Here is a 57671-nt window from a genome sequence, read left to right on the forward strand (position 1 = left end):
TGTAGGGGCGGCATTCATGCCGCCCGTGCTGATAACAGCACAGAGACAACAATTTTCAGCTCAGTTCACGGATAAAGAATCTGCGGAAACGAAGGGTTTTGTGCTGAAGCAGCGCAAAAGGTTCGTTTTATGCACAAAGAATTTGCCTGGCGGCTGTAGCGCGGTGGTCCCACCTGACCCCATGCCGAACTCAGAAGTGAAACGCCGTAGCGCCGATGGTAGTGTGGGGTCTCCCCATGCGAGAGTAGGGAACTGCCAGGCATCAAATTGAAAGGGTGGCATTTATGCCGCCGGTTAAGAAGCCTCATGCTCACGCATGGGGCTTTTTTGCGTCTGGGCATTAAGCACCGAAACCATTAAGCCTCCCCCAGCAATGCAAAATGCAAAGAATTTGATTTAAGTAACCCTCAGGTGTTTTACTGAATCCTTTGATGCTGTTTTTATCAGCAAGGAAAATGAGGGAATTCAATGGCCAACATTCTAACTGAACAACATCAACAGCAGGCTGAAACGGCGCAACAGACCAGAAAACGTATTTGGGCCATCGTCGGTGCCTCTTCGGGCAACCTGGTGGAATGGTTTGATTTCTATGTTTATTCGTTTTGCTCACTCTATTTTGCGCATATCTTCTTCCCTGCCGGTAACACTACTACCCAACTGGTACAAACTGCCGGCGTATTTGCCGCCGGTTTTCTGATGCGTCCCATTGGCGGCTGGCTATTTGGTTATATCGCCGACAAGCATGGCCGTAAAACATCAATGCTGATTTCAGTTTGTATGATGTGTTTCGGCTCACTGGTGATTGCCTGCTTACCGGGGTATGCCACGCTGGGGATCTGGGCACCGGTATTATTATTACTGGCGCGATTGTTCCAGGGGCTGTCGGTAGGGGGTGAGTATGGCACCAGCGCCACTTATATGAGTGAAGTGGCAGTGGAAGGACGCAAAGGATTCTATGCCTCGTTCCAGTATGTGACCTTAATTGGTGGTCAGTTGCTGGCCCTGTTAACGGTGGTTATCCTGCAGCAAGTTCTTTCCGATGAAGATTTGCACAGTTGGGGCTGGCGTATTCCCTTTGCCATCGGAGCAGTACTGGCGGTGGTCGCGTTATTTCTGCGGCGTTCGCTGGATGAAACGTCCGATGATAAAACCCGTGCGCATAAAGATGCTGGCAGTTTACGTGGCCTGTGGAAACAACGCCGTGCCTTTATTATGGTGCTCGGTTTTACTGCTGGCGGTTCGTTAAGTTTTTATACCTTCACTACCTATATGCAGAAATACCTGGTGAACACCTCGGGCATGGATGCGAAAACGGCCAGCGCGCTGATGACCATTGCACTGCTGGTATTTATGCTGGTGCAACCGCTAATTGGCGCTTTATCAGATAAGATTGGCCGCCGCAGCTCGATGCTAATCTTTGGTGGTTTTGCCACCCTGCTGACAGTGCCGATCCTGACGGTATTGCAGGATGTGCATAACAGCTGGATCGCCTTTGCGCTGGTGATGATCGCCTTACTGATCACCAGTTTCTATACCTCGATTAGTGGCATTCTGAAAGCGGAGATGTTCTCACCGGAAGTGCGGGCACTGGGCGTCGGGCTATCTTATGCGATAGCGAATGCGCTCTTTGGCGGTTCTGCGGAGTATGTTGCGCTGTCACTAAAAGCGGCAGGACACGAGACCAGCTTCTTCTGGTATGTGTCGGCGATGGCGGCAGTGGCATTTGTGGTCTCGCTGCTGCTGCACCGCAGAGGGAAAGGCATTACGCTGTGACTGTTCGCCAGCCCTCCCCCGGATAGCCCGGGGGAGGGAACAGAAAGTTCAAAGGATCCGGCTGATCAACTTATCTATACGGATACGACGCAGGCGGCGGATTAGCTTACGAACTTTAACCGGATAATCAGCAATGCTGTCTAAATCACGGAAGTGTTGAACCACTGAGGTATGGGTACGAATCAGGGTCAGCTCGCGTTCGCGCTGTTCCGTCAGCTGCTGCAGCGGATCATGGATTAGCACCGCATTTTCCAGATCCAGTCGCCATGCGCGCGGATTGAGGTTATTGCCGGTAATCAGCATCCATTCGTTATCCACCCAGATGCCTTTCAGGTGATAACTGTTTTCGCCATCTTTCCACAGCCTGACCTTCAGCTGTCCGCTGGTGACATAGTACTGCAGACGACTGAGAAAGCGGCGCAGATTGATTTCATACAGATAGGGCAGCGCACCAATAATTTTAAACGGCTGATCTTCCGGGATATAGAAATCGTTGGCGGTTTTATCGCCAATAATAATCTCTACCTCCTTCCCCTGACGCAGCAGATAAATGATATTGCGTACCAGTAATGCCGGCAGGTTGAAGTAAGGCGTGCAAATCGTGAGTTTTTGCTCTGCGCACGGCATTAAATGGTAGATGGTTTTATTTAGCAGGCTGCGCTTGCCGAGGCCAACTAACGGTGTGACGGCCAGCTCTTCATTACTGGCATCGCCGCTGAAATGATAGTCAAAACCGCGCAAATCCTGGCGGAACTGACGGGTCTCATTTTTGATCTCCGGGCTTTTAGGCCGCTCAGGACGATCCAGACGATGAACCGCTTCGGCGCTTTTCAGATTATTATCGATCCAGGCCAGCATGGTATCCGCCAACTGCGGATTACGGATCAGCTGATAGCGGTCATAGCGGTATTTATCGTGCTGATGCAGATAGACATCATTGATGCTGGCGCCGCTATACAGCAGGGTGTCATCAATAATAAAACCCTTCAGGTGCAGCACGCCAAGCGCTTCGCGGGTATTAACCGGAACGCCGTAGACCGGAATGGCGTTTTGCGGATCCTGCGCTGCCATCTCACAATACCAGTCGGCATTGGTTGCCGCTGCGGCGGCGCCAATACGCCCGCGCTGAGCACGATGCCAGTCAACCAGTACGCTGATATCAAGTTGTGGACGGGCGCGCTTTGCTGCGTACAGCGCAGACATGATGCCGCGACCGCCATCATCATTTTCCAGATAAAGCGCCACAATACAGATGCGACGTGTCGCACCGGCGATTTTTTCCAGCAATGTTTCGCGAAAATCGTGCGGTGAAAACAGCGTTGTCACATCAGCAACTGACTGAGAAAGTTTTGGCAGTTGTGCAAGGTGTTGTTGGTGTTTATTGCGCTTAAATTTAGACAACATCACAGTGCGCTTCTTCTCTGTTCATTGAATGGCCTTTTGCCATTAAATCATGACTGTAACCAGGAATATTAACATCAACTGCAGCGGAAGGCGTTAATTTTACCTTTCCCTACATGCTTAGTTGCCGGTGCTGGCGAGTGGCAGAGTCAGGCCGACAATACCGTCTTCCAGCTGAATATCAATTGTAAACCCCAGCTTACGCGCCAGGGTCACCATACCACGATTACCCGGCATGGTAATGCCGTTAAGTTGTTGCAGGCCATGCTCGCGGGTATACACGATCATTTTTTCCAGCAGGCGACGGCCCATACCAAGTCCTTTCAGATCAGAACGAACCAATACCGAGAACTCGGCATCGATATTGTCGGCATCAGAGATGGCCCGCGTCACGCCAATAATCTCACTCTCGCCCTGATGCTGACGCACCGCCACGAACGCCATTTCCCGATCGTAGTCGATTTGCGTCATATTCGCTAAATCATCATGAGTAAACTCGTTGATCTCACTGAAATAACGGTAGTAAAGATCCTCTTTGGTCACCTGGGCAATAAAACGCTGCAGCAGCGGTTCATCTTCCGGCAGGATTGGCCGGAACAGGCAGCGCTGACCATCTTTCAGCTCCACCAGCTCTTCCAGCATATGCGGATAAGGGCGGATCGCCAGCCGTGCCTCACTATCACCGCTAAACGGCGCCAGCTGCATGGTGACGTCAAGCAGGGTAAATTCATCACCGGCTGCTAATAGCGGATGAATATCAAGCCGTTGAATATCGGGACAGGCGACGATCAGGTTAGAGACCTTTACCAGCACCTGGCTGATGCCGGCGATATCCAGCGGGCGCAATGCGCTGCGACCGCGAATTTTGCCACTTTTTATCGCCTGGATCACCAGGTAGCGCGCCAGCGTCATATTCAGTGGCGGTAAGGCCACTACTGCCTGACGGTCGGCGAGCCACTCAATACCGCCTTCACCCAGCATAATAATCGGGCCAAACAGGGGATCCTGTTCGACCACAATGCGCAACTCCTGCGCCCCGGCACGGTTGGCCATGCTCTGCACCAGCAGGCCGTGGATCCTCGCCTGTGGCCAGGCCAGTTTTACACGATCGATAATTGCCTCGGCGGCCTGCTGTACTTCACTGGCGGTACGCAGATAGAGCATGACGCCCTGTACTTCCGATTTGTGCGGGATATCCGGTGAACGCAGTTTCAGTGCCACCGGATAACCAATCTGTCCGGCGATATGTACCGCCTCGACACTGTCATTGGCAATCCAGGTCGGCAGCGTATTGAGTCCGTAGGCTTGCAGTATCGCCTGTACTTCGTGGGTATCCAGCGTGACCGGGCCGGCAGTCAGCGCCTGCTGGATTAGCCGATGAGCATGAGCGGTATCCTGCTGCAGATCCGACGGTAATGCCGGGGTTTCCCGCAGCTGTTTCTGGTTACGCCGGTACTCGACCATATGCATAAAGGCGGTGATGGTGCCTTCCGGCGTACGATAGGTTGGGATCCCGGCTTCGCTAAAGGCACGGCGCGCGTCCGGGGAAGAGTGTTCGCCACACCAGTTGGTCAGCATTGTTACCGCATGGCCACGCGGATGCTGTTTGATTACCTCAATCAGCTGCTGAGCCGTGACGGTGGCCGGGGCGACCGCGCTGGGTGAATAGACAATCATCAGCGCGTCAAAATCATGACTATCCAGCAGCAGCCTTACCGTTGCCTGATAATGTTCGGAGGAGGCGTCATCTTTTAAGTCCAGCGGATTGCCGGGGGTGATTGTCGGCGGCAGTGCGGCAGCCAGTGCTGCGAGGGTGTCGTCGCTGAGCGTCGCCAGCTTGCCATTGCGGGCGTCGAGGGCATCCAGCGCCAGCGCCGCCGGGGCGGCGCCGTTGCTGATAATCATCAGACGTTCACCACGCAGCGGGCGCATATGGCTTAAGGTTTCTACTGCGGAAAATAGCTCATGGGTATCCTGCACACGCAGTAAACCGGCGCGCTGAATGGCGGCGTCCCATGCGGCGTCAAGGCCGGGATGAGTTTTCAGCAATGCCTGCGCCCGTTCGCTACGCCCGCTTTTGATCACCAGAATAGGCTTATTCCGTGAGGCGCTACGCGCGGCGGAGACAAAACGCCGGGCATCACTCAGATGCTCAAGATAGAGCAGGATCGCACTGGTTTTGCCATCGCGGGCGAGGAAATCAAGCAGATCGTCGGCATCAATATCAAGGCTGTCACCGAGGGCGATAAACCAGGAAAAGCCCATCTGCCGCTGCTGCGCCCAGTCCAGAATGGTGTTCGACACCGCCGCCGACTGCGAAATAAACGCCAGTTTCCCTTTTCCGATCGGTACCGGCGAAAAACTGGCGTTAAGTCCCTGCCACGGCGCCAGCAGCCCAAGGCTGTTTGGCCCCAGCAGACGGATTTGCCATTTGCTGGCGCAGGCTTTCAGCGCGGCAAGCTGGCTGTCGGGAGCGGAGAGAATGATACAGGCTTTGCAGCCACGTTCCCCCAGCTGTTGTAACAGGCTGAGATTACGACCGGCATTGGTACAGATAACCGCGAGGTCGGGAGCCAGCGGCAGGCTGGCGATATCTGGCCAGGCGAGTACGCCGCAGACGGCTTTGTAGCGTGGCGTTACCGGCAGGATCGGACCGCTGAAGTTGCCGTCCAGCAGGTTACGCATCATCAGATAACCCGCTCGTTGTGGTTTTATCGAAGCGCCAATTACCGCAATCGATTTAGGACGTAACAGTGCTTCCAGGCCGCGTTGGCTCATTTCCAGCTCCCGTAGAAAGTGATTAGCCTGATTCTAAACGCTTTCTGCGACTTCTGCCGTGAGATGGATTGGATGATGAGGTTTTCCCGCCAGATAACGTTGACGGAATAAATTGAAGTGTTGATCAAGCGCCTGTGCCGCTGCGCTATCACCGGCCTGTGCCAGCAGCTGGGCGGCAACTTCCGCGGTACAGTGCTGTCCGGCGCCATGGGCTTCGCGCAGGGTATAATTCGAGACGGTGGTCAGTGTCAGGGACATTACCGGCAGCGCATCAAGCCACGGGCTTTTGCGAAACATTTTGCGCGCTTCGGTCCAGGTGCCGTCCAGCATAATAAACAGCGGCGGTTTTCCGCTCAGGGGCGGCGTATTCAGTACCGGCCGACCGGCATCAGCATAGGATTCGGGAAATACCACCAGCGGCTGAACTCCGGGATCCTGCACCGCCGCGAGCAGCGCCGGGTCGGGTTCGGTACGCGACCAGCCAAAAGCCTGCGTATCCGGCAAAATATCGGCAATCAGCCGTCCGGTATTACTGGGTTTCATCGGTTCAGTATCAAACATCACCAGGCAGAAACGGCTACGCGCCAGCTGCGGCGAGATAGTCTCGCACAGGCAATTTTTTTGCGGCAGCAGACAACCCTGACAACGAATGGTGCGATTTCCGCGCGCGAGAAACGGGCGGGTGGCGCGGGCAAGGCGTTCGGCGCGCAGCCGCAGGACGGCATTGGATGGGTAAAGAGCGGTCATAAGGCGGCATCAGAAAGAAAAAAGCAGTGTAGCGGAAAAAATCATAAAAACGTAGGGGCGGCTGTATGCCGCCCGTACTGACAATATACCCCGCATCCTGCGTATTTATGCCGCCCGCGCCACTGTTTAAAGCGATTCATCCAGCCATGCTGAGAAGGGGGCTTTTGGCATGGCGCCATTCAGCATATCCACCATCTGTCCCTGCTTAAACAACATAATGGTTGGGATACTGCGGATACGAAAGCGTGCGCTCAGCTCTGGTTCCGCTTCGGTATTAACCTTAATAAAGCGTATTTTGCCGCTGCGTTCTTCTGCCACATCTTCATAAACCGGCGCAAAGTTAACGCAGGGACCGCACCACGGAGCCCAAAAATCCACCACTACCGGCAGGTCGTCCTGCAGATACTTATCCAGGGTGGCCGCAGTGGCGTTGATAACGTCGCCGTCAAATAGCGGGCTGCCGCAACGACCGCATTTCGCATTGTCAGTAATACGATCTTCCGGAACGCGATTCGTCGCCTGACATGATGCACAAACCGTATTCATGGTTCACCTCAAAGAGTGGGTTATTGGTGAGCGTTTACTAACCGCCCGGCATATTTCTGTGGCTAATTATCGGACCACCTTGCCACATCAACAACGTGGAATCCCCAATGGGTATAATAGTTAATAGCTTTTGGTGGAAGTTAATAGCTTAGCGTGGTCACATCAGGTAATCTGCGCGCTTCGCGCTCAGCCAGGTGGAGGAAAAGATGAACGACGAATTTAAAGGTAAAAGCGGCAAAGTCAAAGTGATGTATGTCCGCGGTGATGACGAGAAAGATAAGCGTGGGCAAAACCCACGTACCGGTAAAGGTGGCCGCCCGGCCGCATCTCGTCAGGATGGCAATCGTCGTCCTTCCCGAAATGCTGATGATAAGCCCCGCGGCGGGCGCGATAGCGGTCATAGTGACTCGCCATGGCGCACGGTTTCTCGTGCACCAACGGCAGCAGCAGAAGATAACAAACCCGATCACGGTGGTATCAGCGGGAAAAGTTATATCGATCCGGAACAGCTGCGTCGGCAGCGCATGGAAGAAACTCGCGTCTATGGCGAAAATGCCTGTCAGGCATTGTTTCTAAGCCGTCCGGAGTGCATTGTTCGCGCATGGTTTGTGCAGGAAGTTACGCCACGTTTTCGTGAAGCGTTGCGCTGGATGGCCGCTAATCGTAAAGCCTACCATGTGGTGGATGAAGCTGAGCTGGCCAAGGCTTCAGGAACCGAGCACCACGGTGGTGTTTGCTTCCTGATTAAGAAGCGTTCAGGGATGCCGGTAAGTGAATGGCTCTCCGGCGCAGGCGAGAAAGACTGTGTACTGGCGCTGGAAGATGTCGGCAACCCACATAATCTCGGCGGCATTATGCGCAGCTGTGCGCACTTTGGCGTCAAAGGTTTGCTGGTTGATGATGCGTCACTGCTGGAGTCCGGTGCGGCAGTGCGTACCGCCGAAGGCGGCGCGGAACATGTGCAGGCGATTAGCGGCGAAAGTTTTGTTGCTGGTCTGGATGCTTTCCGTAAAGCAGGCTACACCATTGTTACCACTTCCAGCCATAAAGGCACGCCGCTGGCTCGCGTCGAGCTGCCTGCCAAAATGGTACTGGTTCTGGGGCAGGAGCGTGATGGTCTGTCAGATAGCGCCTGGCAACAGGGTGATCTGAGCGTATCGATTGGCGGTACCGGTAAGGTGGAGAGCCTGAACGTCTCCGTTGCCACCGGGGTGCTGTTAGCCGAGTGGTGGCGTCAGAATAGTTAATCCGATGTGGGCGGCATGAATGCCGCCCCTGCACCAGAATACCAGGGGAGCCATTGATGGCTCCCTTTTTTAATGGGCGCCGCCGCCGCTGCCGGAACCAAACGGCGGACGGGCAAACCACACCAGCGCCAGCAGCACCAGGAACACCCCGGCAGAAGCCCAGAAGATCTCATTGGCGGAAATAATCAGCCCCTGATTGGTAATCTGCTGCGCAATATAAGCTGACGCCTGCTGTTGCGTCATGCCTGCCTGTTCCAGCTGAAGATACATCGCCTGTGAGTTGGCGTTGTACGGTGTTACCGACTCGGCCAGATAACTGTGATGCATCGATTCCCGATTAATCCACATGGTGGTGGTAATCGAGGTGCCAATCGAACCCGCCAGCGTTCGGGCGAAGTTGGACAAACTTGATGCCGCCGCCAGCCGCTGCGGGGGTAAACCTGACAGAGTGATGGTGGTGAGCGGCATAAAGAAGCAGGCCACGGCAAATCCCTGAATAAACTGCGGCCATGCCGATGCGCCAAAATCCATCCCCGGCTCAAAGGTATAAGCACGCCAGTAGAAGCAGACGGCATACATAATAAAGCTGAAAGTCACCAGCCGGCGCATATCAAGTTTATGGGCGAAGCGACCAATGATCGGCGACAGAATCACCGGAATAATCCCTACCGGCGCCGAAGCCAGACCCGCCCAGGTTGCGGTATAGCCGTATACCTCCTGCAATAGCTGCGGCAACAGCACTATCGAGCCGAAGTAAAGCATATAGGCGAGGCTGATCGACAAACAGCCAATCGTGAAGTTTCGCGATTTAAACAACGAAAGATCGATAATCGGATGATCGTCGGTCAGCTCCCAGACCAGCAGCACCAGCAGTGCCGACACCGCAATAACCGTCAGCGCGATAATTTCTGTAGAGTTAAACCAGTCCAGCTCTTTCCCCTGATCCAGCATGATCTGCAGGGAACCAATCCCGACTACCAGCAGTACCAGGCCGACAGTATCAATCGGTTTGATCTCGGTTTGGGTTTCGCGATTGCGTAGCGTTTGCAAGGTCAGCGCGACCACCATCACCCCAATCGGCACGTTGATAAAGAAGATCCAGCCCCAGTGATAGTTATCGCTGATCCAGCCGCCAAGGATCGGGCCGCAAATTGGCGCGACAATTACCGTCATCGCCCATAACGACAGGGCGATACTGCGTTTGGCTGGTGGATAGTTACTCAGCAGCAAACTTTGTGATAACGGGATCAGTGGTCCGGCGACCACGCCCTGAATCACGCGGAAAAAGATCAGCATGCTAAGGCTTTCGGACATGCCACACGCCCAGGAGGCGAGAACAAAGGCGATGGTCGCCCACAGGAACAGTTTCACTTCACCGACCCGTTTCGCCAGCCAGCCGGTGATAGGGATCGAGATCGCATTGGCCACGCCAAACGAGGTGATAACCCAGGTGCCCTGAGAGTTAGAGGCGCCGAGGTTACCGGCAATCGTCGGGATTGCCACGTTAGCGATAGTGGAGTCCAGCACCTGCATAAAGGTCGCCAGTGACAGGGCGATGGTCATCAGGACCAGCTGGGCTCCCTCAAGCGGTTTTTGTGCCATAACAGCCTCCCGCTTTCTTAGCCTGCATTGGCGCGAATAATATCGCTAATCAGCTGGTTAACCGGCGCTAAATCGAGTGCCAGCGCATTACTTTCATAAGCCGGGGACTGACGCACGCTGTTAGCCAGCACGGTACCTTCTTTATTCTGAGTATCGACTTTCACCAGCGTCGAGAGACCAATACGCAGTGGATGCTTGTCAATTTCAGCGGCATCCAGCTCAATACGTACCGGCAGTCGCTGTACCACTTTGATCCAGTTGCCGGTAGCATTCTGTGCCGGAAGCAGTGAGAAGGCGCTGCCGGTCCCCATATCCAGCCCGACAACTTTTCCGTGATACTCGACATCATCGCCGTAAATATCACTGATTACCGTTGCCGGTTGACCAATGCGCACATCGGCGAGCTGGGTCTCTTTAAAGTTGGCGTCTATCCACAGATTCTTCGCCGGAACCACCGCTAACAGTGGGGTGGCCGAAGTGATCTGCGAGCCGACCTGAACGCTGCGGCGTGAAACAAAACCGTCCATCGGACTGACGATTTCGGTACGTTGCAGCGCCAGCCAGGCATCGCGCAGGGCGGCGGCGTTCTGTTTCACCGCCGGCTGGTTTTCCAGCGAGGTGTTAAGAATCATCGCCTGATTGGCATTGAACTGCTGAACGGCAACATCCAGTTGTGCTTTGGCTGTCGCCACCGCATCGCGTGAGTGCTGCAGTTCTTCACGGCCGATCAGGTTAGCGCTGCCAAGCGGTTCACGACGCTTCAGATCCGCCTCTGCCTGCATAAGGGCGGTTTTCTGCAGATCGATAGACGCCTGATACTGTTTACCGTTAATCATCAGCTGATGGGTCTGACGCACGCTGGTGGCCAGCGCGGTCTGTGCTTTTTCGAATGCCTGTTCCGCATCGGTTTTATCAAGGGTGATCAGCACATCCCCTTTTTTCACATAGTCGGTATCGTCAAACCATACTTTATTGACGCTGCCTGCGACCTGCGCCATCACCTGCACCTGGTTACCCGCAACATAGGCGTCATCAGTCTCCTGATAGTGGCGTAGCACCAGGAACCAGTAAGTCAGGTATGCGATACCAATCACGATAAACACGACAGCCAGAAAAATTAGCGCGGTTTTGCGCTTTTTCTTTTTTTTCGCTGGCTGCTGCGGGTTCTGGATTTCCGCATTTGCACTCATGGTGTTCTCCACGTTTTTCACGTATTACGGGGCTGCGCCCATCCCTGCGCGCAACGTCCCGAGCCTAAAATGCCAGCGTGATTAGCGCTGGCATGGATAAATGGGGGGGGTAAAGTAACGGTTTCTAAGCGTGATTGTGTCGCAGTTATTGCTATTGACGCGAAAGTGACGAGATAACTTGTTCTTCGTCCATTTGATCGAGGCGGTTCAGCAACTTGCGGGTGATCCCTTCCAGCTGCGTTTTCTCAGCATTGCTTAGCGAAGACCACAGATACTGCAGGCTCTGGTGCTGGGGCGGCAGCAGCTGACGCAGGAACTCATTACCTTTCTCGGTTAAGGTCAGATACAGGCAACGACGGTCGTTGTCGCTTTCACGACGCTCAATCCAGCCGCGCTTTTCCAGCTCATCCGCGATACGGGTGGCATTGGTGCGGGAAGAGCCAAGTGCCGCGCTCAGTTCAGACGGTTGAATACTCTGGTTTTCCTGCGCATCCAGGGTAATTAACGCCATGAAGAGTGTCTCGTTAATCCCCTGAGCTTTCAGCATTTTATTGCGATTTTCCAGCAACTTGCCCTGCATATGCATACACAGGCGCGTCAGCATGATTTCCTGCAAAGGAAAGTCTTTTTGACGATTGGCGCGAAAATTTAGCATCTGTTCAATGGGAGTAAACGAACTTTCCATCTTAGGGGAACCTCATTAGTTGCAACTGGTATAGTAACGATGGTGACTTATAAAGTGTAGGCACTTTTTGAGCGGCGATTGTTTTCAGGCTCACAAAATCATCATCAACAATTTCCAGGTCACTCCATAACCCAGGGCACGTAACAGCGTAATTAATCCGGTGCTGTTGGTGAGAAAAAAGGTACTTTTTTACCGGCCTGGTGGAGCTCGGCCTGGTGTTAAAAGGCAAAAAATGAGCAGCGAATTGGCTACGAGTAACCGCGCCGGAGGTGCGCTGAAGGCGGCGGCAGGCTACCGTGGCAAGAAAAGAAGAGAGGGCAACCATCTGACGGCGGCTATCTCTGACATGCGCGCAGCGGACAGGACGTGCCAGGGTGGCGTTGACCACGGCACTGGACACTATTCCTTTCCAATTGCTTATTAGTTGCATGCGTAAAAATAACCAGCCTGAATAAGTAACGTTAAACAATACCAGAGTGCGCAAGGGCTTTATACCCCGTCGCCATTGAAAATCCCTCAATTTACTATTTGCAGGCTAATTGCTGCCGTCTTCGTGACGGTATCCGCGCCACCAGCCGAATAAATTCAGCAGTGTCAGGATCGCCCCGGCAGTACAGACGCCATACCAGCCGGCATGCCGGAAGGCGGTGGCGGAGACCAGCGAGCCGACCGCGCCGCCAATAAAGTAGCTGGTCATATAGCCGGAGGTCAGACGGTTACGCGCTTCTGGCATGCGACGATAAATCACGCTCTGGTTGGTGATATGTACCCCCTGAACCGCCAGGTCGAGCAGAATAATGCCGATAATCAGCGCAATAAGTGAGTGGGCGCCAACTGCGGTTATAGCCCAGGATATCAGCATAATCAGCAACCCCAGCGAGGTAGTGAGCCGCGCTTTGCCTTTATCTGCCAGACTTCCCGCCTGGCGCGCCGCCAGTGCCCCGGCAGCGCCGACCAGTCCCAGCAGGCCAATAACCCCTTCGGAGTAGTTATAGGGCGGCGACGCCAGCAGAAAGGCCATTGAGGTCCAGAGCACACTGAAATTGGCAAAAGAGAGGCAGCCAATAATGGCGCGGGTTCGGATCACACGATTGCCGGCATACAGCTGAAAAATGGAACCCAGTAACTGCGGATAGTTCAGTGGCGTGGACTGGCGATAGCGTGGCAAATAGCGCCACAGCGCCAGCGACATCAGCACCATCAGTACGCTGGCGACCCAGTACACCGTGCGCCAGCCGCCCAGCTGGGCTAAACCGCCGGCGACGGTTCGCGCCAGCAGAATCCCTAACAGCAGGCCGCTCATCACAGTACCGACCACTTTGCCGCGTTTTTCCGCTGCCGCCAGCGAAGCGGCAAGCGGAACCAGAATTTGTGCGACCACGGAAAACAACCCGGTTAATGCGGTGCCGATCAACATCATCGTCAGGCTGGATGACCGGGCGGTGACCACCATGCCACCGGCGGCCAGCAAACTCATCACAACAATCAGGCCACGACGCTCCAGCATATCGCCAAGCGGCACCAGCAGCAGCAGTCCGGCGGCATAACCGAGTTGGGCGGTGGTGACGATAAAACCGGCCTGGTTGATGGAGAGGTCAAAGCTGCGGGCGATGGTTTCCAGCAGTGGCTGAACGTAGTAGTTACAAGCAACGGAGAGGCCGGTCGCCAGTGACATCAGTGCCACCAGTGTCGAACTAAGCCCCTGGGGTGCAGATTTCATAAGCAGTTAACAGCGTTGATAAGTGGAATAGGCTAATAGTAACTCAAATAACTATTTCATTGTCGTTGTCATTAACAGGACAAACCAGTAGCGCAGATTATCGCAATAAAAAAGGCGGCATCAATGCCGCCTTTACGCCAGGTTACGCGAGCCATTAATGGCCCCGCCGGCGCGGTTTATTTTGCTGCCGCCGCCGCGTCAGACACCCACTTATCAAACTGAGCCTGATGCGCTTTGATCCAGCCATCAACATGACGCGCAATATCGCTTTCAGATGACTCGCCAGTATGCATACGCGAGTTCTGGGCGTTGATATCGGCAACCGGCAGTTTCATCTCGGCAAACAGTTTCGCTGCTGCCGGGTTTTTCTCTGTCCATGCTTTATTCGCCACGATATGCATCGAATTTACCGGGAAGCCATAGTTGGCGCCGTTCGGCAGTTTGGTATCGACATTTTTCTGTTCGCCAGGCATTGAAGAGAACGGCACCTGCAGCCAGACTACATCTTTACCCGGGACCAGTACGTCGCTGACCCAGTACGGGGTCCAGGTGTAGTACAGGATCGGCTTACCTTCTTTATAACGGGTAATGGTGTCGGCAATCATTGCCGAATAGTTACCCTGATTATGCTCTACCGTGTTGCTGAGCTCGTAAGCTTTAATCTGGTGGTTAATCACCGCTTCACAGCCCCAGCCTGGCGTACAGCCGGTGAGATCGGCTTTACCGTCGCCATTGGTATCAAACAGCTTCGCCAGTTTTGGATCTTTCAACTGATCGATACGGGTGATGTGGTACTTCTCCGCCGTTTTCTTATCAATCAGATAACCCTGGGCAGCGCCTTCAACGTAATTACCCTCGCGATAAAACTTTTTGTCGCCGCCCGCGGCTTTGTACATATCGTCATGCAGCGGCTGCCAGTTGACGGCAGTAAAAGTGGCATCGCCAGAGGCAATGGAGGTGTAACCAACGTTATAGTCAACTTCGCTGGTGGTATCGACGGTATAGCCAAGTTTTTCCAGCGCGCGGCTCACCAGCTGCGTCTGGAAGGTCTCTTCAGAAATGGTGCTCTGCACCGGTTTTACGGTAATGCCTTTACCCGGCATTTCTGCTGCGGAAATCTGTGTTGCGGCCAGAGTAGTTAACGCGGCGGCCAGAATGGTTATCTTGCGCATAGTGATCCCTTATTCGTGTGGATTGTGCTGCGTAGACAGGCGGTACGGCTGGCGCACCGCCTGAAAGATTAGCGGATAAACGGACGTGTCAGCAGGCCAACAGGGCCGGACGCATACCAGCGACGCGGCCCACGGCTGCGGCTGGTGCGGCCGAGGGATTGGGTCAGACGGTCGAGAATAATGGCGAGGATCACGATACCAACGCCGCCGACGGTAGCGAGGCCCATATCCAGGCGGCCAATACCACGCAGTACCATCTGTCCCAGACCGCCAACGGCGATCATCGAGGCGATAACCACCATCGACAGCGCCAGCATCAGGGTCTGGTTAACCCCGGCCATAATGGTTGGCATCGCCAGCGGCAGCTGCACTTTGAACAGCATCTGGCGCGGGTTGGCGCCAAAGGACTCGGCGGCTTCGATCAGATCTGCCGGCACCTGTTTGATGCCAAGAATGGTCAGACGCACAATTGGCGGCAGGGCAAAGATAATGGTGACCACCACGCCGGGTACGTTACCGATACCAAACAGCATCACGATCGGCACCAGATAGACAAACGCTGGCGTCGTCTGCATCGCATCCAGCAGCGGACGAATAATTTTCGCCGCGCGCTCACTGCGTGCCAGCCAGATACCGAGCGGGAGTCCGATAACAATACAGAACAGTAGCGCAGTGAGTACCAGCGCCAGAGTGACCATCGCCTGCGACCAGGCGCCAATCGCGCCAATGATAATCAGCGACACCAGCGTGGCGATCCCCATACCGAGGCTGGAAAGCTGCCAGGCGATCAGCGCGAAGATAATAATCGCCACCGGCGCTGGCATACCCAGCAGTAACTGCTGGAAGGCGCCAAGGATATAATCCACCGGTACCCGGATGCCCTGGAACAGCGGGCGGAAATGAGAAACCACCCAGTCGATCCCTTCCGTAACCCAGCTGTCCAGCGGGATCAGCGTCTTGTGGAACGGATCGAGCAGATTGAAGTGTTCCGCCTGTGGCGCTGGCGCACTGCTCAGCCAGTCGCTGCTGCTGGCCGCTGCATCATGGCCGCTGGCGGAAGGGGCCGGCGAGCCCCAGGCATCGCTGCCGGCGCTGCTGCTGGCGGCACTGCTGCTGTCAGCGGCGGGTGTGTTGGTTTGCGCTGGCGCGGTTTCCCATGGATTTGCCGTTTGCTTACTCATTGGTTGCCCCCTCGCGATCTAATGCCTGTAGTAACGTGCCTTTGGAGATAATGCCGATGTACTGATCTTCCTCACCAACGATCGGCACCGCACACGGCGCCTGCGCCACATGAGACAGCAACTCATTAAGTGAGGTATCGCCCGGCACTGCGGCAGGAGACGCGAGTAATGCCGCATCCAGCCCTTCACCGGCGGCCAGCGCCGTTTTCAGTGAGTCGACGGAGACGATACCGACAAACTTCTGCCGCTCAAGGACGTAACCGTATTCGCGGTCAGCATCCTGCAGCAGTTTGAGCGCCGAGCGCGGGCCGAAACCTGGCGCTTTACGCATCAAAGCACCGGCACTACGACGGGCGATATCTTTGGCGCTAAACACATGGCTGATATCCACACCGCGGAAGAAGGTGCGCACATAGTCATTGGCGGGGTTATTCAGAATTTCATCCGGCGTGCCGACCTGCACCACTTCACCGCCCTGCATAATGGCAATACGATCGCCAATACGCATCGCTTCATCGAGGTCATGCGAAATAAACACAATGGTACGCTGGTGTCTGGACTGCAGTTTTACCAGCTCATCCTGCATCTCGGTACGGATCAATGGGTCAAGCGCAGAGAAGGCTTCATCCATCAGCAAAATATCCGGATTAATCGCCAGAGCGCGCGCTAATCCGACGCGCTGCCGCATACCGCCGGAAAGCTCATCCGGATAAGCGTGGGAGTAATTATCCAGCCCCACCTGACGCAGCGCGTCCAGCGCTTTTTCCTGCCGTTCCTGCAACGGAACACCGGCTAATTCCATACCGAAGGCAGCGTTATTTAATACCGTCATATGCGGCATCAGCGCGAATGACTGAAATACCATGCTGATTTTATTTCGACGGACCTGACGCAGTTCACTGTCAGATATTTTCGCGATGTCGACACCATCAATTATGACCTGCCCGCGAGTAGGTTCTATCAGACGATTGAGAAGGCGAACCATGGTTGATTTACCGGAGCCGGATAATCCCATGATGACAAAGATCTCGCCTTCTTCAATGGCCAGACTGGCGTCTTTAACCCCGAGGGAAAGGCCGGTTTTCTCCAGCAAAGCCTCTTTGCTGATGCCTTTCTCAATGTGCTTAAACGCACGCTCAGGATTTTCCCCGAATACTTTATATAAATTTTTAACTTCTAGTTTAATTGCCATGTAATAATTAAATTCCCGTTGAATGGTTAATTATCTTATATTTATTCATTTGCCCAGGTTAAATAAATTCGGCATATACCCTAACACACTGAGATTATCTGACAACCCTTGACGGGCGCAGCGGGGGAATTCTGTGGGACATGGATCTTTGATAATGCCAGAGCAGACAAGGGATTACGGCGGATGAAAAAAGATGAAAATTTATTGCTATTTCCCCCGCGAATTTGTCCCTTGCCCGGAGAATATGACTGAGAAAAGGTAATGATATTTAATGTGGCAGGGGGAAATATGACGGATTTATTATCATAAAATAAGCAGGCTTATTGCCTGAATTTCGGGGAATAAAGCAGCATTAACTGGAAATAGGGGATGCCTGTCGGACACCCCCATGGTAGCGCTTAAAAGTTCCAGTCATCATCCTCGGTATCGACGGCTTTTCCCATCACATAGGAGGAACCGGAACCAGAGAAGAAGTCATGGTTTTCATCGGCATTTGGCGATAACGCGGCGAGGATCGCCGGGTTAACTGTCGCCATTTCCGCCGGGAACAGGGCATCGTAGCCGAGGTTCATCAGTGCTTTGTTGGCGTTGTAATGCAGGAAGGCTTTTACCTCTTCACTCCAGCCTACTTCGTCATACAGCGCTTCGGTATACGCCAGTTCATTTTCGTACAGCGCCAGTATTAAATCATAGGCAAATTGCTGTAGCTCTTCCCGGCGCGCATCGTCGGCTTTCTCCAGCGACTTCTGATATTTATAGCCGATATAATAGCCATGTACCGCTTCATCACGAATAATCAGGCGGATCAGATCGGCGGTATTGGTCAGCTTGCCGCGGCTGGACCAGTACATCGGTAAATAAAAGCCGGAATAGAACAGGAAGGATTCAAGAAATACGCTGGCAATTTTTTTCTTCAGCGGATCGTCATTATGGTAGTGCTCAAGAATGATTTCGGCCTTGCGCTGCAGCGGCTGATTATCCTCGCTCCACTGATAAGCGGCGTCGACAGCGCTGGTATGGCACAGCGTCGAGAAGATCGAACTGTAGGAGCGCGCATGTACCGCTTCCATAAAGCAGATATTCGACATCACCGCTTCTTCGTGCGGCGTCAGCGCATCGGCCATCAGTGCCGGAGCGCCGAGGGTATTCTGGATGGTATCAAGCAGCGTCAGACCGGTAAACACGCGGATGGTAAGCTGTTGCTCCTGGGCATTCAGGCTGTGCCACGAGGGCAGATCGTTGGACAGCGGCAGCTTTTCCGGCAGCCAGAAGTTGGCGGTCAGACGATTCCACACCTCCAGATCTTTATCATCCTGAATCTGGTTCCAGTTAATGGCTTGTACGCGTTTTAATCGAGTCATAATCTGTTTTCTTTATGATAGGTCGTGCAAATTCCTGCCACGAGCGGCGTGGATGCCGCCCGTGGGGGATCGATTAGAGGGAGCAGGATACGCAGCCCTGGACCTCGGTGCCTTCCAGCGCCATCTGACGCAGACGGATGTAATAAAGGGTTTTGATGCCTTTTTTCCATGCGTAAATCTGCGCTTTATTGATATCACGGGTGGTGGCGGTATCGCGGAAGAACAGGGTCAACGACAGACCCTGATCGACATGGCGCGTCGCCTCGGCATAGGTATCGATAATCGCTTCCGGGCCGATATCGTAGGCATCTTTATACAGCGCCTGATTATGGTTAGTCATAAACGGCGCCGGATAGTAAACGCGACCGGTTTTGCCCTCTTTGCGAATCTCAATACGCGATACGATGGGGTGAATACTGGAAGTAGCGTGATTGATATAGGAGATCGAACCGGTTGGCGGGATCGCCTGCAGGTTCTGGTTATACAAACCGCCGCTGATCACCGCGTCACGCAGAGCAAGCCAGTCCTGCCGGGTCGGTAACGGGATCCCGGCATCCGCAAACAGTTGTGCAACGCGCGCAGTGCGCGGCTGCCAGTTCTGCTCCAGATACTGGTTAAAATATTCACCGCTGGCGTAACGTGATTCGCTAAATCCGGCGAAACTCTGTTGTCGCTCGCGCGCCAGCTGATTCGAGGTGCGCAGCGCGTGATAAGTAACACAGTAGAAATAGAGGTTAGTGAAATCCAGTCCCTCTTCCGAGCCATACATAATGCCTTCGCGCGCCAGATAGCCATGCAGATTCATCTGGCCAAGGCCAATAGCGTGCGACTGCGCATTACCTTCGGCAATCGACGGTACCGAGGCGATATGGCTCATCTCCGACACTGCGGTCAGGCCGCGAATGGCGATCTCCACGGTACGGGCAAAATCCTCTGAGTCCATGGCATGGGCAATATTCAGCGAGCCGAGGTTACAGGAGATATCTTTACCCACCTGACGATAGCTGAGATCGTCGTTATATTCGGTCGGGGTATTTACCTGCAAAATCTCGGAGCAGAGGTTGCTCATATTAATGCGCCCCTTAATCGGGTTGGCGCGATTGACCGTGTCCTCAAACATGATGTACGGATAGCCGGACTCAAACTGAATTTCTGCCAGCGTCTGGAAAAACTCACGCGGATTAATAAACTGCTTACGAATACCATCGTCGGCCAGCATCTCATCATATTTTTCGCTGACGCTAATATCGCCAAATGGCAGGCCATAGATGCGCTCAACGTCATACGGTGAGAACAGCGCCATCTGCTGATTATCGCGTGCCAGCTGGAAAGTAATATCCGGGATCACCACGCCCAGCGACAGCGTTTTAATGCGGATTTTCTCGTCGGCATTTTCACGCTTGGTATCGAGGAAGCGCAGAATATCCGGATGGTGCGCATGCAGATAGACCGCCCCGGCCCCCTGACGTGCGCCGAGCTGGTTAGCATAGGAGAAGGCATCTTCCAGCATTTTCATTACCGGGATCACCCCGGATGACTGGTTCTCGATCCGTTTAATCGGCGCGCCGGCTTCACGCAGGTTGGAGAGCAGAAAAGCCACGCCGCCGCCGCGTTTTGACAGCTGCAGCGCCGAGTTTACCGCGCGACCAATCGACTCCATATTATCTTCAATCCGCAGCAGGAAGCAGGAGACCAGCTCACCACGTTGCTGCTTGCCGCAATTGAGAAAGGTTGGGGTGGCGGGCTGGAAACGCCCTGACAGCACCTCTTCCATTAGCGCGGTGGCCAGCTTTTCGTCGCCCTGCGCCAGGGTCAGCGCCAGCATACAGACGCGATCTTCGAAATTTTCCAGATAGCGTTTGCCGTCAAAAGTCTTCAGCGCATAGCTGGTGTAAAACTTCCAGGCGCCGAGGAAGGTTTTAAAACGAAAACGCCGCTGATAGGCCTGGGCAAACAGGTTACAGACAAAATCAAACGACCAGGCGTTAAGCACTTCGGCTTCGTAGTACCCTTCCGCCACCAGGTATTGCAGGCGTTCAGCCAGCGAATCGAAGGGCACGCTATTGGGAATGACATGCTGCAGATAAAACTGACGCGTTGCTTCATGGTCTTTCTCAAACTGAATATTACCTTCAGCATCATAAAGATTAAGCATCGCGTTAAGCGCATGATAATCCAGCGCGCCGGCTGCTGGTTTTATGAGAGTGCTGTCTGTTGTTGCCAAAATTGGGTTACTCCCGCTTTTACGTTAGCAATATCGTCGGCGGTCCCCAGTAACTCAAAGCGGTAGAGATAAGGAACCTGACATTTTTGCGCAATGATGTCGCCTGCCATACAGAACGCGGTGCCGAAATTGCGGTTACCGGCGGCAATCACGCCGCGGATCAGGCGGCGGTTAGCTTCATCATTAAGAAATTGAATCACCTGTTTCGGCACCGCACCGCGTGCGCTGCCTCCGCCATAACTCGGCACCACCAGAATATAGGGGCGATCGGCCTGTAAACGCTGTGCGCTATCCAGTGGGATCCGCCGCGCCGGTAAGCCCAGACGGCTGATAAAACGGTGCGTGTTCTCCGACTGGCTGGAAAAATAGACCAGTGGAAACATGATATTAACCCTGCGCCATAGTCAGATGGCCGAGTGCGGAGATCTTATCCGGGCGGAAACCGCTCCAGTGTTGATCTGCGGCCATCACTACCGGTAGCTGGCGATAACCGAGCGATTTCAGCGTTTCTACCGCCGCCGGTTCGCTGTCAAGGTTAACCAGCTGATAGTCGAGACCTTTTTTATCCATGGCATTTTTTGTTGCGTTGCACTGGACACAGTTATCTTTAGTGTAAATAATAATGCGCATGATTCGTATTTACCTCTGTCATAAGAAACGCCGCGTAATGCGAAGCGCTTTATCCCTGATTCGCTCCGCCACCGCTGGTGGCTGTCTGATAGTTTTAATACTAGATGTAGTGGTTTTTAAAATCAACCATACCAGATATAGTGTTTTCGTATTTATTCAGACGCAGGGCAGCTAAAGCCTGATATCACGGGCTTTGCGACGGAAATATATTTTTTAGCACTAAGAAAATTCCTGACGGGCAAAAAAATCCCCGCCGTCAGGGCAGGGATGCAGGGGACTTCAGCTGTGGCGTTTAGCGGCGGGAAGCCAGTAGCGCACCAATCACAATACCTACGGCGGTGCCGACGCCGACGCCATGCCATGGATTATCATGGACATAGCTATCAACCTGAACGCCGGCATCTTTCGCTGCCTGGGTCACGCGGTTACGGCCATTCAGTTTGGCGCGGGTATCTTTTAACAGTGATTCTGCTTTACCGCGTGCGGAGTCGATCTCTTCTTTGGTTTTGCTACCATAGGATTTCAGCAGGTCATCAAGCGTATCAGCCAGCAATGAAACATCCTGATTGATATCCACATCATCGTTTTTCGTCGTTTTGTTAAACATTTTTCGCTCCCTTCGCGTTAATAACTAATACTAAGCATAGACCATCATCACGTAACGCAGTGGTTATGACGCAGGATCGGTGTCTTTATGGATAATTCCGAATGCCCCGGGCGCCCGGCCTGTTGTAAGGTTGCGGTGCTTTGAAAGAATAAGAGGATCGAGCATGTATTTACGACCTGATGAGGTAGCACGCGTACTGGAGAAAGCCGGGTTTGAAATGGATGCGGTTACACCCAAAATCTACGGTTATCGCCGCGGTGAAAACTATGTGTATGTCAATCGCGAAGCACGTATGGGTCGTACCGCATTGATTATTCATCCGACGCTGAAAGAGAAAAGTCAGCATATCACTGAGCCGGCATCGGAGATTAAAACCTGCGATCACTATGTGCAGTTCCCGATGTACCTGGTCGGCGATAATCACGATCACTACGGTATTCCGCATGGCTTCAGTTCACGTGTCGCGCTGGAACGTTATCTGGAACGGCTGTTTGATTAAATTTTCGCCGTTTGAGATTCCCCAACGGATCGCGTTATCGGCTGGGGAAGGGCTTCCGCGCCCGCCATCCCGTTGATTCCCACCCATTTGCCTTCATCACCAATGGTTTCTGGCGTTGCTTTCTGTCGGTACGCCCTGTATAACATTTTTCCCATATAGAAGTTTAGACGTCCATATGGTTAAAACATAATGCAGTCATCCGCACAAAGTTCTTCTCCGCAGCAGTTTAAACGCACCATGAAAGCGCGCCATTTGGTGATGCTGTCGCTGGGTGGCGTGATCGGGACCGGCCTGTTCTTTAATACTGGCTATATTATCTCCACTACCGGTGCGGCCGGCACGCTGCTGGCGTATCTGATTGGTGCGCTGGTGGTCTGGCTGGTGATGCTGTCACTCGGCGAACTGTCGGTGGCGATGCCGGAGACCGGCGCGTTTCATGTTTATGCGGCGCGCTATCTCAGCCCGGCTACCGGATACACCGTCGCCTGGCTCTACTGGCTGACCTGGACGGTGGCGCTGGGTTCCAGTCTGACGGCCGCAGGTTTCTGCATGCAGTACTGGTTCCCGCAAACGCCGGTATGGCTATGGTGCTTACTGTTCTGCACCCTGATCTTTCTGCTGAACGTGATTTCATCGCGCTTTTTCGCCGAAGGCGAATTCTGGTTCTCGATTATTAAAGTGGTCACTATCCTGGCATTCATTATTCTCGGCGCCGGGGCGATCTTTGGCTTTATCCCGATGAAAGATGGTTCCGGCGCGCCGTTCTTCCATAATCTGACCGCATCAGGCTGGCTGCCGCACGGTGCGCTGCCGATACTGATGACCATGGTGGCGGTGAACTTTGCGTTTTCCGGTACTGAGTTGATCGGTATTGCCGCCGGTGAAACCGAAAATCCGCATAAAGTGGTGCCGATGGCGATCCGCACGACGGTGGCGCGGCTGGTGATTTTCTTTATTGGTACGGTAGTGGTGCTGGCGGCGCTGATCCCGATGGATCAGGCCGGGATTGTCAAAAGCCCGTTTGTGCTGGTGTTTGAAAAGATCGGTATTCCCTATGCCGCCGATATTTTTAACTTTGTCATTCTGACAGCGATCCTCTCGGCGGCCAATTCCGGGCTATATGCTTCCGGGCGTATGCTGTGGTCACTCGCCAATCAGCGTACGCTGCCGCGCTGTTTTGCGCGCCTGACCCGACGCGGCATCCCACTGGTGGCGATTTCGGTCAGTATGCTCGGCGGCCTGCTGGCGCTGTTCTCCAGCGTTATCGCCCCGGATACGGTGTTTGTCGCTTTATCTGCGATCTCCGGGTTTGCGGTGGTGGCGGTATGGCTGAGTATCTGCGCGGCACACTATGCTTTCCGCCGTCATCACCTGCGATCCGGCCGGCCGCTGTCCGATCTGAAATACCGCGCGCCATGGTTCCCGCTGACGCCGATCCTCGGCTTTTTACTCTGCCTGCTGGCCTGCGTTGGGCTGGCATTCGATGCGGAACAGCGCATTGCGCTGTGGTGTGGGCTGCCATTTGTTGCCATCTGTTATGGCGCTTACTATGTCACGCAACTGCTGAAAAAACGCGAACTGCTGAAGGAAGCTGAACATGGCGCTGAATAATCCCGTAGCCGACATCCTCCGCCACAGCGCTACCCTGGTGCTTGATGGCGCAATGGCGACCGAGCTGGAGGCGCGCGGTTGCAATCTGGCCGACAGTCTGTGGTCGGCAAAAGTATTGATGGAAAATCCTGAGCTGATTTATCAGGTGCACTACGACTATTTTAATGCCGGGGCGCAATGTGCGATTACCGCCAGTTATCAGGCCACCCCGCAGGGTTTTGCCGCCCGCGGTATCGATGCCGCCGGGGCCCAGGCGCTGATCGCCAGAAGTGTTGAGCTGGCTGTGCGGGCGCGGGCTGACTATCTGGCGCAGCATCCGCAAGCCGGTAAACTGCTGGTGGCCGGTTCGGTCGGTCCGTATGGCGCTTATCTGGCAGATGGCTCCGAGTATCGTGGCGACTACCGGTTAGCGTCAGCGGAGATGATGGCTTTTCACCGCCCGCGTATCGCGGCGCTGGTGGCGGCAGGCGTCGATCTGCTGGCCTGTGAAACGCTGCCCTCTTTTGCCGAGATTCAGGCGCTGGTGACACTACTGGCTGAGTTCCCGGCAACGCCAGCCTGGTTCTCCTTTACCCTGCGCGACAGTAAACATCTGAGTGACGGTACGCCGCTGTCTCAGGTGACTGAACTGCTGGAACGCACGCCGCAGGTGGTGGCGCTGGGTATTAACTGTATCGCGCTGGAGCAGGTTACTGCCGCACTGCAGACGCTGGCGGCACTGAGTGCGAAGCCGCTGGTGGTGTATCCCAACTCCGGTGAACATTATGATGCAACCAGCAAAACCTGGAGTCAGGACGCCGATGGCTGTTCGCTAAGTGATAAGCTGCCGGAGTGGCAGGCGGCCGGAGCAAAACTGATTGGCGGCTGCTGCCGTACCACGCCACGGGACATTGCTGCTATCGCAAAATGCTGCCATCATTAATAACACACTGAAAATTTGCGTTATTACGCCTGGCTATAGCGGGTATGATTAATGAAAAGCCGCAGCGCAGCGCTTAGACTATCAGCAACATTTGTTGATTCAGGATGCATTATGAAATCGATTCTACTGGCACTGATTTCTCTGGTGATGCTCAGCGGTTGCGCCACCATTGTCGGCGACAAAACGCAATCGGTGCGCATTGATTCGCGTCCGCAGGGCGCCAGCGTGGTGGTGCAGGATGAAACGGGGCGCGCAGTGGCGCAAGGCCGTACACCGCTGACGGTGGAACTGGCGAAATCTGACGGCAGCTACTTCGGTAAAAAACACTATCGCGTAATGCTGGAAGTGCCTGGCTACGTGCCGCAGGCGCTGGCGCTGGAAGAGCACGCTAACCTGTGGTACAGCCTCGGCAATATTCCGCTTGGCGGTTTTATCGGCTGGTTGCTGGTCGATCCTTACAATGGCGGTATGTATACCATCCAGCCAGAAGGCCTGCTGGTGATTATGAATCCGGTAGGGGCGCGCAGTTAAGCGTCGCAATGGGTTATTTGCCACAGCGTAACGGCGGCAGTCATGCCGCCCGGGTCACGCTGTTTTAATCATTGCGCGGTGGGTTTGACCATCCCGCCAGGCGTTTTGTATTTCGCCAGATATTGCGGCTGGAAAATACACATGCGAATGGTGTTGCGGTATTCGCCATTAATAAAGAACTCGTGGATCAGCTCCCCTTCAATATCAAATCCCAGCTTGCTGTAGATATGAATCGCCTTTTCATTCTCTTTATCGACAATCAGATACAGTTTATAGAGATTAAGCACGGAAAAGCCGTACTCCATCGCCAGTTTTGCCGCCTGGCTGGCGAGACCTTTGCCCTGATGCGCCGGATCGATAATGATCTGAAATTCCGCCCGCCGGTGAATATGGTTGATCTCTACCAGTTCGACCAGACCCACTTTTACGCCATGGTGCTCAACCACAAAACGACGTTCGCTCTGATCGTGAATATGTTTGTCGTAGAGATCGGACAGTTCAACAAACGCTTCGTAAGGCTCTTCAAACCAGTAGCGCATCACGCTGGCATTGTTATCCAGCTGATGAACGAAATGGAGATCCTCGCGTTCCAGCGGGCGAAGCCTGACCTGAGTATGCGCGGTCATAGTGGCATCCTTGTAGAGAGAAATTGCAGGGATTATAGCGCTAAACCAGCGGCTACAGCCTCTTACTCATAAACACACTAAGCGGATCGGCGCTATAGGGGGGAAAGGGTTCACAGCGCTGGTAACCGTGTTTTTCATACAGGCCGATGGCTGCCTGCTGTTTGATTCCGGTTTCCAGCCGCAGAAAATAATGGCCGCTATCGCGGGCCGCCTGTTCCAGGGCGCGGATAATCATTCCGGCCAGCCCTTTGCTCCGATGGGCGTCCTGAATAAAGATCCGTTTCAGTTCGCCGGCCCGATCTGGCTGCAGCAACAGTGCTCCGCACCCCAGCGCATTCTGTTGCCGGTCGCGTACCACCATTAAAATCAAATTGTCGTTATCCAGGCCGCTGAGATCAACGCAGTGGTTGCTGGCGGCAGGATAGAGGGCGTTCTGATAAGCATCCAGTTCAGCAATGAGTGTTGTAACCGACGGGCTAAGTTTTTCTCTGTGGATCTGATACAAAATAGAGTTCCTGTCCGGGAGCGCTGTCATCAATAATTTAGCGGTTTTTTGTTAATCAGGGAAGTTGCTGGGATTATTATATTGGAACAATGATTATTTATTTTTTGCTTTCATTATCTTTAGGCTGGAATGAATGTTTTTTTTGCTTTCTTGCTGGCGTGTAAAAATACTCAATTTGGTGTTCTTGCGTTTTTATCCCACCTGACTTGATATTAAAACCCGCAGCATGAGGCCAGTTATGAGCGAAAACCTGGTGATTTATCGTAAGATGAATTTTGACGGCACTGTTTATGCAACCGTCAGCGGTGCAGAGGATGCCCGGCATCTGCGCATAACGCTTTATAACTATGATTCTCCGCAAGCTGTTGAAGAATCTGACGATGTTACGGCAACGGTGGTATTTGATTGCCTGCCAGAAGGGGAGTATTACGCCTGTGCCGAGCTGACTTACGCCCTGGCTCCTTGCCGGGTTTTGATATCGAACAGAATCCTGGTGACTACTATGCTGTTTCCCCATACGGGTCACCACCAGCGTCGCGCGTCAGCATCCCATATTGATTTGAAAGGAGCGTTAAAAATTGATGACTATAATCAGCCCCATATTCTGCAGGTAAAATTCCGCCCCGGTGGATATGATCGGTTGCTGAATGAATATGCCGGTGTTGTGCCCTTTTTTGAACGTCATAAATTAACTCTGACTTTCTATCAGGTTTTTGCCGATGCGATTGTCCATGCATCACCATTTAAATTAAAGTATTTGAGCGAATTTAATGATTTATATCGCATCTATTCTGAACTCAACAATGCCGGGTTATTGCGTCTGGCAGAAGAGCTGGAGCAACTGGATTATGTGAGCTACTGCTCCCTGTCGCCTGATGCCACTAACCTCCAGCCTTATCCCGATGCCGAAAACAGCCTGGAAATAGTTGCAGGCAAAACAGCAAAAAATACTGTAACCCCGGATTTTACCCCTCTGCAAAGGTATCTAGATCCGGCTCCGGGAATGAATATCAAAAATGCCTGGGCGCAGAGTGTGACAGGTTACGGTGCCGCCATTCGCCATCTTGATTTCGGCGTATATGCGAACCATGAAGATCTTAAAGGCAATATCACCGTGGTCCACAGCCGGCCGCCGACTGAAGACTGTAATCACGGTACCGCCTCAGTCGGTTGTATCGTTGGGATCGATAATGCTATTGGGGTCAGGGGGATCGCTTATAACAGTTCACTGTACTTTTATGATACCGGCGACCTGGACATGATTGTCAGAGATGCCAACCCCGGTGATATTGTTTGTTTTGATATCCAGCACCGCGTCTCGGATTACCTGGTACCGTCGACACATTACAAAGATTGGTGGGATAAGGCGCGGCTACTTAATGATCTCGGCGCTGTCGTTCTGTTTGCTGCAGGTAATGGCCGGAATGATCTGACGCTTCTGGCACAGCAAGGCATTTTCAATGACTGGGGCGACAATGGTTCGGTATTAGTTGGCGGCAGTTATCATGATACCGGGCGCAGAGCGTACTACTCAAACTACAACCATAGCACTTCACTTTACAATTCATGGGGAGATGAGAGTGTTGTTACCACCGGCTATGGCACCTTGCAAAGACTTGATGGCAATGAACGCAATTACGCAAACAGTTATTCAGGAACTTCCAGTGCATCGGCTTTAGTCGCCGGAGCACTGGCACTTATCCAGTCGTATGCCATTAATAAACTGGGGGTCTTTCTTGATTCCGAAGAGATGAAAGAAGTCATGCGCGAAAGCGGAGGAACAACGGCCTTGCGTGAAGGTATCGGTTATCGCCCGAATGTGGCCCGGGCCATCAGCTATCTGGAACAATTTATCCCGCTGGTCACCGCTGTAATTACCCAACAAGAGAGCGCCTTACCCGGACAGACGCTGATATTAAGTGGCAGAGACTCGTATGCCTATCCCGATCGTGTGACACGCTGGTGGTGGGAGCTGCCTGATAATATTGACGTTGATGATAAATCCCTGCCGGATATCCGCATTCAACTGAGTGACGATATCAAAACATTTGTAGCCAGACTAACCGTATGGGATAGCAGAGGACGAACGGGTAGAACATCGAAAATAATTCAGGTCTCCCACTATCCGGTTACTGCCCTCAGGCGTTATAACCGGCCTGCCGGATAGCGGCACTCTCCGGGGCCTGGCGGCGACCCGTTGCCGGTCAAAGTGACGGGCGGAACAGGTCACGAACTGAGGATCTCCTCTGCCAGTTCACTGGCGCGTTGTAGCTGTTGCCGGTTATCTACCCTGGCCCAGGGGCGCCCGGCGGTATCGATCCAGGCGGTCGGGAACAGCGAGCAGGCGTGGCTGAAGATATTATACAGCTGCACTTCACCTTCGTATGACTGGGCCGCCAGTTGCTCCACCACAAAATGGCGTGCCGCCGCGCCCAGTTTTACCACCGGGATAAACTCTCCCGGCGTGCGCTCAGGCGGAAATGCGCGCCCGGCAGGAGATTTATTATTCTGCTGCGGCGTGCGCATCATAATATTAGCGGCCGCATAAGGGCGGGCAGAATCCATAACGATACAGATTTCCGCCGGATGGTTTTTTACCTCCTTCAGCACCGAGGGGGGAAGCAGCAGGTCACTTTCGTAGTAGATCACCGGGCCATCATGTTTGCTGAGTACCAGCCAGGCGCTCCAGTCGAGATTAAGCGCGTGGTGCAGCGGGTTGTTCAGCAAGACAAAGTGGCTATGATGCAAAGATTCAAACAGGATGCGGGCGCACTCCGCCGCACCATGGCCCAGCACAAAGGTTTTATGGCCGATACCGGCACGCTCAAAAGTGCCGAGCTGATAGTCAATCATCGGGTATTTACCCAACATCAGGCAGGCCTGGTGCAGCGATGCCGTTAACGGCAATAGTCCATAAGCGGAACCCGCCATAAGACAAGCAAGGCGCATGAGTGATCTCCTTTTCAAAGCGCGCGGGTTAATAAATTACAGCGGGTGATTTCGGCCGCTATAGCCATCACTCGGACGGCATGTGACGCAGGTGATTAAGCTGTTGCTGATGCGTACAGTCGCCAACGGCCGCCAGTAAGTCATCAATATCGTTGAAACTGATGTCTCCCTGTACACCAATTCGGAAGCTATCCGACCCATTGCTGGTAATGCCAAGGGCTAATGCGCGCTGCAACAGGCAGTCATTGAGTTTGCTGGCGGCGAAGTGCTGGCCGCTATGTCCGATCAGAGTGACAAACAGCGGCGCACAGTGTTCCGGCTCGATAAGCGGGCGGAATCCCAGAGCCGCCATGCCCTTCAGCAGGTGGATCATGCGCTGACAATAAAGCTGATAGCGCGCTTCCCGGCCCCCCTGCTGCTGATAGTCGTCAAGCGCCTGTTGAAGCGCCAGCATCACCTGTAACGGCGGGGTAAAGCGCCACTGGCCATCCAATTTCAGCGCGCGATATTGCGCTTTTAAATCGAGGCTAAACGTGCGCGGCGGCGTTTTTTGCGCCAGTTCGCTTTTCCGTACCAGCACAAATGCCATACCCGGAAAACCGTGCAGACACTGGCTGGCGGATAGCGCTACGGCGATCAGCGCCGGAGGGTTAAAATTCAGCGGCAGGACGCCAAAGGTGCTGATAACATCCACCATTAACCGACAGCCGTGCAGAGCGGCCAGCCGGGCGAGTCCGTCAATATCATTTTTCACGCCCAAAGTAGCTTCAAAGTGCGCGGCGGCAAGATGAGTAACGGAGCTATCCTGCTCCAGCGTGCTGGCGATCTGAGTCAGATCGAAACCGCGCAGGCGATCCTGGGTTAGTACCGAGTAACGAATATGATGGATATGGCAAATTTCGGCCATTCGGCGGCCAGCGGTGCCGTTTTCCACAATTAACAGGTGGTCGGTAGGTGACAGCAGCGAACAGATCATCGCTTCAACGGCAAAACTGCCACTGCCCTGGAGCGGAATAGCGCTCCAGTGACTGTTACAACCGGCGACCGACAGTATGGCTTTACGTAGTCGCTTACTCAGGGTTCTGGCCAGCTCCTGCTGTGAGGAGAGCGCATCACTGGCGGTTGCTGGCACTGAGGTCATCTGCAGGCTGGAATGGAGCAGACGAAGTGGTGGTGATTGCATCATCATTCCCTCCTTTTCAGCACGTTTGCCACATCGCGTCGCTGTCGATGGCGCGGGCGCTATCTGTTTGCTTGCGGCCCACAGCACAGGTGCTGGTTTGATCCGCGTAACCTGTTTTACCGTGTGGATCCGCGTTGACGTTGAGATTGCTCTGTTGGGGGCGTCCCTGAATATTCATCAGTCCGTTCTCAGTTGTGGTGTGACAGAAAATGGGTTGGCTTTCTGTTGAGTGATATAACGGCGTTGGTTTATGGTGTCAGAAAAATAAATCTATTGAATATTATTCAATTTTTAATAATTTGTTTTTGTAGAAGTTTACCGTCACTATCGTGCTGTTACTTAAAAGAGTCTCATCAGTCCTGGTCCGGCGGGAATGGGGATAACAGGCAATCAGTTGGTTTGTTTTGACGTATCGGCGGTAGATTTTTTCCGGCGTGAAAAAAATAAAACAGCGACGCTGCCGGCTCTCCGGGGTTGCGGCTATCGGTAGTGCAATAAATTAGATATGCAATTATATTTATTTGAATTAATAGCAGGTGGCTGGCGGGAAAAAGTATAGCGTTAAGATTAACTGAACTTTTCATGATTCAATCCCTGAAGCACTGATTGGGAAATAAATTAAAGTAAACCGATCTGTTTTTCAATGGAAATATTAATATTTTGTTAGTTTGTAATCTATCTTATTGATTTATATTACCAGGGGATAGTCTGATTTTCTTTATAATTTGAATTTTGTCACAATTGCCATTCTGACGGATACCGGTCAGTTTGTCGATCGCGCGGTAACCAAATGGCAGCTATCTGATAAATAATAATAATGTTTTTTCCCGGTCTGGCCCTGGGGTGAAACGCTGGCTGATAAGTGGCGGGAAGATGAAGTGTGATGGAGTAAAGTCTTTTATTTACAGGTGGATACATTCGGATTCCAGAAGGATCTTTGCTGTTGACCAGGCAATTAATGCCGGAGAGTATTCATTATGCCGGCACCAGGTCAGCTCGGCGGTAACGGAGCCATCAACCAGTATAATAAAGGTATAAGCAATACGATATGCTCTTTCACCTTTAACCACCGGATAGAGTATCGTCAGTAATATCTGAATCAGGCTGTTTTTCATGCTCCGATTAATTTCAATAATTGCCTTTGATTTATTACCAAATTCCGCCAGTGAATGGGTCAGCAGGCAGCCACGGAAATCTTCATGTTTAAACCAGTCATGATAATAATTGAAAAAAGAAAATAACTTATCTCTGCGTGTCTGCTGATTTTCTGTGATAAGGCGGATGTGGTTTATAAAATCCTCTTTTCGTTGATGCAGAACTTCAATGATAAGTCGCTCTTTTGAGGGGAAGTTGCGGTAAAGTGTTAATTTAGAAACCCCGGCGGCCGCCGCAATTTTGTCAACGCCCACCGACTGAAAACCCTCTTTATTAAATAATTCCGTGGCGGATTTGATGATGGTGTCTTTTTTTTCCGACATAATTGATGCTTCAGTAACTATTGATTTCGATAAAGGGTAGCATGAATGATGTTTTTTTCAAATTTGTCAGCAGGTAATGGATTTTGATATAACCTCATTTATGCGCTGTGGCCGTACTTTTACCGCAGGTTTTTAAATTGTATTTACCACTGTAGTCAGAATTGCATGCTGCATTTTAAGTTGTATACTGCGATATCTATTTTTGACCAGCGGTGCTGGAAATAAAATATATCGCCGGCAGTGGGCAGCGTCATTACGCTAAGTAAAAAGTGCATGCGGGTGAATATGCCAAATGGTATGGGCACTATTACCGCGTATACGTTGGTGCAAACAGCGTTTCCAGGCTTAATGCCGTAGCCAGTAGCGCCGAATCCTGAGCACAATTAAACTGTAGTTCGATACCCACCGGGATGCCCGCCGGCGTTCGCCCTAATGGCAGTGAAATTGCCGGTAACCCCGCTACGGTTGCCGGTTCACCGTTGGCAATCAACTGACGAAAAAGCTGGTTGGCGTGAGGCGCGCCCGATAACTGACTGGCGGGCGTGCGCGGAGGTAACAGCGGCACGCTGGGGAAAATAATGCCATCCAGTTGATGCTGCAGAAAATAGTCCTGATAGCGGCTCTCCAGCAGTGGTTTCCAGTGGTGCAGCGCGGCCAGATATGTCTCCTGGTCCACCGTTGCCGCATCATCCAGCAGGGCGATGACATCCTGACTGTGGATCGCGGCGCGTAATTCAGCAAAACTATACTGGCTGCCGCGCTGGCGTAAATATTCTGGCAGGTCGCGCATCATTTCGTATGAGGCCAGCGGATAACCGGCTTTTACCGCCAGTTCCCCGACCTGCGGGATATTTGCTTCAATTAGTATGACGCCCGCCGCTGCCAGCCGTTGTAACACCTGACTGGCGACCTGTGCCACTTCTGCATCCAGCCCCTGCCAGAAATGTTCACGCGGTACACCGAGACGTAACCCAATTAGTGACGGACGCTCGGCGGCTTCGGTCTCACCACTGATTACGCTGTCCAGCAGGCAGATATCGCTGACCTGATGCGCCAGTAGTCCGGCGGTGTCACGGCTGACCGATATCGGCGCCAGTCCGGCGATCGGGTAGCGCCGTTTTCCCAGGGAGTTATATAACGACGGACGAAAACCCACCAGCCCGCAAAATGAGGCGGGTAAGCGTACTGAGGCGCCGGTATCGGTGCCAATGCCGATCGGAACGATACCGGCAGCAACGGCGGCGGCAGTACCGCTGGACGATCCTCCGGGGACATGTTCGCGAAGGAAAGGATGAAGCACATCGCCACGCGCCGCATTCAGTCCACTGGTGCCGGAAGCCAGCTCATGCATGCCTGCTTTAGCCATCACAATCGCCCCCGCCTGCTGCAAACGCTGTATTAGCGTTGCCGTTCGCATGACCGGTTCGCTGGCCAGCAACTGGCTTCCAAGTGAAGTGGGTAATCCGCAGACATCAATATTGTCCTTTACCACCAGCGGTAAACCTGCCAGCGGGCCATGATGCCCGCTGGCGTCCAGCGCTTCGGCCTGGGTAAGTGCTCCGGCTTCATCCAGCCAGCACAGGCTGTTCAGCTCGTGATGCTGTTGCGCCCGTTGCAGCGCTTCACGCATTTCGTCAGCGGCCAGCTTATTACCCTGACGGATGGCTGTAATGATCTGATGAGCCGTACGCATGGCCATTATGACTACTCCACCAGCGCCTGCGGACGCTCGCTGCCTTTTACCGTGGCGCGATGCATTATCCGGCGATAAGCCTGATCGTCGTAAGGGGTTGCCTGGTGCATGGTGCAGCGGTTGTCCCAGATCAGCAGGTCGTGCTGTTGCCACTGGTGACGATAGGTAAACTCCTCGCTAACAGCATGGGCGTTAAGGCGTGCCAGCAGTGCGTCGCCCTGCTGTTTCGGCAGACCGATAATTTCTTTGACAATATCCTGGCCGACAAACAGTGACGGTTTACCGGTTTCCTGATGGCGACGTACCACCGGGTGGATTACATCAGGGGTTGCCGCTTTTTGCTCTTCACTCAACGGTTCACGATCGGCAAAGGCTTTGGCGTAGTAGGTTGCATAAGAGTGTACGGCTTTTAGCGACTGAATCTGTTGTTTGGTCTCGCTATCCAGAGCGTCATAAGCGGCATACATCGATGAGAACAGGGTATCTGCTCCTACCGGTGGTACTTCAACCGCATGCAGTACCGAACCAAAGCAGGGGACTTCAAGATAAGACCAGTCCGAGTGCCAGTTCCATCCCTCTTTATGGTTACCAATTGGTTTATCACCCTGTTTCACGTTGGAGAGCACATAAAGTTCCGGGTAAGGGGTGGTGAGAAATTGACGCAGCACATGCACCTGCAATTCGCCAAAATGGCGGGCAAAAGCCACATGCTGTGCTTCATTAACCGGCTGATTACGCAGCAATAGTACCGAATGCTGATTCAGTGCCGTGCGCAACCCGGCAATAGTGGCTTCATCCATCGGTTGTGTGGCATCAAGATTCAGAATTTCTACGCCGATATGTGGCGTTAACGGGCGAAGTTCCAACATTATTTTCTCCTGGCTGTGAATTATGATTACCGGCGATAGCCCGGGTCGAGACGATCAAGCAAACGAATAAAGGCGGGCCACTCTCGTTCCCCGCGCAGACGAATATCGCCTTCGCATTGGTTAAACTGCCGTGCGGCCTTTGCTGATATCTCGTCAGCGGGCAGGGTGAGCGCACTGCCGCTTCCCTGAGCCATCAACTGAATACGTGCCGCGCGTTCGAAGTAATAGGCCAGCATAAAAGCTTCAGGAATGGTGCGGCCGGTGGTGAGGATGCCGTGATTGCGCAGCACCAGTACCTGATGGGGCCCGATATCGCGTACCAGCCGCTGGCGTTCGTCAGTATCCAGCGCCACCCCTTCATAGTCGTGATAGCCCAGGCGTTGATAGAAATGCATGGCGAACTGACTGACCGGCAGTAACCCCCCGGCAAGTGCTGAAATGGCGGTTGAGGCATCGGAATGGGTATGCAGTACGCAAATGGCATCTTCCCGCGCGGCATGAATCGCGCTGTGGATAACAAAACCGGCGCGATTGACCTGATACTCATGTGGTTCCAGCGCATTGCCCTGCAGATCGATCTTGATCAGGCTGGAAGCCGTGACCTCTTCAAAAAACAGGCCATAGGGATTGATCAGGAAATGGTGTTCCGGCCCGGGTAAACGTACCGATATATGGTTGTAGATCAGGTCGTCCATACCAAAGTGGGCAATCAGCCGGTAACAGGCGGCTAACTGGATACGTAACTGCTGTTCAATTTCAGACATAACTATTTCCACCAGATTAGTTTGCTATCTATCCATGCCAGCAGCGCATACAGCGTAATACTTGCCAGCGAAGAGACCACCACAGCAGCCCAGACGGTGAGAAAGTCCACCTGTTGTGTCGACTGAAAAATCACCCAGCCAATACCCTGAAAAGCACCGAGCATCTCGGCAACGATGGCAATAATAATGCTGCGCACTATCCCGATGCGCAGGCCGCTGACAATCGAGGGCAGCGCCGCCGGTAGCTGCAGTTTGGCCATAATCGCCAGGCGGCTGGCACCGAAGCTACGCATCAGATTAATCATCTGCGGATCGGCTTGTTTCAGGCCATGCAGGCTATTAACCAGAATGACAAAGTTGACCCCCAGCACCACCATGACGATTTTCGACGTCATCCCCATGCCAAACCAGATTAGCGCCAGCGGAATGTAGGCCACGGTGGGTACTGAGTTAATCGCTACCGCCAGCGGCATCAGAATGGCTTCCAGCGGACGGCAGACGGTCATAGCAATCGCCAGCAGTAAGCCGGTGAATAGCCCGCAGGCAAAGCCGAGCAGCGCTTCCATCAGCGTCCAGCTCATTGCTATCCACAGTGTGCTGTTGCTGACGATAATGGTGCTGAAAATGTCATGCAGTGAAGGCAGCACAAAGGGCTGGATATCAAACAGCCAGATACTGCCTTGCCACAGCAATACGAGACTCAGTATGCCAAACAGCGGCGGCAGCAGTTTGCCACTCAGGGTTGTTTTCCCCACCATGCGAATTTCCTCTCAAACAGTTCGACCAGACCATACAGCGTGGCACCCAACGCGCCGCAAATGACGATCAGTGACCACATACGCACCACGTCTTCGTTGTACATCGCCTGAATTAACAGCACCCCCAGCCCTTCGGTATCACCAAACCACTCGCCAACAATGGCGCCAACCAGACCGAGTGAAATACCAAGTTTCATGGCGACGAAGATTGACGGTGCCGCTGCGGGCAGATGCAGCGACAGAAAACGGCGAAAGCCGGAAGCGCCAAAGCTACGCAGCAGGCTGATCTGCAACGGATCAACGCTCTGTAGCCCTCGTTTGCTGTTCAGAGTGACCGGCAGAAAAGTGAGGTAAAAGGCGATCATTACCTTTGACAGCATGGTGTTGCCAAACCAGATCACCACCAGCGCGCCGAAGGCGATCACCGGTACCGTCTGGGAGATAACAAACAGCGGGAACCATGCGCGGTCGATCCAGGCAACGTAGAAAAAAAGGATGCCGCAGGCGAGGCCGAATAGTGTGCCAAGGCCAAACCCCAGCACGGTCTCCAGCCCGGTACGCCAGCTGCTGCTTAACAGCAGTGTGCCATTGTTGTAGATATCCTGGCCCACCGTCGCTACGGCTGGCAGATAACGTGGATTAATGGCAAACAATGAGACACTGCCCTGCCACACCAGCAATACCAGCAGGATCGACATCACCAGCGGATGCATCAGCAGACGTTTTGCCGTCATCAATGGCCTCCGCCCTGCGAAAAGCTAAACGACTTCATACTCTCTTCTTCAATGGCTGCCAGCAGCCGTCGCTTAATGGCAATAAATTCCGCTGAAGTGGTTATATCCGCCTGGCGCGGACGCGGCAGATCGATCACCTCTTCACATTTAATCGTGCCGGGACGGGCGCTCATCACCACCACTTTGCTGCCAAGGAAAATGGCTTCGTCGATATCATGGGTAATAAACAGAATGGTGCGCCGGTGCTGCTCCCACAGCTGCAGTAACCAGCGTTGCATCAGCGTGCGCGTCAGGGCGTCCAGCGCACCGAAGGGTTCATCGAGCAGCATCAGATCGCGCTGAAACAGAAAGGTACGCATCAGCGCCACGCGCTGGCGCATCCCGCCTGATAACTGATGCGGATAGTGCTGCTCAAAGCCGCTAAGGCCAAAGCTGGGAAAGAGCGCCTGTGCCCGTTGACGTGCCTCCTTACGTGCTATACCTTCACACTCCAGCGCCAGTATGGTGTTATCCATAATGGTTCGCCAGGGCAACAACAGATCGCGTTGCGGCATAAATGACACTTTGCCCAGCAATTCGCCATCCTGTTGTGACTGACCTTTAAACAGAATGGCGCCGTCACTATCAGGGTTCAGCAGACCGGCAATCATATTAAACAGTGTCGATTTGCCACACCCTGAAGGGCCGACCAGGGTGACAAACTCACCCTCACTGACGCTCAGATTAACGCCGGAAACTGCCACTACCGGCTTCTGACTGTCGTCGCCAAAGCGCTTCCACAGGTTATCCAGCTGTAACAATGGCTGGCGGCTTGTCGGTGCTACGGTCATTATCTCTCTCCGCTTACGGCAATTATTTCAGGGTCTTGTACTCAGCCGGGACTTTCTGCCAGAACGACAGATCGAAGGTTTGCTGTATATCCACCGGCTGCTTCAGCGCGCCGTATTTCACCAGCAGATTCATCATTTTCTCAGCCTGCGGCAGGTTGACGTTGCCAAGACCCGGCGACCCCTGCGGATACATCAGAGTGGCTACCGCGTCGAGCATGGCCTGCTGATGTGGGCGGTTGAGACTCGGGTTGGCTTTCATCAGAATATCGAGGGTCTCAGCGCGGTGGGTCAGCGCGTACTGCCAGCCTTGCAGCGTGGCGTTGACAAAGCGCTGTACCCTTTGCGGATGTTGTTCAATCTGATCTTTCGCGGTGATCAGCGCATCCTGCTGGGTGGTGACGCCGACATCGTCCGTCGAGATTAGCTTCAAATTGGTGACGCCTTTCTCTTTCAGAGTGTTGTATTCGTTATAGAGGGTAACGGTGGCGACATCGACCTGGCGGTCAATAAATGGATTGAGCGACACCGACTGCGGGATCAGGGTGATATCGTCTTTGCTCAGCCCAACCTGACCGAGCGCCGCCAGCAGCGGATACTGCACGCCGGTAAACCATACCGACACTTTTTTGCCCTTAAAATCGTTGAAGCTGTTAATGCCGGAATCTGCGTAGGTGACAAAGACAAACGGCGTGCGTTGCTGTGACATTGCCAGTGCCACTACGGGTAATCCCTTCTCGCGTGCCGTCAGTACGCTTTCCATCCCTCCGGCCAGACCAAAGGTATCGGCGCCAGACGCCACTAGCGTTTCAACATTGATATTGGGGCCGCCAGGATTGATGGTGACGTCCAGCTGATTGTCCTGATAGAAGCCTTTGGCTTTCGCCACATAAAAACCGGCAAACTGTGCCTGAGCTAACCATTTAAGGCGAACCGAAACTTTATCCAGCTCAGCGGCCTGGGTTGTCAGGGGGAACGCGGTACTCAACAGAGTGGAGCATAACAGGCCAGCCAGACAGCGACGGGCGGTAGTGGACAGCAGCGATCTTATCGTTTGCATCTGGTCATCCTCTGGTCACTAATGGTGAAAACCCTGGTATCGATTTATTTTTTCATCAACTTTATGTATACATATAGAGAAATACGCTTGAAGGTTTCTTGCAGGATGTATGCCAGAATAAAATTTTGGATATCAATTCCGCTGCAGGTAGAGCTAATAAACGAAATTATGTATACCTTAAACGTAATAAGGTATGCAAAATGATTCATAACAGTGCAAATTAACGGGCAACAAGCACCATGAGTGAGCAAAAAAACCTCAGTCGCACCGCTGGCACATCACTGTCCGACGGATTGAAGACAGTGCTGGAGAAGGAGATTGCCAGCGGTACACTGGAGCCGGGCAAGCGGCTGGATGAGAAAGAGATTGCGGCACGCTTTGACGTGTCGCGTACCCCGGTACGTGAGGCGTTTCGCCTGCTGGCTGCTGAAGGACTGGTGGATCTTAATGGCCGTCACGGGGTGATGGTCAGAGCGCTGTCAGTGAATACTCTACTGGAGATGTTCCAGGTGATGGCTGAGCTGGAAGGCTTATGTGCCCGACTGGCGGCACGGCGTATTTCGCCGGATAAATTGCAGCAGCTACAACAGGTTCACCAGCAGATGGCGGACTGCGGCCCGACGATTTCTCCGCTGGCCTTCTATGAAATGAACCTCACTTTTCATGAGCTAATCTACAGCATTGCCCGTAATGAATTTCTCGCAGACGAAACCAGAACGTTGCGTAATCGCGTTGGGGTTTATCGTCGTCGAGTTACCTTTCACCCGGATCGTGTTGCTAAAACCATTGAAGAACATGGTGAAATTATTAATGCCATCGCGCGAAACGATGCCGAAGCTGCTCATGTTGCCATGCGTAAACATCTGACGCTGTTGGGGGATGACCTGGTCGATTTTATCGCCGGTTTCTCATAATTCTGCTAACTGCGGTCTCCTGGTATGCAAATTGCTAGATCATGTATACATAACAAAGGAGACCACAATGAAACTCAACCTGACGGGGAAAATTGCACTGATCACTGGTGCATCAAAAGGAATTGGTGAAGCCACCGCACGGGTGCTGGCAGCAGAAGGCTGCCATCTGCATCTCGCGGCGAGAAATGGCGAGGCAATGCGTGAATTACAGCGCAACCTGATCGCTGAATATGGTGTGGCTGTTAGCGTGCATGAAAAAGATCTCTCTGTGACCTCTGCTATGGAGGAGCTGGCTGCGGCGGTGGGAGCGATCGATATTCTGATTAATAACGCCGGTGATATCCCAGCCGGATCGCTGGAGGTAGTTGACGATCTCTCCTGGCGCGCCGGCTTTGACCTGAAGGTATTTGGCTATATCACTCTGTGCCGCCTCTATTATCCACAGATGAAGCAGCGCGGCGGGGTGATTATCAACGTGATCGGCAACTCCGGCGAGAATTGGGACGCCAGTTATATTGCCGGCAGTACCGGCAACGCGGCGCTGATGTCATTTACCCGTGCGCTCGGCGGCCGGAGCCTGGATGACGGCATCCGGGTGATTGGTATTAATCCTGGTCCGGTGGCAACCGACCGTATGCTGAAAATCATGAAGCGTAAAGCAATTGATATGCTGGGCGACGAAACGCGCTGGCAGGAGCTATTCGCCTGCTATCCGGCAGGGCGTCCGGCCACCGCCGAAGAGGTTGCGGACCTGGTGGCGTTTATGAGCTCAGAAAAAGCAGGCTACATAAGTGGCACCAATATTACTATCGACGGCGGCATTGCTGCTCGTGGTTCGGTGATTTGAAACTGACCAGTTGAGGTGCCATATGTCCGATATTTTTACCCGCAACGCCTGGTTTGACACGCTGTTTGCTACTGATGGTCTGTACTGGATGGGCCAGAACACCAACCACTTGCCGCCGCATCCACAGGTGCTGGCCGCGCTGAACCAGTCTGTTGCCGCTGCGGAATTTAATGCCTATGCGCCCCCACTGGGGTTTGAGTCATTGCGCAAGGCAATTATCGATGATGTTGGTTTGCCTGGTGTGCAAGCGATGGTGACCGATGGTGGGGTGAATGCGCTGTCGATGATTTGCCGCGCCCGCTGTCGCCCCGCGACGACTTTTGTCACCACCGACCCGAGCTGGAAATGGCCGTGCCAGTTTGCTGAACAGATGGGCGCCAGGGTGATACAGATCCCCATCTGGCGTGCGGAGACCCACTACCGTCTGACTGCGGAGGCTCTGGCTGCTGCGGTGGATGACGATACCGCCATTATCTACCTGGTTGATCCCAACAACCCGTTGGGAATTAGTTACAGTCAGCAGGAGTTGGCGGAATTTATTGATATTGCCCGCCGCCACAATGCACTACTGGTACATGACTGTACCTACCGTGATTTTGCGCCAGAACATGTCGCGGCGCTGGGGCTGGATCAGCGTCATGTGGTGATGTCGGTGAGCTTCTCCAAATGGTTGGGACTGGCCGGGCTGCGTGTGGGCGCGTTGATTGCGGCGCCGGAATTATTGCGCGAACTGGCGCCGTTTAATTCCGGGGTGCTGGGAGCCAGCGTGATTGCACAGCGCGCGGCAGAAGCCGGGCTGAAAGTGAAACCGGAATGGATGGAGACCCTGCGTGCTGTCGATGCGCGCAATAAAGAACGCATTGCGTCAGCGGTCGCCAGGATCCCCGGGCTTTCGCTACCCGTATTTCCTTCCGCGGGCAACTTTCTGGTGATTGAAGTGCAGCAGGCGGGTATTCGCCCGGAAGCGCTGGTGGAGTGCTATCTGCGTCAGGGCATTCAGATACGTCAGGGGGTTTACCATACTGCGACCTTTGGCGATCGCTTTATCAAGGTCAGCACTTCAGTGCCGGAAGCCTGGGCAGATAAGTTCAGCACACTGCTGCCGGAGATGGTGGCGCAGGCCCGTCAGCTGACTGATTTCCGTCAGCCTTTCTAGGAGATGCCGATGTTTATAACCACTGATGACAATATTCAGCTCTATGTTGAAAGCTATGGCGACGGGACACCGTTGCTGTTTATTCATGAATTTGGCGGTAATTATGATAGCTGGCAACCGCAAATCCATTATTTCAGCCGTCGTTACCGCTGTATTACCTATGCTGCGCGTGGCTATCCACCGTCTTCAGTCCCGCAGCAGCTGGACGCTTACTCCCAGCAGCGAGCAGTGCTGGATGCACTGGCGGTGCTGGATGGCCTTGGAATTGAAAAAGCCCATATTATCGGCCTGTCGATGGGTGGTTTTGCCACTCTGCATTTCGGCATTATGGCACCGCAGCGTGCGCTGTCACTGACTATTGCCGGTGCCGGTTATGGCTGTGAGCCGGAGAGTGAAGATTATTTTCGCCAGGTTTCGCTGCAGGTTGCGGACAATTTCGCCAGTCAGGGAGCTAAACAGTTCGCCTGCGTCTATGCTCTCGGAGCCAGCCGGGTGCAGTTCCAGAATAAAGATCCGCTTGGCTGGCAGCGCTTTGCCAGCCGTCTGGCTGAGCATGACTCACTGGGAGCCGCACTGACTATGCGCGGAGTGCAGGCGCGCCGTCCGGCATTTTATCAGTTGGAGGCGCAAATTCGTCAGTTGATGTTGCCGACGCTGGTAATGGTGGGAGATGAAGATGATCATTGCCTGCAACCTGGGCTGTATCTGAAAAAGCATCTGCCCGCCGCCGGACTGGCGATCCTGCCCAAAACCGGGCATACGCTGAATCTGGAAGAGCCCGCCCTGTTTAATCAGGTGCTGACCGAGTTTCTCTGTCAGGTAGAGCAGGGAAGCTGGCAGGTTCGCGATGCGCGGGCAAATCCGGCGCAAATTATGCGCACTGAGTAAGGAGCGGGCATGAAGATTAATGCGGCGCGCTTGTGGCAACGACTAATGGCAATTGCGGCAGATGGCGCGATTGAGGGTGGAGGCGTGAATCGCCAGGCACTCAGTGCAGAGGAGTTTGCCGCGTGGCGGCGCGTGTTGGACTGGGCAGCAGAGAGCGGATTTGAGGTCTGTAGCGATGCGGTGGGGAATCTGTTTATTATCCTGCCGGGTGTTGATCGCCACGCTGCGCCGCTGCTGTTGGGCAGCCATCTTGACAGTCAGCCAACCGGCGGACGTTTCGATGGGGTTTACGGTGTGTTGGCGGCACTTGAGGTTCTCACCAGCTTGCAGGAGAACGCTATCCGGCCGACCTGTGATCTGATCGCGGTCTCCTGGATGAACGAAGAGGGATCGCGTTTTGCGCCCGGTATGATGGGATCGGCCTGGTTTGCCGGCCAGCGTGAGCTGGCAGCCATCCGAGCCTGCCATGATGCAGATGGCATCAGTGTTGGTGAAGCGCTGGATCGGTTACATCAGGTATTTCCATTGCCACGCTATGCTTATTCGCAGTCGCCTGCGGCCTATTTTGAACTACACATTGAACAGGCGCCTCTGCTGGAGCAGGCAAACTGTCCAATTGGCGTGGTCAGCGGAATCCAGGGTAAACATACCTGGCAGGTGGAGATTCGCGGTGAGAGCGGTCATGCCGGAACGGTAGCGATGGACACCCGGCGCGATGCGCTACAGGCATTCACCGTCCTCGCGGGTAAGCTTTATCAGCAGATCGGTCAGTATGATGACCGGGTGATGTTTACTATTGGCTGGCTGGAGATGGAGCCGAATGCGCCTTCGGTCATACCGCAGCGGGTGGCTTTCCGTGTCGATCTGCGCCATCCCGATGCTGCAGTATTAGCCCGACTTGCCACACTGACCGCAACGCTGATTCAGCAGCATTCATTCTGCGAAGTCAGCCTGACGCCACTCAGTGCTGCTGCCCCCAATACTTTTGACAGCGGTTTGCAGCAGCAGATTACTGACTCTGCCGCGGGGCTGAATGTTGCCAGCATGCCGGTTCTGTCTGCGGCGGGTCATGATGCGCGCTATCTGGCTACGCTGTGTCCGACTGCGATGATATTTATTCCCTGCCGTGATGGTGTCAGTCATGCGGTCAGCGAATGGGCTGAACCGGAACATGTGGCGGCTGGGGCGGCTGTGCTGCTGGCTACTCTGCTGTCATGCCGGTTACCAGGCTGGCAATTATTCCGATAAAGGGGCGGTTATCGCTGGTGGTGGTCAGGCTATCCGGCTGACTGCCACTAACGCCAGGTAAAGCTGCTGAACGGCATTTTCTATCTGTTGATCGCTAAAGCCACCCAGACCCAGTATCAGACCAGACCGGGCATTACCGGCGCCATACATCGGCGACACCGCGCGCAGCGAAACACCACGCTGGCCGGCTTCGCGCGCCACCAGACGATCATCCAGCGCAGCATTCAGCCATAACACCATATGCATGCCCTGGTCGCAGGGTTGCAGCCGCGCCAGCGCCGGCGGGATAGTGCGCCTAATCGCATTGATCAGCACCTCGCGTCGATCGGCATACACCGTGCGCATACGGCGGATATGCCGATCCAGATGTCCTTCAGCCATAAAACTGGCCAGCACATATTGATCGGCGCTGGGAGGATGACGATCCATCAACTGCCTTGCGCCACAAAAGGCATCGACCAGCCGATCGGGAACAATAGCGTAACCGAGGCGCAACGAGGGGAACAGGATCTTACTGAAAGTCCCCAGATAGACCACCCTTACCGGATCCAGCCCCTGCAGCGAAGGAAACGGGTGCCCGGCGTAGCGCAATTCACTGTCGTAATCATCTTCCACCACCCACGCCCGTTGTTCTCTGGCCCATGCCAGTAATGCCGTACGGCGCGCCATACTCATCGGCATTCCAAGCGGATACTGATGTGACGGGGTGACAAATGCCGCGCGGGCATTTTCCGCCAGACGACGTCCGGCTTCGACGTCAATCCCCTCTGCATCGACCGGCACTCTGATCATCTGCTTGTCACGGCAGGCAGTGGCAAATATGGCGGTGATCCCCGAATAGGCCGGATCTTCCACCCAAACCGCTTCACCGGCATCTGGCAGAATTTGCGCTGCCAGATAAAGCCCCTGCTGAGTACCGGCAGTGATAATCACCTGGTCGGGTGTGCAGTGTACGGAACGTGATTTACGCACATATTCAGCAATCACTTCGCGCAGTGGCCGGGCGCCCTGGGGATCGCCATAGCCGGAGGGGGCGCCCGGCCCGCGGGCACGAATGCGATTGCCCAGCCGGCGCCAGACGTCATCAGGTGCAGTGCTGCCGGCCGGCACCGATACGGCGAAAGGCACCGCCGGCAGGGTGGTGAACTGGCTGCCTGCGCGGGAAAATGCCTCAGCCTGACGCGACAGCGGCATGCTTTCACCGGCGGCGGGTTTTGCCGCTGGTTGTGTATTTACGTTTAACGATGGCGCCACACGCGTGCCGGAACCCGGCTGCGAGACAAAAAAACCTTCAGCGACCAGCTGTTCAAATGCCTCAATAACGGTGCCCCGGGCCAGCTGCAGTGCGCCAGCCAGCACGCGCGTGGAGGGTAACAGATCGCCTGCCTTTAACTCGCCCTTGCCGATGGCTTTACGCAGCGCCTGCGCCAGCTGACGGCTGAGATGACCGGCAGCGCGGTCCAGTTCACCTATCGCCGGGATTTCGACAATTTTGGCTTTTCTAGGCATCGATTGTGGCTCATTGATAAACCATTAAAGTGGTTCTGTATTGTAAACCACTAAAGCGTTACTTTGACATGCAACGCTGTTATTTTCTGCTGAGCCGGAGCCACTATGTATCTGCCACATCACTTTAACGAGTCGCGCACGCAGATTCTGCACGATGTTATTGAGCAATTCCCGCTGGGGATGCTGATCACGCAAAGTCACGGCGTACTGGATGCGGTGCATCTGCCTTTTGCGTTACAGCGGGAGCAGGGGGCGTCAGGCACCCTGCATGCCCATGTTGCCCGGGCCAATCCGTTATGGCAAAACGCCCGCGACCGGGAAGAGGTGTTGGTGGTTTTCCGCGCCGGTGATGCCTATATCTCCCCCAACTGGTACCCGAGTAAGCAGGAGCATCACAAACAGGTACCCACCTGGAATTACCGCGTGGTCCACGCACGCGGCAGGATTATCATTCATGATGATGAGCGCTATGTGCGGAAACTGGTGGCGCGACTGACGCGCCAGCATGAAGCCGGGCAACCGCAGCCGTGGAAAATGGCCGATGCGCCGAAGGCATATATTGACAGTCTGGTGCAGGCTATCGTTGGTATTGAAATCCCCATCAGTGAACTGCAGGGGAAAATGAAGCTGGGGCAGAATAAAGCGGCCACGGATATCAGCGCGGCAGGCGGGCAGTTGATTACACAAGGAGAGCGGACCCTCGGTGAGGCGATGATAGCGGCGCTGAAATCCGCTGAGAGCAGCAACCCGACGCCGGAGTAATCCTCAACCTCACCGGTATCCGGCTCACGCCATCAGTGCTGCATGGTTTTAGAAAAAACGTTCACGATAATCACGCCGACCATAATAAAGCTGATGCCAATAATGCCTGCAAGGTCAATCTTCTGGCCGTTCAGCAGCCATGCGGCCAGCGAAATCAGCACAATACCGACCCCTGACCAGATAGCGTAAGCAATACCGGTCGGAATATGCTGCAGAGTCAGGGAGAGGCAATAGAAGGCCACGCCATAACATGCCAGCGTGGCCAGAGCATAGACGGGGCGGGTAAAACCGGCGGAGTATTTCAGTAATGTGGTGCCAACAACTTCAAACACGATGGCAATAAATAGCTGCAGATAGATGATTTTCATGTGGCAAGCCTGAGATAAATAAAAGTATCAGGGAAGGGGGTAGCCGTAGCGTTAAAAAACGACCAGCCCTGGATTGCCGCATGATAACCATCCACTTTTAATTAGTCAGCATATTAATAAAAATTAAACAGATTGGTTTATTAACCGTTGTGCCGCTTAAAATAAATAATTAGTACCCTTAAAGGCTGGAGTATTAATCATGCCCTTTACCGTTCCAGGGCATTTTCGCCAGCAACAGCGCCATGCCACACCAGCCACTTAGCCCGGCAAAAACCAGACCGGCGCCGACAAAAGCGGAAATCAGAAAGAAACCCGGATGCGCCAGATATCCCAGCAGTACGCCAAGTAAAACCAGGGAGCCCGCGGTTATCTGGACCTGACGCATCAGCGGCAACGGCTGATTTTTATTGCTGACCACCGGCAGGCCGCTCTTTTTCCAGCTGTTAAGCCCCCCTTCAAGCAGATACACCGTTGCCGGGGTAGCCGCGGCAGCCAGTTGCTGCGCATATTGTGAAGAGCGCATCCCTGACTGGCAGTGAAAAATAATCTTATCCGCGGCGGGATATAAACCGGTGAGTTTCCCCTGCTCAATCTCTGACAGCGGCAGTAGCGTCGCCGCGGCGATATGTTCGCGCCGGTATTCGGCAGTATCGCGGATATCAATTAATGGTATAGCCTGGTCGATAAGTTGCTGTGCTGCTGTCGGCGAAATACGCTTTATTTTCATCGCGGAACCTTATGGGCAATATATTTGCTTCAGGGTGCTGATAATTTGCCGCACCCCGTGGTCATTTATCGAATAGTTAATCCGTTGTGCAGCTCTGACCTTCCTCACCAGTCCCTCTTCATACATTCTGGCAAGGTGCTGTGAGGTGGCTGAAGGGCTGAGGCCACATGCCTGCACTAACTCTCCGGCGCTGGTGCCTGGTGAATCCACCAGCATGCAGAGAATGAGCAGGCGGTGAGGGTTACTCATCGCTTTAAGCAACCTGGCTGCCCGATCGGCGCTGGCCTGCAGGGCCTGTAAATCAGTTTCTGCTGTCATTTATTAATTAAGTATTATCTAAATTTAGATAACTCTAAACTAATGGCGCGCCGGATGCATCTGTTTTCTCTGTCGCCGGGGGTTATTTATCATAACGGAAAGTAACTTCTATATTGAAAACAGAAAGTTGCCGACTGTGCCGGGATCTGATTGTGGTGATTTAAACTTTTCGCATACACTCCTGAAAGCCTGAGCGCGCGGCCGTCGTTTATCTTTAATTGTTCACAACAGGAGTAGGGGTCAATGAGTAATAAGTTTCCTCAGCATTTCTTATGGGGCGGTGCGACCGCCGCCAACCAGGTCGAAGGGGCATATAAGGAAGAGGGTAAAGGACTGTCGATTGCTGATGCCTTTCCCGGTGGGAAGCAACGCTTAAAAATCGTCGCTTCCCCTGACTTTGACTTTACCGTCGACCCGAGCCGGTACACCTACCCCAATCATAAAGGCATTGACCACTACCACCGCTTTAAAGAAGACATTGCGCTGTTCGCTGAAATGGGCTTCAGGTGTTACCGTTTTTCCATTGCCTGGACACGTATTTATCCGAACGGTGTTGAGCTGACGCCAAATGAGGCTGGCCTGGCCCATTATCAACAGGTGATTGATGAATGCCTGGCGCACGGCATTGAGCCGGTGATTACTATCTCCCATTATGAGATGCCGCTGAAACTGGCCAGCGAATACGGTGGCTGGAAAAACCGCCAGCTGGTGGATTGCTTTGAGCGTTTTGCCCGTACGGTGATTGAACGCTTTGGAAAGCAGGTCAAATACTGGATGACCTTTAACGAAATTAACAGCGCGGTTCATTTTCCGATTATGAGCCAGGGCCTAACGGTAAAAACCGGTGCGCTGGATGCGCAGGCTAAATTCCAGGCCTGGCACAATCAGTTTGTCGCCAGCAGCAAAGCGGTCAAAATTGCCCACGAGTTTAATCCGCAGATCCAGATTGGCTGCATGATTATCTATGCCACCACCTATGGCTACGACTGCAATCCGCTGAATCAGCTGAAAGCGCTGCAGGACAATCAGGCGTTTAACCTTTACTGTGCCGATGTGCAGGTTGGTGGTAAGTATCCCTACTACGCCAATAGCCTGTGGAAAAAGCTGGGGGTGGAATTAGTCATTGAGCCTGGCGACCTGGAGCTGTTCGCGCAGCATACCGTCGACTATGTTGGTTTTAGCTACTATATGTCGTCGACAGTCAATGAAACCAACCCGGATGCCGGCAGTACCGAAGGTAATCTGCTGGGCGGCGTGCGCAACCCGTTCCTTGAAGCCAGCGACTGGGGGTGGGAAATTGACCCGACCGGCCTGCGGATTGCCCTGAATCAGCTATATGACCGTTATCAGAAACCGCTGTTTATTGTGGAAAACGGTCTGGGCGCTATCGATAAACCGGATGAAAACTATTTCATCGCAGATGATTACCGCATTAACTACCTGCGTAAACATATTGAAGCGATGGCCGATGCCATCGCCGACGGCGTTGAGCTGATGGGCTACACGCCATGGGGCTGTATTGACGTGGTCAGCATGTCGACTGGCGAGATGTCCAAACGCTACGGTTTTATCTATGTCGATCTGGATGACACCCTCTCCGGTAGCGGCAATCGCTATAAGAAAAAATCATTTAGCTGGTATCAGCGCGTGATTGCCACCAACGGCCAGGATCTCGGCTAACTCCCCGCCGCCTGCCGGAGAACGGCAACCATCAGGGTTGCTGCTCTCCGGCGGCGTAATTTTTTATTCCGCCGGTTATTATGCAATGGCGTACCTGGGTTAAGCGAAAAAACCGGCGGCATCCGCGCTTTTCTGGTTTAATAAAAATGGATTTTTTACGGAAAAAATCAATTATTTCATCTGGATAAAATTTAATCACCATGCTAACTATATTACTGGTGGTGTAAACTGTGACGCTGGTTTGATTTTTATTTTAAATATATTGGCTGGTTGATAGTGAAATTAAGCTTATCTTAATTTTCTACTGTTATATTATTTTCCATGGGGTGCCTTTCAGGCTTCATCATCATTTAAATATACTCAATTGCGTGCTGGCGCAATCGGTCCTGAATGTTTCCGATAAGGAATTTTATTCAGGGCCGTTTTCTTTTTTTTATCTCCTGATCTTCCCCCGGCTCTTCCTGTGAAACTTGTCGCGTTAAAATAATCAATTAATTTATAACGGTGTTAATTGTCACCTGGGTTACTTTTTATTTCTCTTCTGCTGAATAAACTGTGATGGCGGTAGTGGTTTGTCAGGGTAATTATTTCTTAAATATCACCGAAGTTAAGGTTGCCTTAATTTTTGCCGGTTATATTAGCGTTAACGAAATGGCAGTAGAAGTTGAAAGTATCTGTACCCTTTGGATTGACTGCTGGTGCAATTGGTTCTGAATGTTTCGTTAGTGATTATTATTCAGGATAGCATTTTGGTTAAACTTCCTTCATGTAGCAGGTGGCGGTTTTTCTGAATAGCCGGTTTTTTGTTATAAAACCCATCCCTCACCAGGGGACTAATGCGTTACCCATTGATATATATAACAATATAAAGATATAAAAATTATTTCTCTCAATATCAGAAGTTATTTGCAATAACCCATCCCTTGCCAGGGGAAAGTAAAGTTTTTAGTCAGAAATGTGGAAGTGGAAGTGGAAGTGGAAGTGGAAGTGGAAGTGTGATGTCCGTGTGAGTTTTGTCGCTTATTTATCTCCTCTTGATGACATGTGTTGAAATCCGCCCTGAACGTTTCAGATGAAATGTTCAGGGCTTTTTTATGTGCTCTACCTCCGCGGCCAGCGACCGATTGCCGCTCATCAGCCTGATCCCGCCGCCAGCTGCTGTGCCGGGCGCAGAGCGGCTGGCGTGAGGCTGTTACTATGAACCGGGCGTCATTTTAACCTCATCGCTCATTAGTTGTTTTTTTCAGATTTAAGCGAAAAAAACACCTTCAGGGTCACCGTTTTTTCCTTACGCAAAATTTTAAATTCCCCCGGGAAATATCAACCATTTCATCGTGATAAATTTTAATTACTTTGCTAACTATATTTATAGCCCTTCAGATTGTGAGGTTTGTCGGCTTTTTATGGTGAAAATGACACTTTTATGACGAAAAATTAAGGTTGGCTTAATTTTGCACTGTTATATTGATTTCCATGGAATGTATGTCAGGTTTCATCGCTTTAATTGATTGCGTGCTGGCGCAAGCAGCTCTGAATGCTTCTGGACAGGAAAATTATTCAGGGCTGTTTTATTTTTTTTATAATTTTAACTTCCACCGGAAAGCGGGCGGAGGTTTTTCTGCATGCCAAAAAAATAATTGGTAAGCGGCTTAATCATCACCAGGGTTACTTTTGTTTTTTTATTGCCAGATTGAAAATGTGATGCTGGTTCTGGTTTACCTGAAAAATAATAACGTAATTTTACTGAAGTTAAGGTTGGCTTAATTTTCACTTGTTATCTTAGCTACAACGGAATGGCAGTATGACTTGATAATCTTATTTATACCCTTTTGATTGCTCACTGGTGCAATCGCTCCTGAATGTTTCGTTAGTGACTATTATTCAGGATAGTGTTTTAGTTAAGCTTCCTCCATGTAGCAGGTGGCGGTTTTTCTGAAGACCAGATTTTGTTGGAAAAAATTAAATCCTCACCAGGGAATTAATTATTAGCTAGTGATGTATATAAAAATATTAAACTATAAAAACTATTTTTCTGCATGTCAGATGTTGTTTACAAAGAATCCTCACCAGGGAAACTTTAAAAATTATTAGTTAGTGATGTGTATATAACAATATAAAGCTGTAATAACCATTTTGATCAATACCAGGTATGCATTACAAAAAAATCCTCACCAGGGGAACATTAATTTCTTAGCACCTGATGTAGCTGTAACGATGTGAAAGTGTGATGTTGGTGTAGCTTTGGTTTTTTTATACTCTCTTGATAACCTGCTGACGCAATCTGCCCTGGATATTTCGGATAACCATGATTATCCAGGGCTTTTTTTTGCCCGCGATCGCCGCGGGATGATGAATTTCACCAGGTTAAAGTTAAACCCACACCTCCCACACTACATCCTGAACATTATCTCGCCACACCGCCGGAGCAGACGCTGCCGCACTTTTTTCACGCGCAGCGATTGCCACCGCAGATGGTCGGGGTTGGTAACTTTACCGCGGTTGATGGCGGGCCTCAGGCATTAAAACCGGTTGCTGCAACTGTTTGCTGCGCTTCCTGCTCTGGGCTGGTCACGGAATAAGGGGTCATATTATGTTGCTGGTTGCTCTTGAAACTCATATGCGCGAAACACCGCATGCGCCGGCATTAACCGGCGCGGATCGAACGCTGACCTGGCAACAACTGCATGATGCCGTGAACAGCACCGCCAGTGAATGGCAACAGAAGGGGATCCATCGTCTGGCGCTGGCGCTGGAGAATGGCCCGGAGTGGGTGATTGCCGATCTGGCCTGTCTGAAAGCCGGGATTGTGACGATCCCGGTACCTGATTTTTTTAGCCAGCAGCAGCTGGAGTGGTTACTGGAGAGCAGCGGGGCCGATGCACAGCTGGGGGGTTCACCGCAGCCCGGCTGGCGAACAGATAGCTGTGAACTGGGAACGCTGCGACGCCGCTTTCTGGCGCAGCCGCCGGCATTGCCCGCCGGCACGGCCAAAATTACCTTTACCTCCGGCACCACCGCTGCGCCAAAAGGTGTCTGCCTGAGTCGTTCCGGGATGACGCTGACTGCCCGGGCGCTGAGCAATAAAATCAACAATCTGGCGATTGCACGCCACCTGGTGACGCTGCCACTGGCCACGCTGATGGAAAATCTGTGCGGCGTATACGTCCCGCTGCTCCTTGGCGTCGAGATGGTGGTGTTACCGGCGGCACAGACTGGTTTTAATGGTTCTGGTCAGTTTGATACCGATGTGTTTCAGCAGGCGTTGCAGCAATGGCAGCCACAGAGTCTGGTACTGGTACCGGAACTGCTGCGAATGATGATGCTGATTGCTTCACGCTGCCCGCAAGCCGTGGCTGAGTTGCAATTTGTCGCCGTCGGCGGCGGCAAAATAGCACCGGCGTTATTGTTGTTTGCCCGCGCGCTTGGGTTGCCAATCTATGAAGGGTATGGCCTGGCAGAGTGTGGCTCAGTGGTGGCGATAAATACCCCTAATGATGATCTGCCGGGTAGCGTTGGGCGTCCATTACCGGGCATACAGCTTGCGCTGGGGGATAAAAATGAATTGCTGGTGAGCAGCAGTAGTCAGCTGCTGGGTTACCTCGGCGAAGCGCCGCACCACGGCGTTGTATGTACCGGCGATGCGGCCACTATTGATGAGCAGGGGTACTTACATATTACCGGGCGGATAAAAAATATTCAGGTTAATGCCTTTGGCCGCAACTTTTCACCTGAGTGGATTGAAGCAGAGGCGATGCTTTGCCCGGCGGTTATCCGCGTAGTGGTATTTGGTAACGGGCTGGTGACCAATGTTGCTCTGGTACACGCCCGTGCCGGCGAAGAAATGGTCGCGCGCGAGCAACTGCGCGTACTCTCCGCTCGATTACCGGATTATGCCGCGATCCCAACGCTGATCTTTACCGAGGGGATCTCGTCCGCAGAGTTGTTGACGGCGAATGGCCGCCCGCGTCGATCGGCAATCTATAAGCATTTTGGTCCACTGTTACAACGGGCCTCCGGGGAGTAAGTCATGCGTTTTTACCCACAACGACAAAAATATAGCGGCGCTGACAGCATTCACAGGCGGTTGGCAATCTGGCAGGAGTTGCACAATGAAACTGTTGCATAAAAATGTATTAATCACCGGCGCCAGCGGCGGGATTGGTCGTGCGCTGGCCATCGAGCTGGCGCGGCGCGGCGCCTGTGTGTTTCTTGCCGGACGTGATGAAGTGGGGCTGCGTTTGCTGCTCTCTTCGCTGAATAATCCTTCGCGTCACCGTGTATTGCTGTTTCGTGACTACAGCGACAGCGAAATTGCCATGCTGGCGGAAGAGCTTAGCGGTTCACAGCGTCTGGATATTCTGATTAATAACGCCGGGGTCAATAAATTTAGCTTGCTGGAGAGCCAGTCGGTTGAGGAGATCCGCGAGCAGATTCGCGTCAATGTGGAGTTGCCGATTCTGATTACCCGTCAGTTGCTGGGACGTTTTAACAGTAATGGCATGGTGGTTAATGTTGGTTCGGTGATGGGGGATATTGGCTACCCGGGTTACAGCGTTTACTGTGCCAGCAAGTTTGCTTTACGCGGTTTTAGTGAAGCGCTGGGGCGTGAACTGCATGGTCACGGTATTAAGGTGCTGTATACCGCGCCGCGCAGTACGCGAACCTCAATTAATTCACAGGCGGCGACCGCGATGAATCGTGCACTGGGTAACAGTACCGATACGCCGGAAGTGGTCGCGCTGGGGATTGTCAGGGCTATTGAAAAAGAGCACCTGCGCAGCCACTTTGGCTGGCCGGAACGTTTGTTTATCAAGATTAATGCGCTGTTTCCATGGCTGGTCGACAATGCCATCAGCCGTAAAGTGGCGATGATCCGCCGCTATGCTCGTCTGTCCGTCACCGGCGAGGCGAAATGAAACTTCTGCCGATCGCCGTTATTTTTGCTCCCGGGTGGCCATGCTGCCTGCTGGCGCAAAGCGCACCGCTGAATGAACTGCAAAAGCCGTGGGCCGTTTGCCAGTACCGTACCGCTGAGGTGAAACAGGATAACTGTTTTTCTTCGCTCAGCGGACTGGCGCAGCGTATTGACGGGCGGGAGGGTGATAAAACCCAGGCTCGCATTTATCTGCAGAAGGCATTACAGGCAGCTCCCCGTGCTGGCCTGGAGATTGCCGACCACGGACGACGTCAGGATATCCGGCGCGATCTGATTAAACTGCTAAATTAATCGTTTTATGCTTTCGGAGCAGCGAACGCCCCCGGTTCCCGGACCGATGCCCCGTCCCGCACCCGCTCCGCTCCGCACGCTACCGGCAACCCGGATAAATACACCTTGACCCCGGTACTGATTACGATCAAATATAAACCGTACAGTACGGTTTATTTATGAATAACATCATGTCGGAGGCCAGATGAAAAGTACGCTGTTATTGGGCTGTGTGGTTGCCGTTTTTATGCTGACCGGATGTGTTTCGCTGTTTTAAGTCAGCTTAACGGTCTGAAGATAAAGAGGGAGTAGAGCGGATGTCGATGAAAAAAGTTGTATTAACAATCAGTCTGGCGGCGGTTTTTCTTTTATCCGGCTGCCTGTCGATTGGTAGTCATATCTGAAGTGCCATTCAGCCAGCGGATGCCTGCCGCTGGCTGGCGTTTACTACCCGGCGGGCACACTACATTTCGCCGCCGGAACAGCGCTGACGCATCCCTGAGTGTTCACCGCAGAAGATTATTCAGATCATCAGAGCCGTTAAATACTGTCGTTATTCGGCAAGCTCCGCCATCTGTTCCACGGCAAATGTCAGGACTTTTTCCGCATCAATCCAGGCATAAGAGTAGCCATCGATGATCTCAATATGCTGTCCTTCTTTGATGGCTTTTTTTAATTCGCCCATTTTATATTGAATATGTGGAGCGACGAGGAAGCAATCGAATGCAGGCGCCACGCTGGCAAAGTTATCAATCCCGACTGCGCTGATCTGAATGTGATAGCCGCGCTCACTGGCTACTTTCTGCATTTTTTTCGCCAGGGCGGTAGCGGTATTGCCAAATATGCAACATATCAGTAACTTTTTCATAGGGATATCCTCCGGTAAGTTGCGGATACACTATTCCCGATATGAATAATAAAATGAGGCCTGCCTCTGGTTTTTGCGCGCGGTAAGAGCGGGAATAGCCGACCGTTTGCCGCTAATAATCACCACTTATTGAGTTAGCTGCCGGCAGCGAAACTTTTCCTCAGTGCATCAATAAAACATTGTACTTTGACCGTCTGTTTGCGCCCGGTGGGGACCAGCACATGCATCGGACGTGCCGGGCCTTCATAGCCGGGTAGCACCTGCACCAGACGCCCCTCATTAATTTCCTTGCGCAGCACGTCTTCCGGGCCGAGTGTCACGCCATATCCCTCAACTGCCGCATGCAACAGTGCCTTCCAGTCATTTGAGCGGAAGCGGCCTTCAGGTCTGACTTCTTCAGTTTTTCCCTGCTGCTGAAAAATCCAGCGGCACGGCATTGAGGGTGACCAGATGCCATACACCAGGCAGGCGTGGTGTTGCAGGTCGGCAGGCTTTTCCGGCAAACCATAGTGTGCAACATATGCCGGTGAAGCACATGCTATCAGCCGGTAAGGCTTTAGTGACCATGCCACCATTGAACTGTCCGCCAGTTCACCGATGCGGATAATCACTTCAAATCCTTCCTCGATAGGATCGACGATGCGGTCATTTAAGGTAAGTTCAACCTGGGTTTCCGGATAGCACCCCAGGTAATGGGTGATAAAAGGAGAAAGAACGTAGGATCCAAACGTCACCGGCGCATTGACTCTGATTATTCCCGAAGGGGTGGCATTCATCTCCAGAGCAATGGCATCGGCCGCTTCTGCTTCAGCAAGCACGATCCTGCAACGGTCGTAATAGCTGCGTCCGATGTCCGTCAGATTCTGGCGCCGGGTGGTGCGGTTAATTAACCTCGCGCCGAGGCGCGTTTCAAGCGCAGCAATATGTTTGGCGACCATTTGTGGCGATATCCGCAGCGCATCTGCTACCGCAGCAAAGGAACCGAGGTCAGCAGCCCTGACGAAGATTTGCATACTGGTCAGCCTGTCCATGATTCGCTCCATTTGGTTGTTTTTCTATGTGCTGTAAGACGATTTATCTTTGTTTTGTGGTTAATTAAGCTACTCCTGTTTTGATAATCCAGTAAGGAGTAAATGATGAAAATCGGTATCATTGGTGCCGGCTTTGTCGGCAGGGCGATTGCTAAGCTGGCCATCAGGTCGGGACACCAGGTTATGCTCAGTAATTCCCGCGGGCCACAGACTCTTTTCAGTCTCGGCCCGATGATTGGTTGTGAGACAGGTACAGCAACCGATGCGGCCAGATTTGGCGATATGGTTATTATCGCGGTTCCGCTTACTGCCATCGGGCAGTTGCCAAAAGAGCCACTGCAGGGAAAACAGGTAATTGATGCCGTCAATTACTACCCCGATCGGGACGGTATAGTAGAGGTCCTGGAGGCGCGGCAGACTACCACCAGTGAACTTCTCGCCAGCTATTTACCGGCAGCGAAGATCACCAAGGCATTTAATGCCATTCCGATGACACAACTTGAAAGTGATGGACTTCCCTCCGGCTCACCTGAACGACGGGCATTACCGCTTGCCGGTGATGATGCTCAGGGTAAAGATATTGCCAGCAGTCTGTATGAAGCATTTGGTTTTGATGCGCTTGATGCCGGTCCCCTCGCCGAGGGGTGGCGCTTTGAGCGCGGAATGCCCGCCTATTGTGTGCGGATGACCAAAGATCAACTGAAAACCGCGCTGAATAGTGCCGAACGCCGCTGAAATATATCCTGCCAGCTAACTGGCAGGATGGCGTCGACGGTATTTCCACTATCCCAACCGGGGGGCTATTTATGGCTCCCGTTCTGATTTTTCCCCTAAGCGGCACGACAAACGCCACGGCCTGAGCCGAAAAATAAGGCATTGCACCGTGGCGGCGGTGTTTCTGCCAGCGACTGCCTGTGCAGGATTTTAATGCCCATCACTCTCTTCAAAGCGACCATCAGCGCTTGCGCAGCACGCGGCATATTTACGTGGCGGATTTGGATGGCTTTTGCCCGGTTGGCGACAGAAACCAGACAAAGCGGGTTATTTTCCTGATTATCACTGGCCGATATTCGCGATCAGGCTT

The 57671-nt window shown here is 53.1% G+C and carries 53 protein-coding genes and 1 rRNA gene; 20 read left to right on the top strand and 34 right to left on the bottom strand.

Annotation, left to right across the window (positions count from 1 at the left end; translation table 11 throughout):
- Positions 1-145: 145 nt before the first annotated feature.
- Both rrf and JWF83_RS05375 read left to right on the top strand, forming a co-directional pair.
- Positions 146-261: ribosomal RNA gene (gene rrf / locus JWF83_RS05370) — 5S ribosomal RNA — on the top strand.
- 207 nt (positions 262-468) lie between these two features.
- Complete coding sequence (locus tag JWF83_RS05375; protein WP_413649174.1) at positions 469-1773, top strand: MFS transporter; 1305 nt, start codon at positions 469-471, stop codon at positions 1771-1773.
- A gap of 48 nt (positions 1774-1821) precedes the next feature.
- On the opposite strand, the gene pssA is transcribed toward JWF83_RS05375, so the two are convergent.
- The 4 genes from pssA to trxC form a co-directional block, all read right to left on the bottom strand.
- On the bottom strand, positions 1822-3180 hold the full coding sequence (gene pssA / locus JWF83_RS05380) for a CDP-diacylglycerol--serine O-phosphatidyltransferase (RefSeq protein ID WP_413649175.1): 1359 nt from the start codon (positions 3178-3180) through the stop codon (positions 1822-1824).
- Positions 3181-3294: 114 nt separating this feature from the next.
- Complete coding sequence (locus JWF83_RS05385; RefSeq protein ID WP_413649176.1) at positions 3295-5952, bottom strand: GNAT family N-acetyltransferase; 2658 nt, start codon at positions 5950-5952, stop codon at positions 3295-3297.
- Between the two features lie 33 nt (positions 5953-5985).
- The gene (locus JWF83_RS05390) at positions 5986-6699 is read right to left on the bottom strand and encodes a tRNA-uridine aminocarboxypropyltransferase (RefSeq protein ID WP_413649177.1); all 714 of its coding nucleotides are present in this window, start codon (positions 6697-6699) and stop codon (positions 5986-5988) included.
- Positions 6700-6825: 126 nt separating this feature from the next.
- Entirely contained in the window at positions 6826-7245 is a 420-nt protein-coding gene (gene trxC / locus JWF83_RS05395; RefSeq protein WP_413649178.1) for a thioredoxin TrxC, read from the bottom strand.
- A 206-nt stretch (positions 7246-7451) separates the two neighbouring features.
- Between trxC and JWF83_RS05400 the strand changes: the two genes are divergently transcribed.
- Complete coding sequence (locus tag JWF83_RS05400; RefSeq protein WP_413649179.1) at positions 7452-8492, top strand: tRNA/rRNA methyltransferase; 1041 nt, start codon at positions 7452-7454, stop codon at positions 8490-8492.
- 69 nt (positions 8493-8561) lie between these two features.
- On the opposite strand, the gene emrB is transcribed toward JWF83_RS05400, so the two are convergent.
- From emrB to JWF83_RS05460, 12 genes are all read right to left on the bottom strand, one after another.
- Complete coding sequence (emrB, locus tag JWF83_RS05405) at positions 8562-10094, bottom strand: multidrug efflux MFS transporter permease subunit EmrB (RefSeq protein WP_413649180.1); 1533 nt, start codon at positions 10092-10094, stop codon at positions 8562-8564.
- A gap of 17 nt (positions 10095-10111) precedes the next feature.
- The gene (emrA, locus tag JWF83_RS05410) at positions 10112-11284 is read right to left on the bottom strand and encodes a multidrug efflux MFS transporter periplasmic adaptor subunit EmrA (RefSeq protein ID WP_413649181.1); all 1173 of its coding nucleotides are present in this window, start codon (positions 11282-11284) and stop codon (positions 10112-10114) included.
- 151 nt (positions 11285-11435) lie between these two features.
- A complete protein-coding gene (gene mprA / locus JWF83_RS05415; RefSeq protein ID WP_413649182.1) occupies positions 11436-11969 on the bottom strand; it encodes a transcriptional repressor MprA in 534 nt (177 codons plus the stop codon).
- 535 nt (positions 11970-12504) lie between these two features.
- Positions 12505-13689: an MFS transporter gene (locus JWF83_RS05420; RefSeq protein ID WP_413649183.1), complete on the bottom strand. Its 1185-nt coding sequence runs from the start codon at positions 13687-13689 to the stop codon at positions 12505-12507.
- 176 nt (positions 13690-13865) lie between these two features.
- A complete protein-coding gene (proX, locus tag JWF83_RS05425; RefSeq protein ID WP_413649184.1) occupies positions 13866-14861 on the bottom strand; it encodes a glycine betaine/L-proline ABC transporter substrate-binding protein ProX in 996 nt (331 codons plus the stop codon).
- A 68-nt stretch (positions 14862-14929) separates the two neighbouring features.
- Positions 14930-16042: a glycine betaine/L-proline ABC transporter permease ProW gene (gene proW / locus JWF83_RS05430; RefSeq protein ID WP_413649185.1), complete on the bottom strand. Its 1113-nt coding sequence runs from the start codon at positions 16040-16042 to the stop codon at positions 14930-14932.
- Positions 16035-17234: a glycine betaine/L-proline ABC transporter ATP-binding protein ProV gene (gene proV, locus JWF83_RS05435; protein ID WP_413649186.1), complete on the bottom strand. Its 1200-nt coding sequence runs from the start codon at positions 17232-17234 to the stop codon at positions 16035-16037. The genes proW and proV overlap by 8 nt, the downstream gene beginning before the upstream one ends.
- Before the next feature lie 398 nt (positions 17235-17632).
- Positions 17633-18595, bottom strand: coding sequence for a class 1b ribonucleoside-diphosphate reductase subunit beta (nrdF, locus tag JWF83_RS05440; RefSeq protein ID WP_413649187.1), 963 nt, complete (start codon positions 18593-18595; stop codon positions 17633-17635).
- A 73-nt stretch (positions 18596-18668) separates the two neighbouring features.
- Positions 18669-20795, bottom strand: coding sequence for a class 1b ribonucleoside-diphosphate reductase subunit alpha (gene nrdE, locus JWF83_RS05445; RefSeq protein WP_413649435.1), 2127 nt, complete (start codon positions 20793-20795; stop codon positions 18669-18671).
- The gene (gene nrdI, locus JWF83_RS05450) at positions 20792-21202 is read right to left on the bottom strand and encodes a class Ib ribonucleoside-diphosphate reductase assembly flavoprotein NrdI (protein WP_413649188.1); all 411 of its coding nucleotides are present in this window, start codon (positions 21200-21202) and stop codon (positions 20792-20794) included. The genes nrdE and nrdI overlap by 4 nt, the downstream gene beginning before the upstream one ends.
- A gap of 4 nt (positions 21203-21206) precedes the next feature.
- Positions 21207-21449 (bottom strand): glutaredoxin-like protein NrdH, encoded by a 243-nt coding sequence (gene nrdH / locus JWF83_RS05455; protein ID WP_413649189.1) that lies wholly within the window; start codon positions 21447-21449, stop codon positions 21207-21209.
- Between the two features lie 292 nt (positions 21450-21741).
- Positions 21742-22056 (bottom strand): DUF883 family protein, encoded by a 315-nt coding sequence (locus JWF83_RS05460; protein WP_413649190.1) that lies wholly within the window; start codon positions 22054-22056, stop codon positions 21742-21744.
- Positions 22057-22219: 163 nt separating this feature from the next.
- Between JWF83_RS05460 and JWF83_RS05465 the strand changes: the two genes are divergently transcribed.
- The 4 genes from JWF83_RS05465 to JWF83_RS05480 all read left to right on the top strand — a co-directional run bounded on the left by JWF83_RS05465 (position 22220) and on the right by JWF83_RS05480 (position 25619).
- Positions 22220-22555 (top strand): DUF2002 family protein, encoded by a 336-nt coding sequence (locus JWF83_RS05465; protein ID WP_413649191.1) that lies wholly within the window; start codon positions 22220-22222, stop codon positions 22553-22555.
- A gap of 189 nt (positions 22556-22744) precedes the next feature.
- On the top strand, positions 22745-24166 hold the full coding sequence (gene mmuP / locus JWF83_RS05470) for an S-methylmethionine permease (protein ID WP_413649192.1): 1422 nt from the start codon (positions 22745-22747) through the stop codon (positions 24164-24166).
- Positions 24153-25088: a homocysteine S-methyltransferase gene (gene mmuM / locus JWF83_RS05475; RefSeq protein WP_413649193.1), complete on the top strand. Its 936-nt coding sequence runs from the start codon at positions 24153-24155 to the stop codon at positions 25086-25088. The genes mmuP and mmuM overlap by 14 nt, the downstream gene beginning before the upstream one ends.
- Positions 25089-25199: 111 nt before the next feature.
- Positions 25200-25619 carry a hypothetical protein gene (locus JWF83_RS05480; RefSeq protein ID WP_413649194.1) on the top strand — a complete coding sequence of 140 codons (420 nt, stop codon included), beginning with the start codon at positions 25200-25202 and terminating at the stop codon, positions 25617-25619.
- Between the two features lie 68 nt (positions 25620-25687).
- Here the strand turns inward: JWF83_RS05480 and speG are convergent, their stop codons facing one another.
- Both speG and JWF83_RS05490 read right to left on the bottom strand, forming a co-directional pair.
- Positions 25688-26245, bottom strand: a complete 558-nt coding sequence (speG, locus tag JWF83_RS05485) for a spermidine N1-acetyltransferase (protein ID WP_413649195.1) — start codon at positions 26243-26245, stop codon at positions 25688-25690.
- 52 nt (positions 26246-26297) lie between these two features.
- Positions 26298-26780: a GNAT family N-acetyltransferase gene (locus tag JWF83_RS05490; RefSeq protein ID WP_413649196.1), complete on the bottom strand. Its 483-nt coding sequence runs from the start codon at positions 26778-26780 to the stop codon at positions 26298-26300.
- Positions 26781-26988: 208 nt separating this feature from the next.
- On the opposite strand from JWF83_RS05490, the gene JWF83_RS05495 reads away from it, so the two are divergent.
- Positions 26989-28917 (top strand): S8 family serine peptidase, encoded by a 1929-nt coding sequence (locus JWF83_RS05495; RefSeq protein WP_413649197.1) that lies wholly within the window; start codon positions 26989-26991, stop codon positions 28915-28917.
- 59 nt (positions 28918-28976) lie between these two features.
- Here the strand turns inward: JWF83_RS05495 and JWF83_RS05500 are convergent, their stop codons facing one another.
- The 10 genes from JWF83_RS05500 to JWF83_RS05545 form a co-directional block, all read right to left on the bottom strand.
- The gene (locus tag JWF83_RS05500) at positions 28977-29699 is read right to left on the bottom strand and encodes a nucleotidyltransferase (protein ID WP_413649198.1); all 723 of its coding nucleotides are present in this window, start codon (positions 29697-29699) and stop codon (positions 28977-28979) included.
- A gap of 67 nt (positions 29700-29766) precedes the next feature.
- Positions 29767-30888: an aminotransferase class V-fold PLP-dependent enzyme gene (locus tag JWF83_RS05505; protein ID WP_413649199.1), complete on the bottom strand. Its 1122-nt coding sequence runs from the start codon at positions 30886-30888 to the stop codon at positions 29767-29769.
- Between the two features lie 896 nt (positions 30889-31784).
- The gene (locus JWF83_RS05510; RefSeq protein WP_413649200.1) at positions 31785-32360 is read right to left on the bottom strand and encodes a TetR/AcrR family transcriptional regulator; all 576 of its coding nucleotides are present in this window, start codon (positions 32358-32360) and stop codon (positions 31785-31787) included.
- Positions 32361-32667: 307 nt separating this feature from the next.
- Positions 32668-34059: an amidase family protein gene (locus tag JWF83_RS05515; RefSeq protein WP_413649201.1), complete on the bottom strand. Its 1392-nt coding sequence runs from the start codon at positions 34057-34059 to the stop codon at positions 32668-32670.
- Positions 34060-34064: 5 nt separating this feature from the next.
- Entirely contained in the window at positions 34065-34922 is an 858-nt protein-coding gene (locus JWF83_RS05520; RefSeq protein ID WP_413649202.1) for a TauD/TfdA dioxygenase family protein, read from the bottom strand.
- Positions 34923-34948: 26 nt separating this feature from the next.
- Positions 34949-35686 (bottom strand): class II aldolase/adducin family protein, encoded by a 738-nt coding sequence (locus JWF83_RS05525; RefSeq protein ID WP_413649203.1) that lies wholly within the window; start codon positions 35684-35686, stop codon positions 34949-34951.
- Between the two features lie 2 nt (positions 35687-35688).
- On the bottom strand, positions 35689-36444 hold the full coding sequence (locus JWF83_RS05530; protein ID WP_413649204.1) for an ABC transporter permease: 756 nt from the start codon (positions 36442-36444) through the stop codon (positions 35689-35691).
- Positions 36423-37178, bottom strand: a complete 756-nt coding sequence (locus JWF83_RS05535; RefSeq protein ID WP_413649205.1) for an ABC transporter permease — start codon at positions 37176-37178, stop codon at positions 36423-36425. Before JWF83_RS05535 ends, JWF83_RS05530 begins: the two co-directional genes overlap by 22 nt.
- On the bottom strand, positions 37178-38008 hold the full coding sequence (locus tag JWF83_RS05540; protein ID WP_413649206.1) for an ABC transporter ATP-binding protein: 831 nt from the start codon (positions 38006-38008) through the stop codon (positions 37178-37180). Before JWF83_RS05540 ends, JWF83_RS05535 begins: the two co-directional genes overlap by 1 nt.
- A 22-nt stretch (positions 38009-38030) precedes the next feature.
- A complete protein-coding gene (locus JWF83_RS05545) occupies positions 38031-39065 on the bottom strand; it encodes an ABC transporter substrate-binding protein (RefSeq protein ID WP_413649207.1) in 1035 nt (344 codons plus the stop codon).
- Between the two features lie 239 nt (positions 39066-39304).
- On the opposite strand from JWF83_RS05545, the gene JWF83_RS05550 reads away from it, so the two are divergent.
- From JWF83_RS05550 to JWF83_RS05570, 5 genes are all read left to right on the top strand, one after another.
- Positions 39305-39979: a GntR family transcriptional regulator gene (locus JWF83_RS05550; RefSeq protein ID WP_413649208.1), complete on the top strand. Its 675-nt coding sequence runs from the start codon at positions 39305-39307 to the stop codon at positions 39977-39979.
- A 67-nt stretch (positions 39980-40046) separates the two neighbouring features.
- A complete protein-coding gene (locus tag JWF83_RS05555) occupies positions 40047-40826 on the top strand; it encodes an SDR family oxidoreductase (RefSeq protein WP_413649209.1) in 780 nt (259 codons plus the stop codon).
- Positions 40827-40848: 22 nt separating this feature from the next.
- Entirely contained in the window at positions 40849-41982 is a 1134-nt protein-coding gene (locus JWF83_RS05560) for a pyridoxal phosphate-dependent aminotransferase (protein ID WP_413649210.1), read from the top strand.
- 9 nt (positions 41983-41991) lie between these two features.
- The gene (locus tag JWF83_RS05565; RefSeq protein ID WP_413649211.1) at positions 41992-42870 is read left to right on the top strand and encodes an alpha/beta fold hydrolase; all 879 of its coding nucleotides are present in this window, start codon (positions 41992-41994) and stop codon (positions 42868-42870) included.
- A gap of 9 nt (positions 42871-42879) precedes the next feature.
- Complete coding sequence (locus JWF83_RS05570; RefSeq protein WP_413649212.1) at positions 42880-44118, top strand: M20 family metallo-hydrolase; 1239 nt, start codon at positions 42880-42882, stop codon at positions 44116-44118.
- Between the two features lie 24 nt (positions 44119-44142).
- Here JWF83_RS05570 and JWF83_RS05575 read toward each other — a convergent pair whose 3' ends face one another.
- Positions 44143-45627: a PLP-dependent aminotransferase family protein gene (locus tag JWF83_RS05575; RefSeq protein WP_413649213.1), complete on the bottom strand. Its 1485-nt coding sequence runs from the start codon at positions 45625-45627 to the stop codon at positions 44143-44145.
- Positions 45628-45732: 105 nt separating this feature from the next.
- Here JWF83_RS05575 and JWF83_RS05580 point away from each other — a divergent pair, with 105 nt between their 5' ends.
- The gene (locus JWF83_RS05580) at positions 45733-46389 is read left to right on the top strand and encodes an FMN-binding negative transcriptional regulator (RefSeq protein WP_413649214.1); all 657 of its coding nucleotides are present in this window, start codon (positions 45733-45735) and stop codon (positions 46387-46389) included.
- A 32-nt stretch (positions 46390-46421) separates the two neighbouring features.
- Here JWF83_RS05580 and JWF83_RS05585 read toward each other — a convergent pair whose 3' ends face one another.
- From JWF83_RS05585 to JWF83_RS05595, 3 genes are all read right to left on the bottom strand, one after another.
- Positions 46422-46757: an SMR family transporter gene (locus JWF83_RS05585; RefSeq protein ID WP_413649215.1), complete on the bottom strand. Its 336-nt coding sequence runs from the start codon at positions 46755-46757 to the stop codon at positions 46422-46424.
- A 193-nt stretch (positions 46758-46950) separates the two neighbouring features.
- The gene (locus JWF83_RS05590; RefSeq protein WP_413649216.1) at positions 46951-47484 is read right to left on the bottom strand and encodes a rhodanese family protein; all 534 of its coding nucleotides are present in this window, start codon (positions 47482-47484) and stop codon (positions 46951-46953) included.
- Positions 47485-47493: 9 nt separating this feature from the next.
- A complete protein-coding gene (locus tag JWF83_RS05595) occupies positions 47494-47802 on the bottom strand; it encodes an ArsR/SmtB family transcription factor (RefSeq protein ID WP_413649217.1) in 309 nt (102 codons plus the stop codon).
- A gap of 243 nt (positions 47803-48045) precedes the next feature.
- On the opposite strand from JWF83_RS05595, the gene JWF83_RS05600 reads away from it, so the two are divergent.
- The 5 genes from JWF83_RS05600 (at position 48046) to JWF83_RS05620 (ending at position 54709) form a co-directional block, all read left to right on the top strand.
- Positions 48046-49482 (top strand): glycoside hydrolase family 1 protein, encoded by a 1437-nt coding sequence (locus JWF83_RS05600; protein ID WP_413649218.1) that lies wholly within the window; start codon positions 48046-48048, stop codon positions 49480-49482.
- 1482 nt (positions 49483-50964) lie between these two features.
- Positions 50965-51126 (top strand): hypothetical protein, encoded by a 162-nt coding sequence (locus tag JWF83_RS05605; RefSeq protein WP_413649219.1) that lies wholly within the window; start codon positions 50965-50967, stop codon positions 51124-51126.
- A 946-nt stretch (positions 51127-52072) separates the two neighbouring features.
- Complete coding sequence (locus JWF83_RS05610; protein ID WP_413649220.1) at positions 52073-53506, top strand: AMP-binding protein; 1434 nt, start codon at positions 52073-52075, stop codon at positions 53504-53506.
- Between the two features lie 85 nt (positions 53507-53591).
- The gene (locus tag JWF83_RS05615) at positions 53592-54398 is read left to right on the top strand and encodes an SDR family oxidoreductase (RefSeq protein WP_413649221.1); all 807 of its coding nucleotides are present in this window, start codon (positions 53592-53594) and stop codon (positions 54396-54398) included.
- A complete protein-coding gene (locus JWF83_RS05620; protein ID WP_413649222.1) occupies positions 54395-54709 on the top strand; it encodes a hypothetical protein in 315 nt (104 codons plus the stop codon). The genes JWF83_RS05615 and JWF83_RS05620 overlap by 4 nt, the downstream gene beginning before the upstream one ends.
- A 532-nt stretch (positions 54710-55241) precedes the next feature.
- Here the strand turns inward: JWF83_RS05620 and JWF83_RS05625 are convergent.
- Together JWF83_RS05625 and JWF83_RS05630 are read right to left on the bottom strand one after the other, a co-directional pair.
- Entirely contained in the window at positions 55242-55556 is a 315-nt protein-coding gene (locus JWF83_RS05625; protein ID WP_413649223.1) for a PTS sugar transporter subunit IIB, read from the bottom strand.
- Between the two features lie 134 nt (positions 55557-55690).
- Positions 55691-56587, bottom strand: a complete 897-nt coding sequence (locus JWF83_RS05630) for a LysR family transcriptional regulator (protein ID WP_413649224.1) — start codon at positions 56585-56587, stop codon at positions 55691-55693.
- 105 nt (positions 56588-56692) lie between these two features.
- Between JWF83_RS05630 and JWF83_RS05635 the strand changes: the two genes are divergently transcribed.
- Complete coding sequence (locus JWF83_RS05635; protein WP_413649436.1) at positions 56693-57322, top strand: NADPH-dependent F420 reductase; 630 nt, start codon at positions 56693-56695, stop codon at positions 57320-57322.
- The last annotated feature ends 349 nt before the right edge of the window (positions 57323-57671 follow it).

It is taken from the genome of Pantoea sp. B65 (genome assembly GCF_047308185.1).
Lineage (GTDB): Bacteria > Pseudomonadota > Gammaproteobacteria > Enterobacterales > Enterobacteriaceae > Erwinia.

Bases quoted from the DNA above. Each gene is read 5' to 3' on its own strand.
- mprA (WP_413649182.1), bottom strand. From the start codon at position 11,969: ATGGAAAGTTCGTTTACTCCCATTGAACAGATGCTAAATTTTCGCGCC.
- JWF83_RS05525 (WP_413649203.1), bottom strand. From the start codon at position 35,686: ATGTCTGAAATTGAACAGCAGTTACGTATCCAGTTAGCCGCCTGTTAC.
- JWF83_RS05555 (WP_413649209.1), top strand. From the start codon at position 40,047: ATGAAACTCAACCTGACGGGGAAAATTGCACTGATCACTGGTGCATCA.
- JWF83_RS05465 (WP_413649191.1), top strand. From the start codon at position 22,220: ATGTATTTACGACCTGATGAGGTAGCACGCGTACTGGAGAAAGCCGGG.
- JWF83_RS05505 (WP_413649199.1), bottom strand. From the start codon at position 30,888: ATGATGATGCAATCACCACCACTTCGTCTGCTCCATTCCAGCCTGCAG.
- JWF83_RS05375 (WP_413649174.1), top strand. From the start codon at position 469: ATGGCCAACATTCTAACTGAACAACATCAACAGCAGGCTGAAACGGCG.
- proX (WP_413649184.1), bottom strand. From the start codon at position 14,861: ATGCGCAAGATAACCATTCTGGCCGCCGCGTTAACTACTCTGGCCGCA.
- JWF83_RS05540 (WP_413649206.1), bottom strand. From the start codon at position 38,008: ATGACCGTAGCACCGACAAGCCGCCAGCCATTGTTACAGCTGGATAAC.
- JWF83_RS05400 (WP_413649179.1), top strand. From the start codon at position 7,452: ATGAACGACGAATTTAAAGGTAAAAGCGGCAAAGTCAAAGTGATGTAT.
- emrA (WP_413649181.1), bottom strand. From the start codon at position 11,284: ATGAGTGCAAATGCGGAAATCCAGAACCCGCAGCAGCCAGCGAAAAAA.
- mmuP (WP_413649192.1), top strand. From the start codon at position 22,745: ATGCAGTCATCCGCACAAAGTTCTTCTCCGCAGCAGTTTAAACGCACC.
- JWF83_RS05635 (WP_413649436.1), top strand. From the start codon at position 56,693: ATGAAAATCGGTATCATTGGTGCCGGCTTTGTCGGCAGGGCGATTGCT.
- JWF83_RS05535 (WP_413649205.1), bottom strand. From the start codon at position 37,178: ATGACGGCAAAACGTCTGCTGATGCATCCGCTGGTGATGTCGATCCTG.
- JWF83_RS05515 (WP_413649201.1), bottom strand. From the start codon at position 34,059: ATGGCCATGCGTACGGCTCATCAGATCATTACAGCCATCCGTCAGGGT.
- proW (WP_413649185.1), bottom strand. From the start codon at position 16,042: ATGAGTAAGCAAACGGCAAATCCATGGGAAACCGCGCCAGCGCAAACC.
- JWF83_RS05610 (WP_413649220.1), top strand. From the start codon at position 52,073: ATGTTGCTGGTTGCTCTTGAAACTCATATGCGCGAAACACCGCATGCG.
- JWF83_RS05625 (WP_413649223.1), bottom strand. From the start codon at position 55,556: ATGAAAAAGTTACTGATATGTTGCATATTTGGCAATACCGCTACCGCC.
- JWF83_RS05545 (WP_413649207.1), bottom strand. From the start codon at position 39,065: ATGCAAACGATAAGATCGCTGCTGTCCACTACCGCCCGTCGCTGTCTG.
- JWF83_RS05510 (WP_413649200.1), bottom strand. From the start codon at position 32,360: ATGTCGGAAAAAAAAGACACCATCATCAAATCCGCCACGGAATTATTT.
- JWF83_RS05575 (WP_413649213.1), bottom strand. From the start codon at position 45,627: ATGCCTAGAAAAGCCAAAATTGTCGAAATCCCGGCGATAGGTGAACTG.
- JWF83_RS05565 (WP_413649211.1), top strand. From the start codon at position 41,992: ATGTTTATAACCACTGATGACAATATTCAGCTCTATGTTGAAAGCTAT.
- nrdH (WP_413649189.1), bottom strand. From the start codon at position 21,449: ATGCGCATTATTATTTACACTAAAGATAACTGTGTCCAGTGCAACGCA.
- JWF83_RS05600 (WP_413649218.1), top strand. From the start codon at position 48,046: ATGAGTAATAAGTTTCCTCAGCATTTCTTATGGGGCGGTGCGACCGCC.
- JWF83_RS05500 (WP_413649198.1), bottom strand. From the start codon at position 29,699: ATGCGCCTTGCTTGTCTTATGGCGGGTTCCGCTTATGGACTATTGCCG.
- JWF83_RS05460 (WP_413649190.1), bottom strand. From the start codon at position 22,056: ATGTTTAACAAAACGACGAAAAACGATGATGTGGATATCAATCAGGAT.
- JWF83_RS05580 (WP_413649214.1), top strand. From the start codon at position 45,733: ATGTATCTGCCACATCACTTTAACGAGTCGCGCACGCAGATTCTGCAC.
- JWF83_RS05615 (WP_413649221.1), top strand. From the start codon at position 53,592: ATGAAACTGTTGCATAAAAATGTATTAATCACCGGCGCCAGCGGCGGG.
- JWF83_RS05605 (WP_413649219.1), top strand. From the start codon at position 50,965: ATGTCAGGTTTCATCGCTTTAATTGATTGCGTGCTGGCGCAAGCAGCT.
- JWF83_RS05420 (WP_413649183.1), bottom strand. From the start codon at position 13,689: ATGAAATCTGCACCCCAGGGGCTTAGTTCGACACTGGTGGCACTGATG.
- JWF83_RS05590 (WP_413649216.1), bottom strand. From the start codon at position 47,484: ATGAAAATAAAGCGTATTTCGCCGACAGCAGCACAGCAACTTATCGAC.
- JWF83_RS05570 (WP_413649212.1), top strand. From the start codon at position 42,880: ATGAAGATTAATGCGGCGCGCTTGTGGCAACGACTAATGGCAATTGCG.
- JWF83_RS05530 (WP_413649204.1), bottom strand. From the start codon at position 36,444: ATGGTGGGGAAAACAACCCTGAGTGGCAAACTGCTGCCGCCGCTGTTT.
- JWF83_RS05585 (WP_413649215.1), bottom strand. From the start codon at position 46,757: ATGAAAATCATCTATCTGCAGCTATTTATTGCCATCGTGTTTGAAGTT.
- JWF83_RS05560 (WP_413649210.1), top strand. From the start codon at position 40,849: ATGTCCGATATTTTTACCCGCAACGCCTGGTTTGACACGCTGTTTGCT.
- mmuM (WP_413649193.1), top strand. From the start codon at position 24,153: ATGGCGCTGAATAATCCCGTAGCCGACATCCTCCGCCACAGCGCTACC.
- speG (WP_413649195.1), bottom strand. From the start codon at position 26,245: ATGACCGCGCATACTCAGGTCAGGCTTCGCCCGCTGGAACGCGAGGAT.
- JWF83_RS05595 (WP_413649217.1), bottom strand. From the start codon at position 47,802: ATGACAGCAGAAACTGATTTACAGGCCCTGCAGGCCAGCGCCGATCGG.
- JWF83_RS05385 (WP_413649176.1), bottom strand. From the start codon at position 5,952: ATGAGCCAACGCGGCCTGGAAGCACTGTTACGTCCTAAATCGATTGCG.
- JWF83_RS05550 (WP_413649208.1), top strand. From the start codon at position 39,305: ATGAGTGAGCAAAAAAACCTCAGTCGCACCGCTGGCACATCACTGTCC.
- nrdF (WP_413649187.1), bottom strand. From the start codon at position 18,595: ATGACTCGATTAAAACGCGTACAAGCCATTAACTGGAACCAGATTCAG.
- JWF83_RS05520 (WP_413649202.1), bottom strand. From the start codon at position 34,922: ATGTTGGAACTTCGCCCGTTAACGCCACATATCGGCGTAGAAATTCTG.
- emrB (WP_413649180.1), bottom strand. From the start codon at position 10,094: ATGGCACAAAAACCGCTTGAGGGAGCCCAGCTGGTCCTGATGACCATC.
- JWF83_RS05630 (WP_413649224.1), bottom strand. From the start codon at position 56,587: ATGGACAGGCTGACCAGTATGCAAATCTTCGTCAGGGCTGCTGACCTC.
- JWF83_RS05495 (WP_413649197.1), top strand. From the start codon at position 26,989: ATGAGCGAAAACCTGGTGATTTATCGTAAGATGAATTTTGACGGCACT.
- JWF83_RS05480 (WP_413649194.1), top strand. From the start codon at position 25,200: ATGAAATCGATTCTACTGGCACTGATTTCTCTGGTGATGCTCAGCGGT.
- JWF83_RS05620 (WP_413649222.1), top strand. From the start codon at position 54,395: ATGAAACTTCTGCCGATCGCCGTTATTTTTGCTCCCGGGTGGCCATGC.
- JWF83_RS05390 (WP_413649177.1), bottom strand. From the start codon at position 6,699: ATGACCGCTCTTTACCCATCCAATGCCGTCCTGCGGCTGCGCGCCGAA.
- trxC (WP_413649178.1), bottom strand. From the start codon at position 7,245: ATGAATACGGTTTGTGCATCATGTCAGGCGACGAATCGCGTTCCGGAA.
- nrdI (WP_413649188.1), bottom strand. From the start codon at position 21,202: ATGTTTCCACTGGTCTATTTTTCCAGCCAGTCGGAGAACACGCACCGT.
- proV (WP_413649186.1), bottom strand. From the start codon at position 17,234: ATGGCAATTAAACTAGAAGTTAAAAATTTATATAAAGTATTCGGGGAA.
- JWF83_RS05490 (WP_413649196.1), bottom strand. From the start codon at position 26,780: ATGACAGCGCTCCCGGACAGGAACTCTATTTTGTATCAGATCCACAGA.